Origin of the sequence: Actinacidiphila sp. bgisy167 (genome assembly GCF_965342175.1) — a bacterium.
GTDB lineage: Bacteria > Actinomycetota > Actinomycetes > Streptomycetales > Streptomycetaceae > Actinacidiphila.
Genome location: NZ_CBDRBL010000042.1, coordinates 1 through 53,431, shown reverse-complemented (window position 1 = coordinate 53,431; position 53,431 = coordinate 1). Strand labels below are relative to the sequence as shown.

47 protein-coding genes and 3 pseudogenes are annotated in these 53,431 nt (G+C 72.4%); 28 read left to right on the top strand and 22 right to left on the bottom strand.

Annotated elements, in window-relative coordinates:
• The 3 genes from ACRWND_RS17685 to wrbA form a co-directional block, all read right to left on the bottom strand.
• On the bottom strand, positions 1–265 hold a 265-nt coding region (locus ACRWND_RS17685), incomplete at its 3' end, for a hypothetical protein (protein WP_431950368.1).
• A gap of 150 nt (positions 266–415) precedes the next feature.
• Positions 416–1,066: a DsbA family oxidoreductase gene (locus ACRWND_RS17680; RefSeq protein ID WP_431950366.1), complete on the bottom strand. Its 651-nt coding sequence runs from the start codon at positions 1,064–1,066 to the stop codon at positions 416–418.
• A gap of 107 nt (positions 1,067–1,173) precedes the next feature.
• Positions 1,174–1,782 carry an NAD(P)H:quinone oxidoreductase gene (gene wrbA, locus ACRWND_RS17675; RefSeq protein ID WP_431950364.1) on the bottom strand — a complete coding sequence of 203 codons (609 nt, stop codon included), beginning with the start codon at positions 1,780–1,782 and terminating at the stop codon, positions 1,174–1,176.
• Positions 1,783–1,955: 173 nt separating this feature from the next.
• Between wrbA and ACRWND_RS17670 the strand changes: the two genes are divergently transcribed.
• Entirely contained in the window at positions 1,956–2,429 is a 474-nt protein-coding gene (locus ACRWND_RS17670; RefSeq protein WP_431950362.1) for a MarR family winged helix-turn-helix transcriptional regulator, read from the top strand.
• A gap of 162 nt (positions 2,430–2,591) precedes the next feature.
• On the top strand, positions 2,592–3,185 hold the full coding sequence (locus tag ACRWND_RS17665) for a CGNR zinc finger domain-containing protein (protein ID WP_431950380.1): 594 nt from the start codon (positions 2,592–2,594) through the stop codon (positions 3,183–3,185).
• 99 nt (positions 3,186–3,284) lie between these two features.
• Here ACRWND_RS17665 and ACRWND_RS17660 read toward each other — a convergent pair whose 3' ends face one another.
• Together ACRWND_RS17660 and ACRWND_RS17655 are read right to left on the bottom strand one after the other, a co-directional pair.
• Entirely contained in the window at positions 3,285–3,980 is a 696-nt protein-coding gene (locus ACRWND_RS17660) for a cytochrome b/b6 domain-containing protein (protein WP_431950360.1), read from the bottom strand.
• Entirely contained in the window at positions 3,922–4,596 is a 675-nt protein-coding gene (locus ACRWND_RS17655; RefSeq protein ID WP_431950378.1) for a molybdopterin-dependent oxidoreductase, read from the bottom strand. The genes ACRWND_RS17660 and ACRWND_RS17655 overlap by 59 nt, the downstream gene beginning before the upstream one ends.
• Before the next feature lie 885 nt (positions 4,597–5,481).
• Here ACRWND_RS17655 and ACRWND_RS17650 point away from each other — a divergent pair.
• From ACRWND_RS17650 to ACRWND_RS17640, 3 genes are all read left to right on the top strand, one after another.
• Positions 5,482–7,431, top strand: coding sequence for an N-acetylmuramoyl-L-alanine amidase (locus ACRWND_RS17650; RefSeq protein WP_431950357.1), 1,950 nt, complete (start codon positions 5,482–5,484; stop codon positions 7,429–7,431).
• A gap of 268 nt (positions 7,432–7,699) precedes the next feature.
• Entirely contained in the window at positions 7,700–8,170 is a 471-nt protein-coding gene (locus tag ACRWND_RS17645) for a hypothetical protein (protein WP_431950355.1), read from the top strand.
• 319 nt (positions 8,171–8,489) lie between these two features.
• Complete coding sequence (locus ACRWND_RS17640; RefSeq protein ID WP_431950376.1) at positions 8,490–9,674, top strand: serine/threonine-protein kinase; 1,185 nt, start codon at positions 8,490–8,492, stop codon at positions 9,672–9,674.
• Positions 9,675–9,708: 34 nt separating this feature from the next.
• On the opposite strand, the gene ACRWND_RS17635 is transcribed toward ACRWND_RS17640, so the two are convergent.
• Positions 9,709–10,551, bottom strand: coding sequence for an undecaprenyl-diphosphate phosphatase (locus tag ACRWND_RS17635; protein WP_431950353.1), 843 nt, complete (start codon positions 10,549–10,551; stop codon positions 9,709–9,711).
• 616 nt (positions 10,552–11,167) lie between these two features.
• Between ACRWND_RS17635 and ACRWND_RS17630 the strand changes: the two genes are divergently transcribed.
• Together ACRWND_RS17630 and ACRWND_RS17625 are read left to right on the top strand one after the other, a co-directional pair.
• Positions 11,168–12,469, top strand: coding sequence for a hemolysin family protein (locus tag ACRWND_RS17630; RefSeq protein WP_431950351.1), 1,302 nt, complete (start codon positions 11,168–11,170; stop codon positions 12,467–12,469).
• A complete protein-coding gene (locus tag ACRWND_RS17625) occupies positions 12,466–13,509 on the top strand; it encodes a hemolysin family protein (protein ID WP_431950349.1) in 1,044 nt (347 codons plus the stop codon). The genes ACRWND_RS17630 and ACRWND_RS17625 overlap by 4 nt, the downstream gene beginning before the upstream one ends.
• Before the next feature lie 210 nt (positions 13,510–13,719).
• Here ACRWND_RS17625 and ACRWND_RS17620 read toward each other — a convergent pair whose 3' ends face one another.
• On the bottom strand, positions 13,720–13,947 hold the full coding sequence (locus ACRWND_RS17620) for a twin-arginine translocase TatA/TatE family subunit (RefSeq protein ID WP_431950347.1): 228 nt from the start codon (positions 13,945–13,947) through the stop codon (positions 13,720–13,722).
• A gap of 139 nt (positions 13,948–14,086) precedes the next feature.
• The gene (locus ACRWND_RS17615) at positions 14,087–16,681 is read right to left on the bottom strand and encodes a Pls/PosA family non-ribosomal peptide synthetase (RefSeq protein ID WP_431950345.1); all 2,595 of its coding nucleotides are present in this window, start codon (positions 16,679–16,681) and stop codon (positions 14,087–14,089) included.
• A gap of 651 nt (positions 16,682–17,332) precedes the next feature.
• Here ACRWND_RS17615 and ACRWND_RS17610 point away from each other — a divergent pair.
• A complete protein-coding gene (locus ACRWND_RS17610; protein WP_431950343.1) occupies positions 17,333–17,554 on the top strand; it encodes a hypothetical protein in 222 nt (73 codons plus the stop codon).
• Positions 17,551–18,135, top strand: coding sequence for an AAA family ATPase (locus tag ACRWND_RS17605; protein ID WP_431950341.1), 585 nt, complete (start codon positions 17,551–17,553; stop codon positions 18,133–18,135). The genes ACRWND_RS17610 and ACRWND_RS17605 overlap by 4 nt, the downstream gene beginning before the upstream one ends.
• Positions 18,136–18,339: 204 nt before the next feature.
• Here the strand turns inward: ACRWND_RS17605 and ACRWND_RS17600 are convergent, their stop codons facing one another.
• From ACRWND_RS17600 to ACRWND_RS17590, 3 genes are all read right to left on the bottom strand, one after another.
• A complete protein-coding gene (locus tag ACRWND_RS17600) occupies positions 18,340–18,903 on the bottom strand; it encodes a DinB family protein (protein WP_431950339.1) in 564 nt (187 codons plus the stop codon).
• A gap of 63 nt (positions 18,904–18,966) precedes the next feature.
• Positions 18,967–19,587: an L-threonylcarbamoyladenylate synthase gene (locus ACRWND_RS17595; protein WP_431950337.1), complete on the bottom strand. Its 621-nt coding sequence runs from the start codon at positions 19,585–19,587 to the stop codon at positions 18,967–18,969.
• A gap of 102 nt (positions 19,588–19,689) precedes the next feature.
• The gene (locus tag ACRWND_RS17590) at positions 19,690–20,490 is read right to left on the bottom strand and encodes a phosphotransferase (protein ID WP_431950335.1); all 801 of its coding nucleotides are present in this window, start codon (positions 20,488–20,490) and stop codon (positions 19,690–19,692) included.
• Between the two features lie 116 nt (positions 20,491–20,606).
• On the opposite strand from ACRWND_RS17590, the gene ACRWND_RS17585 reads away from it, so the two are divergent.
• Positions 20,607–21,218 (top strand): PadR family transcriptional regulator, encoded by a 612-nt coding sequence (locus ACRWND_RS17585; RefSeq protein WP_431950333.1) that lies wholly within the window; start codon positions 20,607–20,609, stop codon positions 21,216–21,218.
• A gap of 166 nt (positions 21,219–21,384) precedes the next feature.
• Here the strand turns inward: ACRWND_RS17585 and ACRWND_RS17580 are convergent, their stop codons facing one another.
• Complete coding sequence (locus ACRWND_RS17580; protein WP_431950374.1) at positions 21,385–22,680, bottom strand: ThuA domain-containing protein; 1,296 nt, start codon at positions 22,678–22,680, stop codon at positions 21,385–21,387.
• 622 nt (positions 22,681–23,302) lie between these two features.
• On the opposite strand from ACRWND_RS17580, the gene ACRWND_RS17575 reads away from it, so the two are divergent.
• From ACRWND_RS17575 to ACRWND_RS17555, 5 genes are all read left to right on the top strand, one after another.
• Positions 23,303–25,534, top strand: coding sequence for an RICIN domain-containing protein (locus ACRWND_RS17575; protein WP_431950331.1), 2,232 nt, complete (start codon positions 23,303–23,305; stop codon positions 25,532–25,534).
• Between the two features lie 146 nt (positions 25,535–25,680).
• A complete protein-coding gene (locus tag ACRWND_RS17570) occupies positions 25,681–27,108 on the top strand; it encodes a ricin-type beta-trefoil lectin domain protein (protein WP_431950329.1) in 1,428 nt (475 codons plus the stop codon).
• Between the two features lie 71 nt (positions 27,109–27,179).
• On the top strand, positions 27,180–27,875 hold the full coding sequence (locus tag ACRWND_RS17565) for a pyridoxine/pyridoxamine 5'-phosphate oxidase (protein WP_431950327.1): 696 nt from the start codon (positions 27,180–27,182) through the stop codon (positions 27,873–27,875).
• A 169-nt stretch (positions 27,876–28,044) separates the two neighbouring features.
• Positions 28,045–29,022 (top strand): EamA family transporter, encoded by a 978-nt coding sequence (locus ACRWND_RS17560; RefSeq protein ID WP_431950325.1) that lies wholly within the window; start codon positions 28,045–28,047, stop codon positions 29,020–29,022.
• Positions 29,023–29,310: 288 nt separating this feature from the next.
• Positions 29,311–30,825, top strand: a complete 1,515-nt coding sequence (locus ACRWND_RS17555; RefSeq protein ID WP_431950323.1) for an FG-GAP repeat protein — start codon at positions 29,311–29,313, stop codon at positions 30,823–30,825.
• Between the two features lie 265 nt (positions 30,826–31,090).
• Here ACRWND_RS17555 and ACRWND_RS17550 read toward each other — a convergent pair whose 3' ends face one another.
• The 5 genes and pseudogenes from ACRWND_RS17550 to ACRWND_RS17530 all read right to left on the bottom strand — a co-directional run bounded on the left by ACRWND_RS17550 (position 31,091) and on the right by ACRWND_RS17530 (position 36,666).
• A complete protein-coding gene (locus tag ACRWND_RS17550; RefSeq protein WP_431950321.1) occupies positions 31,091–31,294 on the bottom strand; it encodes a hypothetical protein in 204 nt (67 codons plus the stop codon).
• A 144-nt stretch (positions 31,295–31,438) separates the two neighbouring features.
• A complete protein-coding gene (locus tag ACRWND_RS17545) occupies positions 31,439–34,474 on the bottom strand; it encodes a ricin-type beta-trefoil lectin domain protein (RefSeq protein ID WP_431950372.1) in 3,036 nt (1,011 codons plus the stop codon).
• A gap of 230 nt (positions 34,475–34,704) precedes the next feature.
• Positions 34,705–34,815, bottom strand: a pseudogene (locus ACRWND_RS17540) (IS982 family transposase); the annotation flags it as partial.
• Positions 34,816–35,342: 527 nt separating this feature from the next.
• On the bottom strand, positions 35,343–35,981 hold the full coding sequence (locus ACRWND_RS17535) for an FMN-binding negative transcriptional regulator (RefSeq protein WP_431950319.1): 639 nt from the start codon (positions 35,979–35,981) through the stop codon (positions 35,343–35,345).
• 13 nt (positions 35,982–35,994) lie between these two features.
• Positions 35,995–36,666, bottom strand: a complete 672-nt coding sequence (locus ACRWND_RS17530) for a pyridoxamine 5'-phosphate oxidase family protein (protein ID WP_431950317.1) — start codon at positions 36,664–36,666, stop codon at positions 35,995–35,997.
• A gap of 26 nt (positions 36,667–36,692) precedes the next feature.
• Here ACRWND_RS17530 and ACRWND_RS17525 point away from each other — a divergent pair, with 26 nt between their 5' ends.
• Entirely contained in the window at positions 36,693–38,033 is a 1,341-nt protein-coding gene (locus ACRWND_RS17525) for an aminotransferase class I/II-fold pyridoxal phosphate-dependent enzyme (protein WP_431950314.1), read from the top strand.
• A 14-nt stretch (positions 38,034–38,047) separates the two neighbouring features.
• Here ACRWND_RS17525 and ACRWND_RS17520 read toward each other — a convergent pair whose 3' ends face one another.
• A complete protein-coding gene (locus ACRWND_RS17520) occupies positions 38,048–39,028 on the bottom strand; it encodes a DMT family transporter (protein ID WP_431950312.1) in 981 nt (326 codons plus the stop codon).
• 74 nt (positions 39,029–39,102) lie between these two features.
• Here ACRWND_RS17520 and ACRWND_RS17515 point away from each other — a divergent pair, with 74 nt between their 5' ends.
• Complete coding sequence (locus ACRWND_RS17515) at positions 39,103–40,017, top strand: LysR family transcriptional regulator (RefSeq protein WP_431950310.1); 915 nt, start codon at positions 39,103–39,105, stop codon at positions 40,015–40,017.
• A gap of 361 nt (positions 40,018–40,378) precedes the next feature.
• On the opposite strand, the gene ACRWND_RS17510 is transcribed toward ACRWND_RS17515, so the two are convergent.
• Positions 40,379–40,858, bottom strand: a complete 480-nt coding sequence (locus ACRWND_RS17510) for a Rieske (2Fe-2S) protein (RefSeq protein WP_431950308.1) — start codon at positions 40,856–40,858, stop codon at positions 40,379–40,381.
• Between the two features lie 193 nt (positions 40,859–41,051).
• Here ACRWND_RS17510 and ACRWND_RS17505 point away from each other — a divergent pair, with 193 nt between their 5' ends.
• The 5 genes from ACRWND_RS17505 to ACRWND_RS17485 all read left to right on the top strand — a co-directional run bounded on the left by ACRWND_RS17505 (position 41,052) and on the right by ACRWND_RS17485 (position 44,795).
• Entirely contained in the window at positions 41,052–41,870 is an 819-nt protein-coding gene (locus tag ACRWND_RS17505) for a HipA family kinase (RefSeq protein ID WP_431950306.1), read from the top strand.
• A gap of 47 nt (positions 41,871–41,917) precedes the next feature.
• Positions 41,918–42,259, top strand: coding sequence for a DUF3037 domain-containing protein (locus tag ACRWND_RS17500; RefSeq protein ID WP_431950370.1), 342 nt, complete (start codon positions 41,918–41,920; stop codon positions 42,257–42,259).
• A gap of 121 nt (positions 42,260–42,380) precedes the next feature.
• Positions 42,381–43,142: a 3-oxoacyl-ACP reductase FabG gene (gene fabG, locus ACRWND_RS17495; protein WP_431950304.1), complete on the top strand. Its 762-nt coding sequence runs from the start codon at positions 42,381–42,383 to the stop codon at positions 43,140–43,142.
• A gap of 21 nt (positions 43,143–43,163) precedes the next feature.
• On the top strand, positions 43,164–43,925 hold the full coding sequence (locus ACRWND_RS17490) for an SDR family oxidoreductase (protein WP_431950302.1): 762 nt from the start codon (positions 43,164–43,166) through the stop codon (positions 43,923–43,925).
• 189 nt (positions 43,926–44,114) lie between these two features.
• Positions 44,115–44,795: a uracil-DNA glycosylase gene (locus ACRWND_RS17485; protein ID WP_431950300.1), complete on the top strand. Its 681-nt coding sequence runs from the start codon at positions 44,115–44,117 to the stop codon at positions 44,793–44,795.
• A gap of 182 nt (positions 44,796–44,977) precedes the next feature.
• Here the strand turns inward: ACRWND_RS17485 and ACRWND_RS17480 are convergent.
• Positions 44,978–45,553 (bottom strand): annotated as a pseudogene (locus tag ACRWND_RS17480) (DUF664 domain-containing protein); the annotation flags it as partial.
• On the opposite strand from ACRWND_RS17480, the gene ACRWND_RS17475 reads away from it, so the two are divergent.
• Positions 45,552–46,466 carry a Gfo/Idh/MocA family protein gene (locus tag ACRWND_RS17475; RefSeq protein ID WP_431950298.1) on the top strand — a complete coding sequence of 305 codons (915 nt, stop codon included), beginning with the start codon at positions 45,552–45,554 and terminating at the stop codon, positions 46,464–46,466. The pseudogene ACRWND_RS17480 and the gene ACRWND_RS17475 sit on opposite strands and share 2 nt — an antisense overlap.
• 201 nt (positions 46,467–46,667) lie before the next feature.
• On the opposite strand, the gene lnt is transcribed toward ACRWND_RS17475, so the two are convergent.
• Together lnt and ACRWND_RS17465 are read right to left on the bottom strand one after the other, a co-directional pair.
• Positions 46,668–48,215 (bottom strand): apolipoprotein N-acyltransferase, encoded by a 1,548-nt coding sequence (lnt, locus tag ACRWND_RS17470; protein WP_431950296.1) that lies wholly within the window; start codon positions 48,213–48,215, stop codon positions 46,668–46,670.
• Between the two features lie 662 nt (positions 48,216–48,877).
• On the bottom strand, positions 48,878–49,615 hold the full coding sequence (locus ACRWND_RS17465) for a hypothetical protein (protein ID WP_431950294.1): 738 nt from the start codon (positions 49,613–49,615) through the stop codon (positions 48,878–48,880).
• 148 nt (positions 49,616–49,763) lie between these two features.
• Here ACRWND_RS17465 and ACRWND_RS17460 point away from each other — a divergent pair, with 148 nt between their 5' ends.
• From ACRWND_RS17460 to ACRWND_RS17440, 5 genes and pseudogenes are all read left to right on the top strand, one after another.
• Positions 49,764–50,639: an Fpg/Nei family DNA glycosylase gene (locus ACRWND_RS17460; RefSeq protein ID WP_431950292.1), complete on the top strand. Its 876-nt coding sequence runs from the start codon at positions 49,764–49,766 to the stop codon at positions 50,637–50,639.
• Positions 50,640–50,737: 98 nt separating this feature from the next.
• Positions 50,738–51,349, top strand: coding sequence for an NAD(P)-dependent oxidoreductase (locus ACRWND_RS17455; protein ID WP_431950289.1), 612 nt, complete (start codon positions 50,738–50,740; stop codon positions 51,347–51,349).
• Positions 51,350–51,551: 202 nt separating this feature from the next.
• Positions 51,552–52,088, top strand: coding sequence for a DoxX family protein (locus tag ACRWND_RS17450; RefSeq protein ID WP_431950287.1), 537 nt, complete (start codon positions 51,552–51,554; stop codon positions 52,086–52,088).
• Between the two features lie 64 nt (positions 52,089–52,152).
• Positions 52,153–52,353, top strand: coding sequence for a hypothetical protein (locus ACRWND_RS17445; protein ID WP_431950285.1), 201 nt, complete (start codon positions 52,153–52,155; stop codon positions 52,351–52,353).
• 263 nt (positions 52,354–52,616) lie between these two features.
• Positions 52,617–53,431 (top strand): annotated as a pseudogene (locus tag ACRWND_RS17440) (phosphoketolase); the annotation flags it as partial.

The window sequence follows — 53,431 nt, the reverse complement described above, 5'->3', positions numbered from 1 at the left end:
GGCAGGGGTTGCGGTTCGGGGCGGCCCTCGACCACGGACCCGCGGCCGACCGAGCAGTGCTGAGACTGGTCTGCGCGACCGCCTCGCCGGGCGCTTCGTCGAGGGCCGCGTCGAGGGCCGCGTCGAGGTGTTCACCGTGCAGTGCGGTGTCCCGTCGGTGCGCATCCCCCGCCATGGCGCCCTGCGGCGCGCAGGGAAGCAGGCCGTTGTCCGGGTTTTCCGGCCTGGAGCAGACCTCGGGGCTTCGTCCACGTCGTGCTGCCACGGCATCCTGGACCGCCACCTGCAGACCCCGCTGGTCGAGCCCGGCGCGTCCGGCCCACGTCCGACGCCGCAGTGGGGTCGGACGTGGGCCGGGGCGGGCAGCGGCGGGACTCAGGGCGTTCGGCTCCGGCGGCGGACGGTGCGCCCCGCGTCACGCCCCGGCCGGGGTGTGGGCTTCCCAGGCCTGTTCCAGAGCGCGGGTGAACATCTCGGCCGGCTGCAGGCCGGTCACGCCGTACTTCCGGTCCAGCACGAAGAACGGCACACCGCCGGCGCCGAGTTCCGCGGCGAGCCGCTCGTCGGCCCGGACCTCCCGGGCGTAGGCCTCGGGGTCGGCCAGGACGGCGTCCGCCTCCGCCCGGTCCAGTCCCGCCTCTACCGCGAGGTCCAGTTGGGTCCGCCTGTCGTAGACGGAGCGCTCGTCCGCGAAGTTCACCGTGAAGGCGAGGTCGAGAAGCTCCTGCTGGACGCCGTGCGCCTTGGCCAGGTGCAGCAGGCGGTGGACGTCGAAGGTGTTGCCGTGGACGCGGCCGCCGATCCGGTAGTCCAGGCCTTCGGCGCGGGCCTCCGACGCGGCATGCTCCTCCCGCGCGACCTGCTGCTCGCGGGTGCGCCCGTACTGTGCCGCGACGGCGTCGATGATGGGGGTCGTGCCGTTCCGGGCGTCCGGGTTGAGCTCGTACGAACGGTGCACCACCTCGACCTCGTCGCGGTGCGCGAAGCCGGCGAGGGCCCGCGCGAAGCGCGCTCTGCCGATGTAGCACCAGGGACAGGCGACATCGGTCCAGATCTCCACGCGCATGTTTCCGCATCTCCTCGTTCGTGGGTCGGTGGGGTGTGGAACGGCGCCGCGCGGCCGTCGGTGAGGGGTGGTGGGGTCGCGCGGCGCCGCTGCCTGCGGGGTGCCGCTCAGGCGGCCTTGAGCTGTGCGGCGACCCGGACGACCCGCTCGGCCTGGACGCGGGCCGCGGTGCGGGTGACCTCGTCCACCGGGTTGTTGCCCTGGCCGTCCACGTGGGAGGTGCCGTAGGGGTTTCCGTCGATGAACTTGGACGGCTGGGTGAAGCCCGGGGTGACGGTGATCCCGCCGAAGTGGTGGATCGAGGTGTAGAGGGACAGGAGCGTGGCCTCCTGGCCTGCGTGCGCCGTGGCGCTGGAGACGAAGGCGCTGTAGACCTTGTCGATCAGCTTGCCCTCGGCCCACAGACCGCCCAGCGTGTCGATGAACTGCTTGAGCTGCGCCGAGACGTTGCCGAAGCGGGTGGGGGTGCCGAAGACGACGGCGTCGGCCCACTCGATGTCCTCGGGTGTGGCCTGCGGCACGTGCGCGGTGGCCGCGTGGTGGGCGGCCCAGGCCGGGTTGGCGTCGATGGCGGTCTGCGGGGCGATTTCCGCCGTGCGGACCACGCGGACCTCCGCGCCGGCCTTGACGGCGGCGTCGTGGAGTTCCTTTGCGATCTCGGTGATGGTGCCGGTCGACGAGTAGTAGACGATGGCGAGCTTGACGGGGGTGGCCACGAGAGGCGCTCCGTTCCTTGGTTTCCGCTGTCGGGGGGATGGCGCCCGGTGCTAACCGACCGGTCGCCTATTTCGAAGCTAGACGACCGGTCGACAACTGTCAAAGGCATGCGCTCGCCCCGAGGCGGCGCTCTGCGGGTCTCATTGACCTGTCAAGCAGCTACAGTGAGGGGATGGCAACCACGAAGCGGCAGGTGAAGGCCCTCAGCGCGAGCGAGGAAGCGTTCGTGCGCGAGGTGGGACGAGTCCTCCTCGAGCTCCCGCGTGCCGTCGACGCGGACATGATCGAGGGGGCCGGGCTTCCGCTCTCCGAGTACTCGCCGCTGATGTTCCTGTCGGAGACCCCGGGCCGCGCGATGCGCATGAGCGAGCTCGCCGCGGTCTGCAGCCTCTCCCTCAGCGGCATGACGCGTGTCGTCATCCGGCTCGAGAAGCACGGCTGGGTGGAACGCGTCAAGTGCGCCGAGGACGGCCGGGGCTGGAACGCCGTGCTCACGGACGCCGGGCTCGAGCGCCTTGAGCAGGCATGGCCCACGCACCTCGCCAGCGTGCGGCGCCACCTCGTCGACCATTTCCGCGACCACGACCTCGCCGCGCTGACGGCCGCGCTGCGACGCGTGGCGAGCGGCCAGGGCGATCGCGCCTGATCGAGGGCTGTCCCAGGCGCCCACTGGAGGCCGCGTCGAGGCTGCGTGCCGTCACGGCCTGTGCGGTGAGTGGCGCCCGGGGCCGCGGTGCGCGGGAGCGGCGGACCGCCGGAGTGACAGCGTCTTGCCGTGTTGTTCGTCACCTGCCAGAATGGTGACATGATGCATGCGTTCAAGTGCGGCCTGCCGGTGCTGGACTTCGTGGGAACGCTGAGGCGCCGCCGGAACCCGGACCCCCAGGAGATGCTCACCACGCCTGAGAGCCTGGACGTGTGGTTCTGGGAGTCGGGCCTCGTCGACGGGGCCGTGGGTGCGCGGCCGTCCGACGTGACGGAGGCCGTCGCCCTCCGAGAGGCGATCTTCTCGCTCGTCAGCTCCGCCCTGAACAAGGAGGAGTACGACGCCGAGGCCCTCGCGCTCCTCAACTCCGCGGCACGCGGGCCGTCCGCCGTCCCGCAGCTCACCGCGCAGGGGCGCCGGGTCGAGGCGACCCCCCGGCAGGCGCTGTCGTCGTTGGCCCGCGAGGCGGTGCGGCTGCTGAGCGGTCCCGACATCGAGCTGGTCAAGGAGTGCAGCAGGCCGGAGTGCACGCAGATCTACCTCGACCGCTCCCACGGCGGCCGCCGCGAGTGGTGCGCCATGGACCCGTGCGGCAACCGGGTGAAGGCAGCCGCGTACCGGGCGCGCAAGAAGGCGGCGCGACCGCGGTCGGCCAGGTCTCACCCGGCATCGGTCTCCGCAGCCCGGCGCACGTAGCCGTACGCCGTGCCCGGGCCGTACACCGTGCCCGGTCGGCCGGGCCCCGTCTTCGGGGCCCGGCCGACCGGGCAGGCGCGTACGAGGGCGAAGCCGGGGTCAGGGCTGAGGTGTGTCCTTCGCCGCCGGACGCTCCTCGGCCTCCGTCCAGTGGACGTGCCACCGTCTCGCCCAGGCCGTGGACACGTAACCCGTGCGCATCCCCAGCCGGGCCTCGGGGTCCTGCAGCGCCTTGCGTATGTGCCCGATCACCACAAGGACGATGGCCCAGGCCACGAGGTCGTGCACGAAGATCGCGCTGGTGCGGGAGACCGCCGGCAGCACTCCGGTGAACCACATCAGCAGCCCGGTGGCCGCCATGACCAGTACGGCCCCCGCGAGCCACCCCGCGTAGAGCTTCTGGCCGGCGTTGAACTTGCCGGCGGGCCGCAGCTCCGGAGCGGTCAGCCGCCTGCGCGCCGCGCGCAGCCAGTGCCTGTCGTACGCGGCGAACCGGTTCAGCCTGCGCAGGTCGGCGCGGAAGGCCGGGGAGACGAGCCCGAGCAGAAGGGGCAGCGGCAGCAGGATCCCCGACCACTCGTGGACGGTCGCGACGAGATGGCGGCGTCCGACGAGCTGGGCCAGCGGACCCAGGTAGAGGCAGGCCGCGGTCGTCAGGCACAGCAGCATCAGCAGACCGGTGCCGCGGTGCACCCAGCGCTCGGCCCGGGTGAAACGCAGCGCCCGCGCCGAGCGCTCAGGCGGCCTGCGCGCCGCCACGCCGGTCGGCCCCGTCGAGCCAGCCGTCGAGGTCATAGCCGTACTCCTCCCAGTAGCCGGGGACGACCTCGTCGGTCACCGTGATTCCGGACAGCCACTTGGCCGACTTGTAGAAGTACATCGGCGCGGCGTAGAGCCGGACAGGACCGCCGTGCTCGTGGCTGACCGGCTTGTCCTGCATCTTCAGGGCGACCAGCATGTCGGTGCGGCGGGCCTGTTCGAGGGTGAGGCTCTCGGTGTAGACGCCGTCGAAGCAGGTGAAGTGGATCGCCTTGCCCTCTGGGCGTACTCCTGCCGCGTCGAGCAGGTGGGACAGCGGCACACCCTCGAAGGGGGTGTCCGCCACCCGCCAGCCATCGGTGCACAGCACGTCGCGCACGATCCGCCGCTGCGGCAGCGCGCGGAGGTCGTCGAGCGTGTACGTGCGCGGGCGGTCGACGAGCCCGCCCACCTTCAGCCGGTAGGCGCGCGCGTCCTTGCGGGGCACCGACCCGACGACGCTGTAGTACCGGAAGCCGCCCGGGTTGGGCAGGACCCCGGTCAGTCCGGTGGGGTCGGCCTGGGAGGCGGCGCCGAGGACGCCCTCCCAGGCGCGCTGCAGCCAGGGCGCCGCGGCGACACCGGCCGCACCGGCGCCGAGCATGCCGAGCATGGTGCGGCGTGCCACGGGGGTTCCGCGCTCCGGTCGGCGCTCCCCGCCGGCGGCGGTCACCGCGTCCCCTTCCTTGCGCCGGACGCGGCGGCCCAGGCCCCGGGGGAGGGAACCGGCGGCGCCTCGCCCGTCGCGATGTCGTCGTACCTCACAGCTCGGCCCATGCGGCTCCTCCTGTCCCGGTGACGCGACGGCTGCGCATCACCTGTTGAAGTGGTGACGACTCTCGCACGAGGAAAAGTCACTAGTCAAGGTGGTGATGCATTCCGGGATGTGGACGCGCGCACCGGTGAAGGGTCGGTAATGCCCGGTTCGATGTCGTTACGTCCCCACGCTTACTTGCATGGTGCAGCTCTTTTCTGATCTACTCCTCGACGCAGCAAGCACTATTGGCCGGGCCCGCGGCTCTCAGGGGCACGCGCGTCCGGACAAGGCAAGGATTTCCGTGAGCTTTCACCGTCGGGGCGGTGGCGCATAGTGCCGAGCGACTGCTAGGCATGTGGCGAACTCATCCGCCGGTGCGGCCTGGGCCCTCCTCCGCCTCTGCGTTCCCCTCGTGGGAACGGGAGTTGCGGCGGGTGTGGCGCACTTGGCTGGTGGACTGCGCACTCACCGTTCGGTTGCAAAGGTGCAGCCGGCCGCACGCCTGCGTGTGTGCCCTCCTGCCGGCGGCAGTCATGTCCGGGTCGCCCGGCATGGGTGGCGGCTTGCCCGGCTCGGAAACGTACGGGGAAGACACGGAAAACGGACGTTGACGGAGTTTCACGTGCCCTTGATTCCGGCACGAGTGGAATCGCGTGAGCCTTCCACAGGAAACGGCGATACGTCATATCGAAGCGGAGCCGGGGGAATCGGCTTCGTCCGTTCAAGATTTGGAATTGTTTCATGGCATCAGAAACACCCACAGGCCGGCACGCCAAGCGGCGCAAGCGCGGCCTGCTGGCCGCGGCCAGCGCGCTGGTGGTCGCCGGATCCGTGGCCGTGCCGCTGACGGCGCAGGCCACCGGAGCCACGCCAGCGGACGCCGTCCTGCAGCGCGACTTCGCCGCGGCTGCCGACGAGTACCACGTGCCGGAACAGGTGCTGCTGGCGGTGGCGTACCAGGAGTCGGCATGGGACGGCCACGCCGGCCGGCACAGTGCGAGCGGTGGCTACGGCCCCATGCACCTCACCGACGTGACGCCGGAAATGGTGGCCGGCGGAGACGCCGGGGCGGCCGGCCGCAGCGACATCGAGTCCTTCGTCGCCGACCCGGCCCTGCACACCCTCCAGGCCGCGGCGAAGCTCACCGGGCTGTCCGCGCAGGAACTGCGCGACGACCCCGCCGCCAACATCCGCGGCGGCGCGGCCCTTCTCGCGTCGTACCAGAAGGCCGCGGGCGGATCGACCTCCGCCGGTGCCGGTGACTGGTACGGGGCGGTCGCCCGGTACAGCCAGGCCTCGCAGGCGCAGGGCGCCAAGGCGTTCGCCAACCGCGTCTTCGCCACCCTGTCCAAGGGGGCCGCCCGCACCACCGCCGACGGGCAGCGGGTCAACCTCGCAGCCCTGCCGCAGGTCAAGCCCGCCACGGGCCAGTTGGCGAAGCTGCGGCTGAAGGCCGCGGCCGACACCGGCGCCGAGTGCCCCGCGACCGTGGATTGCACCTTCGTGCCGGCGGCGCCGAGCAACGGCCAGGTCTCCGACCGGCCCGCCAACGGGGTCAGGATCGACACGATCGTCATCCACGACATCGAGGGCTCCTACGAGTCGGCCATCGCCTCGTTCCAGGCCCCGGGCAGTTCGACCGCCTCGCACTATGTGATGCGGTCCTCCGACGGTGCGGTGACGCAGATGGTGCCCACGAAGGACATCGCCTTCCACGCGGGCAACTACTCGACCAACATGCACTCCATCGGCATCGAGCACGAGGGCTTCGCCGCACACGGCGCCGACTGGTACACCGAGGCGCAGTACGAGGCCACCGCCGAACTGGTGAAGTACCTGGCCAAGCGCTTCGACATCCCGCTGGACCGGCAGCACATCATTGGTCACGACAACGTTGTCGGACCGAGCTCCGACCTTGTTTCCGGCATGCACTGGGACCCGGGTACGGCCTGGGACTGGGAGCACTTCATGGCCCTTCTCGGCGCGCCCGCCACGGGCAAGCACGGGGTGGGTGACGTCGGCTCGGTGGTGACCATCGCCCCCGGCTTCAAGCACAACCGGCAGACCGTCGAGATCTGCCCGGGCGACGACCCGACCGGAGCCACCCCCGAGTGCACCAAGGTGACGCAGCCGTCGAACTCCCTGTTCGTGCGGACCGCACCCAGCAGCACCGCGCCCCTCTTCGGCGACCAGGCCATCCACTCCGGCGGCAACGGCACCGACCGCGTCAACGACTGGGGCAACACCGTGCAGGCCGGCCAGCAGTTCGTGGTCGCCGGCAAGAAGGGCCCCTGGACGGCGATCTGGTTCAGCGGCTCGAAGGTGTGGTTCTACAACCCGGGCGGTGCCAACACCCTTGTGGCGCGTGATGGTTACACCATCGTCAAGGCCGGCGTGAAGAGCTCTACGCCGCCCGCCAAGGTGTACGGCTCCAGCTACCCGGACGCCGCCGAGTACCCGGCCGGCTACGGCGCCTCCACCCAGGCGGCGCTGAGCATGTACACCATCCCGTCCGGCCAGGCATACGTCGCCACCGCGGCGCCGGCGCTCACCGACGACTACTTCAAGAGCGACGGCAAGGTCGTCTTCGGCGCCAAGAAGATGTACACGATCCAGTACAACCACCGGGTCGCCCTGGTGTACGCGAACGACGTCATCGCCTCCCGGCGCGCCGTGCACCACGGCCGCTGACATCCGCATGACGCTCTGAGGTGGGGCCCGCGAGCCGTTGCTCGCGGGCCCCACCCGCGTCCTGGGCCCTCCGATTCCCGCGTCCCGGACCCTGGCCTTTTCGCGCCGGACCTCCGTCTTCCCGCGCCGGATGCCGGTCTTCCCGCGTCAGGACCCAGGCCTTCCGAACCCGCGCCTTCTGCCCTGCGAGCCCTGTGCCCGTGCCGGACCGGCACGGTTGGCACCGCGGTGAGCCGGGCTCACCGACCGCACACCTTTGGAGTCACAGGTGCGCAAAGCACTCCTTTCCGCAGCACTCGCCACCGCCGCCCTCGCCTGGTCCGCCGTCTCGTGCGCCGGCGCGGGCGCGGAAGGGCCCCGCCCGGGTGGGACGACCCCCGGCGCGGTCGCGCGGGACCTGCGGGTGGGAGCCGTCTGCTCCTCGCGCTTCGCCTTCGCCACCGACGTCTCCTGCGGGCTGGTGGGCCTGGGCGACGTCCGCTTCCACTGCGCGGACGGGCACGACGGCCCGTGCCCCAGGACCCGTTCCGTGACGTTCGAGAACATCGGCAGGGCCGCGGTGCGGCTGGTGGCGGTGAGCGGGTCTGCGCCGGGGGAGCGGCACGAGACCGTGTTCCCCGTGCTGGCGAGCGGCGCGCGGGCGGTCGTGGCGCCGCGGGCCGGCGACCGCTACCTCTTCGACGTCCTCTTGCGCGCGGGGGTCGGTTCGGCGGCGGTGGGCGTCGTCGCGATCGGCTGAGGCCGCCGGGTCACGGGAAGCGCGAGGCGAGGGGTGGTCGGAGCACCGGCGCCCCCGTGCGCGCCGGTGCCGGGCCTGTGCCCGCCGGGCCCTGCCGTGCGCGGAGTCCGCGCGGCGGCGGCCGACGTGCTCGGCGCCCCTCCCCGGCCGGACCGGGGCCCGGCGAAAGGCGCGTCCCCGGCCGCCGCGGCCGCAGGTCATCGCTGGTGCGCGGGTGAAGTACCTTAAGGGGGGTCTGGTTTGGCTCGCGGGATCGAGGTCGTACGACGTGCTGGTGGCGGATCGGTATCGCTTGGACGCGGCCATCGGCCGCGGCGGCATGGGCGAGGTATGGCGGGCGACCGACGAGGTGCTGGGACGTCCCGTGGCCGTCAAGCTCCTGCTGGGCGACGGCTCGGACCCCTCGGCGGCCGCGCGCTTCCGGCTCGAGGCGCAGACGGCGGCGCGTCTGGGCCATCCGCACGTCGTGGCGGTCTTCGACTTCGGGTCCTGGGACGGGCGGTTCTTCCTCGTCATGGAACTGGTCGAAGGCGACAGCCTGGCCCAGTTGCTCGAGGCCGGCCATCTGCTGGGCGCCGAACGCGCCGCGGTCGTCGCCGCGCAGGCCGCCGCGGGGCTGGCCGCGGCCCATCAGCAGGGCATCGTCCACCGCGACATCAAGCCCGGCAACCTGATGCTCGACGCCACCGGGTCCGTGAAGATCGGCGACTTCGGGATAGCCCGTTTCGTCGACGATCCGGCCGCCGGGCTCACGATGACCGGTCAGATCGTGGGCACCAGCCTCTACCTCGCCCCCGAACGCGCCCTGGGCCGGACCGCAGGGCCGGCCTCCGACGTCTACGCCCTCGGGTGCGTCCTCTACCAGCTGCTGACGGGCCGTCCGCCGTTCCAGGGGGACAGCGCGACGGCCCTGCTCTACCAGCACATCGACAGTGCGCCCGTGCCGCCCTCGCACCTGGGCGTCGACGTGCCCTCCGCCTTCGAGGGCTACCTCCTCGGGCTCCTGGCCAAGCAGCCGGAGGACCGGCCGACGGCGCAGGACGTGGCCGACTGGTTCCGCACCGACGCGTGGCGTGCCCACCCGGCCCCGCCGCCGGTCGACGTCCCCTCGCGCGGCACCCCGAACGGCGCCGGCAACCGGGCGGCCGGTACGGCGGCGCTCGGGGCGCCGCCGGCGACGCGGTCCGCGCACTCCGCGCGGTCGACGACCAGGCGGCGGGCCGCCCCGGCGCAGCGTCGCAGCCCCGGCGAGTTCATCCACTACCGGCCCCGTGTCGCGAGCGCCATCGCCGGGGCGGTGGCCTTCGTGGTGGCCGTCCTCCTCGGCATGGCCTGGTTCGCACCGGAGAAGGGCTCCGCCACGACCCCCACCGACGGACCCAGTGCCACGTCGACCCGGGGGCTGGGGAGCGCGTCGCCTCAGGCCGTCTCCCTGTCCGCCGGGAAGGGCGACGGAGGCCACGGCGACGGAGACCACGGCGACGACGACGCACCGGACGACTGAGCCACCGCACGAGGCGGAGCCGAGCCGGGGAGCGTCAGCCCACGTCCCCGGCGCCCGGGGCGACCGCACCGGCGGCGACCAGCCCGATGAGCAGGACGCCGAGCAGGACGCGGTAGACCACGAACGGCGTGAAGCTGTGGGTGGAGACGTACTTGAGGAACCACGCGATGGCGGCGTAGCCCACGGCGAAGGCGATGCCTGTGGCGAGCAGTGTCGGTCCCCAGGCTGGTGCGGCCCCTTCGCCGATCTTGGTCAGTTCCAGGGCGCCGGACGCGAGTACCGCCGGGATGGCCAGCAGGAAGGAGTAGCGGGCGGCTGCCTCGCGGCTGTAGCCGAGGAACAGTCCGGCGCTGATGGTCCCGCCGGAGCGGGACACGCCGGGGATGAGGGCGAGGGACTGGGCGAGGCCGTAGCCGAGGGCGTGGGGGAGGGTGAGCTCGCTGATGGGCTTGGCGTGGCGGACGGCGCGGGTGCGGTCGGCGACGGCGAGGACGAGTCCGAAGACGATGAGCACCGTGCCGGTGATCCGCAGGTCGCGCAGTGACGTCTCGATGCTGTGCTGGAAGGCGGCGCCGAGGGCGGCGATGGGGAGGGTCCCGATGATGACGAACCAGCCCATGCGCGCGTCGGGGTCCTTGCGCCGCTCGGGCACGAACAGGGACGTCGTCCAGGCCGTGACGATCGAGGCGATGTCGCGGCGGAAGTAGATCAGCACGGCGGTCTCGGTGCCCAGTTGCGTCACGGCCGTGAAGGCGGAGCCGGGGTCCTTCCAGCCGGCCAGGGCGGAGAACACGCGCAGGTGGGCGCTGGAGGAGACGGGCAGGAACTCGGTGAGTCCCTGCAGCAGGCCGAGGACGGCGGCTTCGAACCAGGACATCGGGGGGTGACTCCACGGATGGTCGGGGCGGCACGGCCCGGCGGCGCCGCTCGGGGGCGTGACATGCGGTCGTTTGCGCTACTGGTGGCGGTGGGGACGACCGGACGGGTGGGTGGGCCGGCGCCCGCGGGGGAGGGGCCGTGCCGCCGCTCTCGGCACGGCCCGCCGGGAACCCAGCGGGACAGGACTCGTCGGAACCGCCCGGGCGGGGCGCCGCCGCGCAGGGCCGGGCCGCCCGGCGGCACCGGGTGCCTGGAGGGGCCGCCCGACCCGAACGCTCCGCGCAGCCGTGGGCACACCATCGCGGCGTTCACTCCTTCATCCGTGGTTCCGTCGGCCCCGTGCGAGCCACCCGCAGAACTACCGCGTCAGGTAAAGAAGTTCCCAAGACACTCGCATGGCCGAGCGGGCTTCGGCTGATCGCGGGAGTGGGAGGGGTGGAGGGAACGGGCCCGCCTCCGTTCGGCGGCTGTTTTTGTGCTTCCTTTACCATGGGCTGACGACACCGTACCCAGCACGAAGAAGGAGCCGCGGTTCCCGCGATGGACCATCCCCCGAGTACCGACCGTGTCATACCCCGAGAGGCCCGCCGAGGAGTGGGAAGGGGGGTGACACGGTGACCGAAGTCCTGCTTCTGCTGCTGGCGCTGCTGCTGACCCTGGCCTGCGCGGTGTTCGTCGCGGCGGAATTCTCCCTGACCACGGTGGAGCGCGGGGAGCTGGAACGTTCCGCCGCGGCCGGTGAGCGCGGCGCGGACGGCGCCCTCAAGGCCGTGCGGCGGCTGACCCTGCAGCTGTCCGGCGCGCAGCTGGGCATCACGGTGACCTCACTGGTCATCGGCATGCTCGCCGAGCCGTCCCTGGCGGTGCTGCTGCGCGGTCCGATCGAGGCCGTCGGCCTGCCCGAGGGGGCCGCGTCGATGACCGCCACCGTCCTCGGCGTCCTCGTCTCGACCGTGGTTCTGATGGTGATCGGCGAGCTGGTGCCCAAGAACTGGGCGATCTCCAGCCCGCTGGCCGTCGCCAAGGTGGTGGCAGGGCCGCAGCGCGGCTTCACCGCCGCCTTCTCACCGCTGATCAACCACCTCAACGACACCGCGAACCGCCTCGTCCGGCGCTTCGGTCTGGAGCCGGCCGAGGAACTGGCCTCCGCCCGCACGCCGGACGAGTTGCGGGCGCTGGCCCGCCACTCCGCCGCCGAAGGCGTGCTGGAACCCGACTCCGCCGAGCTCTTCGTCCGCACGCTCCACCTGAGCGAGCTGACCGCGGAGAACGTGATGACCCCCCGCGTGGACGTGCGGGCCCTGGAGACCCGTGCGACCGCCGCCGACGCCGCGGCTCTGTCGCTGTCCACCGGCCTGTCCCGCTTCCCCGTGTACCGCGACAGCCTCGACGAGGTCGTCGGCACCGTCCACATCCGCGATGTGCTGGCCCTCCCGGCCGGTGAGCGCGCCGCCACACCGGTGGCGGCCCTGGCCACCGCTCCGCTGCTCGTCCCCGACAGCCTGCCGGTGAACCGGCTGCTCGACCGGCTGCGCAGCCGCCGCACCATGGCCGTCGTCATCGACGAGTACGGCGGCACGGCCGGTGTCGTCACCGTCGAGGACGTCGTCGAGGAGGTCGTCGGCGACGTGCGCGACGAGCACGACCCCCAGCAGCGGCCCGACCTCGCCCCCGCCGCCGACGGTTCCTGGGAGGCCGACGGCAACGTCCGGATGGACCAGCTCGCCGGAATCGGCCTGACCGCGACCGACGGCCCGTACGAGACCGTCGCCGGTCTGCTCGCCGCCGCCCTCGGCCGGATCCCCGCCCGGGGCGACGCCGCCGAGGTCGACGGCTGGCGTTTCACCGTGCTCACCGTCGACCACCACGTGGCCGAGCGGGTCCGGGTGGCACGCATCACGGAGGACGCCCGATGACCGCGCTGCAACTCGCCGTCGGCGCTCTCACCCTGCTGACCAACGCCTTCTTCGTGGGCGGTGAGTTCGCCGTGATCTCCGTACGGCGCAGTCAGATCGAGCCGCGCGCGCAAGGGGGCGACAAGCGCGCCCGCGCGGTGCTGTGGGGTCTGGAGCACCTGTCCGCCCTGCTGGCCACCGCGCAACTGGGCATCACCGTCTCCTCGCTGGTGCTGGGCGCGGTCGCCGAGCCCGCCATCGCGCACCTGCTCGAGCCGGGCTTCGAGGCCGCGCACGTCCCCCACGCACTGGTGCACCCGATCTCGTTCGTGATCGCCCTGACGGCGGCCACCTATCTGCACATGCTGGTCGGCGAGATGGTGCCCAAGAACATCGCGCTGGCCGCTCCCGAGCGCTCGGCGCTGCTGCTCGGCCCACCGCTGGTGGCCGTCACCCGCGCGTTGCGGCCGGTGGTCTTCGGTGTCAACGCCTTTGCCAACGCCCTGCTGCGGCTGTTGCGTGTCGAGCCGAAGAACGAGGTCGCGGCGGTCTTCACCGACGACGAACTGGCCCGTCTGGTCCAGGACTCCAGCGCCGCGGGCCTGCTCGACGCCTCGGGCGGCGAGCGCCTGCGCGACGCCCTGGAACTGGGCAGCCGTCCGGTGGGGGAGATCCTGGTGCCGGCCGGGCGCATGGTCACCGTCGGTGAGCGGGTCACCCCGGACGAGCTGGAGCGGACCGCCGTCGCGTCGGGCTTCTCACGGCTGCCCGTCACCGGCGCCGACGGAGGCGTCCTGGGCTTCCTGCACATCAAGGACACCCTCGGTGCGGCCGAGCGCGACCGGGCCTTCCCCCGCAGCGCCCTCCACCCCGTCATCCGGCTCCGCCCGACCACCCCGCTCGATGACACGCTCACCGCCTTGCGGGCGGCGGGCACCCACCTCGCGGCCGTCACGGAGGACGACGGCACACTGCTCGGTTACGTCACCATGGAGGACGTCCTCGAGGAACTCGTCGGCCCCGCCACGGCGGCTGCCGGGGAGGCGGAGGCGGCGGCCTGAGTCGCCACCCGGCGCCTTCGCGCGAGGCCGCCCGGCCGCCGGGGCCGCTCGGCAGCGCGGCACCGAGGGGCTTCGGCGTGAGCGGGGGCGCCGGGGCTTCCCGTACGTGGGGACCGGCCGCCCGCCCGCCGGCGGACGGACGGGTCGGCTTCCGCGCGTCCTGGCTTCCGCGTCCAGGCCTTCGCCTGCGGCCGCGCGGCGGGAGCAGGCTCAGCGGCCTGCCCCGCCCGTCTCGTCCGTTCTTCGGATCACGTCCCCGGGGGCTGCCCGGATGACCCGGGGGCCGGGCCGCGCCGGGTCGTCGTCCGCGGCCGCGGCCTCGCTCTTGAGGATGCGGGTCGCCTTCCCCGCGGAGCGGACGAGGTCCGGGAGCTTCCTGATGCCTATGAGGACGACGACCACGATGAGCAGCAGGGCGAGTTCGCTGAGGCCGAACATCGTGCGGATCCTCCGGCTGGACAAGGCGCGGGGCGCCGGAAGTGACGCCCATGGGAAACTACAGCACCGGCAGCTCCTCACGGCAGTGAGGGGGAGCGCGGAGCGCCGCCGGAAGGCCGACGATCCCGGCGGGGCAGCCTCAGCGGGGTGCGCCGACCGTGGCGGCGGCCCGCAGTTCGCGGGCCGGGTTGCCGCCCCAGCGGGCCCGTTCCGGCATCTCCTCGCCCTTCATCAGGAAGGAGTCGGGGGCCAGGACCGCCTCGTCGCCCATCGTCACGCCGTAGTGGACGAGGGCGCCGACGCCGACGGTGCAGCGGCTGCCCAGCGCGGTGCGCTCCGATTTGAAGGTGCCGTCCTCCTGCGAGTGGCACTGGATCCGGGTGCCCTCGTTGAGGACGCACTCGTCGCCGATCGCCACCAGCGACCGTTCCGGAACATAGCAGCCGTCGTCGAAGACCCGGCTGCCGATGCGGACGCCGAGCAGCCGCCACACCAGGGGCTTGAAGGGCGTGCCGTTGAACACCGCGATCGCCTCGGTCGGGTTGGTGATCTTCCAGTAGCGCTCGTGCCGCCAGAAGGGGCGTTCGTAGATCGAGCAGTACAGCGGGCGCAGACCCCGCCGGCCCGCGGTGGCGCGTTCGGTCAGCACCATGCCGATGACGGCGAACAGCACGGTGAGGACGTTGGCGAGCGCGATCACCGCGGCGCCGAGCGTGTCATAGAGGTCCGCGGCGGCCGACACGACCAGGGTGACCGCGAAGAAGAACAGCCATCGCGACCCCAGGTGCAGGGCCATGGTCGCGGCGTTGTGCCGGTTCTTGGCCGCGAGGCGGCGCCGGAAGGTCGCGCGGTCCTCGACGAGATGGTCGAACCTGCTGTCCCGCAGGACGGATCGGGGGATCTCGAAGCTGGGCGAGCCGAGCAGGCCGACGCCCTCACGGACCTCCCCGTCCAGCGGGACCATCACCTTGGTGGCCAGCAGGCAGTTGTCGCCGGCCCTCGCCCCGGCGGGGAAGGGGATGTAGTTGCCCAGGAAGTTGCGCGGGCCGATCGACACCTCGGTCGTGCGGAAGGAGGAGCCGGTGTAGTCGGTGTTGATCACCGACAGCCCGTCGGCGACCATCGTTCCCCGGCCGACCCTGGTCAGGTGGGGGGCGTCCTGCCGTACGGTGAGCCCGAAGTTGGAGCCGGTCTGCTCGACGTCGCCCAGGTCGTAGCCGAGGCGGCTGAGATAGGGCACGATCGCCGAGCTGTCCCCGAACAGGACCTTGGGGAACCGCCGGTTGGTGAGGAAACCGACGGCGCGGTGCACGCCGTAGTGGAAGCCGAACAGCGGGTAGTCCCTGCCCGGCCGGACGAAGCGGCCCAGCAGGCGCGGGAGGGCCACCGAGAGCAGGAGGCCGAGGGCGACGGCGCCGAAGAAGAACATCGCGGAGACGGCCAGCGCGTCGGCGTAGAACGACCAACCGGTCAGCGCCACGGTCTCGGGCCGCAGCAGCGTGCTGGACTGCGGTATCGCGGAGATCAGCAGGGCGCCGCCGCCGACGGCCAGGGGCACGTAGGCGATCAGAGCCGTCAGCACCTGTGTGGCCCCGTAGCAGGCCCGGCGGACGGGGCCGCAGCGGGCGGGACGGGCGCCGTTGCGGTAGTCGACCTCGGTCGGCTGGGCCGGGGACCCGTGCCATCGCGCACCGTCGGGCACCCACTGGCCGGCGTGCAGCGAGGAGGAGTGGCCGAGCTGGGAGCCGTCACCCATGCCGGTCTCGATGTCGAGCACCGTCGCCTCGCCCACCAGCACGTCCCTGCCGAGAGTGACCGGCCCGGTCCGGATGACCCCGGACTGCGCCCGGTAGCAGTTGAGGAAGGAGTCCTTGCGGACCACCGATCCGTCGCCGATGGTGAGCAGATCGGTGCAGACGGGGACATGGCGGGTGAGGACCGTCACCCGCCGTCCGATGTGCGCGCCGAGCGCCCGCAGATAGAGGGAGTAGACCGGCGACCCGGCGAACAGCGCCAGCGGATTCGCCCGGATCAGCGTCTTGGCGCACCAGAAGCGGACGTAGGCGATGCTCCACAGCCGGATCTCCCGAGGACTCCACCGGCCGACCAGAGCCCACTTGCCGACGATCGGCAGCACGCACACGCCGAGGAAGACGGCGGCCCCGAAGACGACCGCGCGCAGATAGGTGTCGAGCAGTCCGGAGCCGTCCGCGATCCAGTCCACGCCGCCCGCCAGGACGACGGCCGCCGCGAAGGAGTAGGCGAGGAAGAACAGCAGTTGCAGCGCCGCGCACAGCGCATAGTGCGGCGTACCGGACGGTCCTCCCCGCGCGCCCGGCCCGGAAGCCTCCTGTGCCGGGGACGTGGCGGGCGGGGCTGCGGCAGCCGGGGCCGCGGCCGCGGCCGCCGGGGCGGCAACGGGAGGAGCGTCCGCGAGGGCCGCCGCCAGGCTCCTGACCGTCGGGTGCCGGTAGACGTCCTTGATCGAGACGGATGGCACGTCATCGCGCTTCCTGAGCCGCGCGCAGAAGCGGGCCATCACCATGGAGTCGGCGCCCAGGTCGGTGAAGAAGTTGCTGTCGAGCGGGACCTGCTCGACCTGCACCACCGGGGCGAGGACCTCGGCGATGACGCGCTCGCGGCCGGCGACCGCGGACGCGTCGTGTCCGGGGCCCGGGCCGTCGCGGCGGGGGTTGGGGTCGGGTGTCAGGAGGTCGACCGGCATGTCCGCCATGGCGGCTCCATAAAACGTGCGGACCGCAAGCGGTCGAGCGGGGAGCCGAGGCGAGACCGTCTCGGCCGACGTCCGAGCGAGCGATCCGGATGGGGTGGGTGGGGCTGTCCGGCATCGGGTACAGGTGCCTGCTACTCGCAGTCTTTTACCTCGGCGCCGCTCATGCCAGTCGGCCCGGCGACACCCTCGGTGAGACGGCATCGTCGGGACGTGATAAGGCCTGGTGGCGGGGTGTGCGGGGCCCTCGTCGGCAGTGCCCGGCCGTGGGTCACGCCGGGCGCCGCATGCCACGGCGGGCGGTGGGTCGCGCCAGCGCGCGCGTGGGGGGCTTGTGCCCGGCACCTCGGTCGACGCAGAACGCGACGACCTTTGGCTGTACATCGTTGTCCTGCCGGACGACGGCGGCCGCCCGCTGGTCGCACGGGGCCACGCGCCCCCCACCCGTAGGGTCACGGCCCCACCGCCGAAGGGTCTATGAGGGCTTCGACTTCGGTTCGGGCGCAGGCGAAGGCGCGGGGACAGCCCACGGAGCAATGTTCAAGACCTGTGGATCGGCTCCGGGAGGAACGCGGAGGGCGTACCTTCCCGAATGATCCGCCGATGGCCATCGAGTAGGCCGACGTTGCAGCGTCGGCCGGGAAGGCACGCCCTGTGCACACCGTGGTCGACGAAGACGGCACCACGCGAGGCGGCTCCCTGCTGGACGAGGTCGTCCGCGAGGGCGCCCGGCGGATGCCGGCCGCCGCGCTGGAGGCTGAGATCAGCTCCTGCATAGCCAAGTTGGCGAACGAGAAGGACGAGACGGGTGGCCGCGCTGGTGCCCGCTTCGAACACGGCCGGCTCGTCGAGCGCCCTGAGGCGGCGGCGGTATGACCGGTCCCCTCGCGGTTCTGGTCAACGGGCTTCCCGGCGCGGGGAAGACGACCCTGGCCCGCACCCTGTCCCGTCACCTGAGGCTGCCGCTGTTCTGCAAAGACGTGATCAAGGAGGCCCACGCCGATGTCCTGGGGGCGGAAAGGGCCGACTCGCCGCAACGACGCTGGAACGCCTCACTCGGCGCTGCCGCCAGCGAGACGATGTGGGCGCTGCTGGCGGACGCACCTGCCGGCGCCGTCCTGGAATCCTGCTGGTCGACCGACTCTCGCGGCTTCGTCCTGCGGGGCCTGAACCGCGCCGACAATCCAGCTGTCGTGGAGATCTGGTGCGACGTCCCGCTGGAGACCGCCCGACGTCGCTTCGAAGCCCGGCATCCACGCCATCCGATCCACGGAGACCTGCTTACGGACGACGACTGGGAGCGCTGGCGACGCACGGCACTGCCACTCCAGGTCGGCCCGACCCTGCATGTCGACACCACCCGGCCGGTCGACCCCGGCACCGTCGTCGCGTGGGTCCGAGCAGTGAGCCGCGGTCATTCCGGTGACGGCCCGAACAACACGGCCGACGGGGCTTGACAATGCGCGGGGAGGCCTGCCCGAACCGAACCCACGGGGGCCCCTCCGGTCCTTCTCCTCCCGATCTGCAGCAGGGCACGTCAGTTCGTGACGGACCCTCCTGCAGATCGAGGTGAGAGACCGTGAGGCCTCTCGGCGGCAGCAGCCGTGGAGCGTCACGGAGTCCACGTAGGTCTCCGAAACCCGATCGCCGGTTGTCGAACGTCATGTGCGGTGCGGGACGGTTCCGTCCTGCCAACGGTAGAGGTCACGCAGCAGGGAAATCTCGCCGCCGTGATGGATCAGCTCCCTGTTGACGTGCAGGATTCTGTTCTCCATGGGGAACCGCTCGGGACCTACCATGGGCGGATTGTCCAGATCAGCGTCCGAGAGCGTGCGGACCCCCGCGTTCCATCTCCCGTACATCTCATCGAGCTGTCTCAGCGCCTCGTCAGCGGTTCCCGCGTAGGCGAATGTCCGGGAGTCGACGTCCTGGCCGCCGAAGTACCATCCGACCCGATAGCCCAGGCACGAGACGATGATGTGCGCCAGCCGCCAGGCAATCGTGGTCACCGGTGCCGGCGCCGGGTCAGGGGACGCATAGTCCATCGTCCACTTGTCCGACCCTGCCGACATCGGTGCGGCCGACGAGCCACGTGGGCGAATGCTCCAGCAGTCGCGCACCGGCTCCCAGAAGTACTCCTCGTCGGTAAGGCCGTCCAGCCGTGGCCGCAGGTTCTTGCGCCAGTACCAGTCCAACTGCTCCGCGAGCCGCTCGCTTCGTGTCATTGAGGCACACTACAGACGAGGTTGAGTCGAGACTCAGGCCAGGTGGTGACCGGCCTCGTGGCCTCACTCGAATCGCGAGGTGTCTCCCGCGCCCCGCCGTACGATCTCTGCCACGCCGCCGGAGAAGTCGATCACCGTCGTCGGCTCGGTGCCGCAGTCCCCGGAGTCGACCACGGCATCCACCACGTGATCGAGCCGATCCTTGATCTCCCAGCCCTGAGTCATCGGCTCCTCCTCGTCAGGCAGCAGCAGTGTGCTGGACAGCAGCGGCTCGCCCATTTCGGCCAGCAATGCCTGGGTGACCACATGGTCCGGGATGCGCACACCCACGGTCTTCTTCTTCGGGTGCAGCAGCTTGCGCGGCACCTCACGGGTGGCCGGGAGGATGAAGGTGTAGCTGCCGGGCGTGGACGCCTTCACGGCCCGGAACACGTCATTGTCCACCTGCACGAACTGGCCCAACTGCGCGAAATCCCGGCACATCAGCGTGAAGTGGTGCCGGTCGTCGAGGTGGCGGATCGAACGGATCCGGTCCATGCCGTCCCTGCTGCCCAGCCGGCAGCCCAGCGCGTAACAGGAGTCGGTGAGGTATGCGATGAGTCCTCCCGACCGCACCGCGTCGGCGACCTGGGCGATGCTGCGCGGCTGGGGGTTCTCGGGGTGCACGTCGAAGTACTTCGCCATCTGCCGAGCTTATGCCGTAACCGGGTGTCGCACGCACGGGGCCGCGCCCCGTCGTCGCAACTACCGCTTCGGACACGGACAAGGGTCGAACGTCCGGGCCGGTCAATCCAGCAGGCCAGCCGTGAACGTCTGACGATGGTCCACCAGCCAGGCCTGCATGCGGTCCCAGCGTTCCCATCCACCACGGTCGGCCAATGCCCGGAGATAGACGAGGTCTCCGCCGGCCGCACGGTGGGCGACGAAGGCCCGGCAGACCTCCGTGGCCTGCTCGATGACGCCGGGCAGCTCGGCGCGGTCCTGTGCCGAGAGGCCGTAGCCGTCGGCAAGAATCCGCAGCCGTGCGGCCGCATCCAGCCCGTGGGGATGGAGAGCGGCCGCAGACTCGGGATCAAGCATGGGCACCCAATAACGGGCGGTCATGGCGATGTCCCAAAGGGCACGGCCCGGGGCCGCCAAGTCGAAATCGATCAGTGCCACGGCACGACCGTCACGGAAGACGACGTTCTCCGGGCACACATCGTTGTGGCACAACATCCTTCCCCCTTCCGGGTCGGCGAGGTCCGGGGGCCACTCGGCGCGGGTGTCGACCGCGACGGCCGCGCTGGACTCATGCAGACGCCGCAGCAGGCTGCCCACCGATCCGAGGGCAGAACTCGTCATCGCCCAGTCCGGGAACGGGGGTAGAGCCACGTCGCCAGGGATGAAAGTCAGCTGCTCACGGCCATCCGAGGTGAGACCGACAGGGGTCGGCGCCGCGTCGAAGCCGTGCTCCTTCAGCGCACTGAGATAGGCATGGAGGGCGCGCGCGTTGCGCGGTGCCGGTCGCTCCACCAACTCCCCTCGGCGGAAGACCGCCCCCGCGTTCGCCATTCCGCGGGTCAGCGCCTCGTCTTCAGCCGTCATGAGAATCACGCTATCGCCAGACCGACTGACAGGGGGCGACCCAGCCTTGTTGTGGGATCGGTTCCGATATATCGTTGGAGCATCGTGACCGTACGGCGATGGAAGGAGCGTAAGCAATGCGTTCCCGTGGACACGGACACTTCGGGCCGGGCCATCGCGGCCGCGGCGACCATGAACAGGAGGGGCGGCGCGCGGCGTTCGGCCCGTTCGGACCGCCGTTCGGCGGGGGGCCCTGGGGTCCCGGGCCGTGGCACGGCGGGCGGGGCGGCAGGGGAGGCCCGCGCGGACGGGCGCGGCGCGGCGACGTGCGTGCCTCGATCCTGGCGCTGCTCTCCGACCGGCCGATGCACGGCTACGAGATGATCCAGGAGATCGCCGAGCGCAGCGGCGGCGCGTGGAAGCCGAGCCCCGGCTCGGTCTACCCGACGCTGCAACTGCTCGAGGACGAGGGTTTGATCAGCAGCGCGTCGGAGGGCGGCAAGAAGCTCTTCACGCTCACCGAGGCCGGGCGCGGCGAAGCCGAGGCGGGGCCGGACGCCCCCTGGGAGGAGGCCGGGCGCGGCATCGACTGGGAGGCCATGAACGAGATCCGCAAGGCGGGCGCCGGTCTGGTCGACGCCTTCCGGCAGGTCTGGGCGACCGGTACGCCCGAGCAGCGCGACAAGGCGCTGGCCGTGGTCAACGAGGCCCGCAAGAAGCTCTACCTGATTCTCGCGGACGAGGACTGAGCCCCGCGAGGCGCCGTCGGCTCTGACACGCGGGTCTGGGCCGACGGCGTTTCTTGGTATGGCCGAAGCCCGTGGTCCGGGCGGCATGGGCCCTCGAGGCGCGTCGCCGGCGCCTGAGGTGCCGGGCCGCCCCGGAGCGGGGCGGCCCGGGATCCCGTCGCCCGGGTCAGGGACGGACGACGAGCTGGAAGGACTGCGCTGCCGAGCCGTCGCAGGTGCGCTGGACCAATGGGGTGCCGCTCGGGTCGCCGGTAGGGGCGGTGAGGCACTTGCCGCTGTGGCGGGCGGTGAAGTGGTAGCGCCCGCCGGACTCGGCGACGGGCAGCCACTGCTGGTTGCCGCCGCCGCCGTACGTCCACAGCTGGAGCGGGGCGTTGTCGGCGGTGGAGACGTCCGTGACGTCCACGGCCTTCGTCGTGTCGTTGCGGGCGGCCAGCCGTGTGTAGCCGCTGTCCGTGGCCAGCACGCGGAAGTCCTGCGCGGTGGTGGAGTTGCAGGTGTACTGCTGGATGACGGTGCCGTTGGCCGTGGCGGCGGCGCGGGCGTCCACGCAGCGGCCGCTGCCGGCGTTGACCAGGGAGTACCAGGACGTTCCGGAGATCGGGTCGGTGGGGGCCGGGCCGCCCGTGGAGCCGGTGCCGAGCCAGGTGAGTCCGTCGAGGAGGAAGGTGTTCTGGGTGGCGCTGGCGAAGGTCGACGACAGGCCGGTGTTCGTGTTGTAGTTCATGGCGTTGTGGCCGAAGTTGGCGTACAGCATGCGGTAGTTGGTGTTGGTCCACAGGATCGGGTAGTAGCCGCTGTACCACGTCTGGTTGGGGTCGGTTCCCAGGGGGAAGCCGGCCGGGTCGACGGACGCCAGGATGTCGATGTCCGGGTTCGCGCGCAGGTCGTTGCTCCAGCTGTACCACTCGCTCACCGACGAGGTGAACGTCGCGGGCAGGTGCGAGGTGGCGGGGTGGGAGCGGTCCTCGACGCGGAGCAGGGCGGTCGTCGGTCCCCAGGTGTTGGAGCGGAAGTTACCGCTGCCGAGGAACTGGTTGTAGAACCAGGGCCAGTTCTGCGCGCTGTCGGTCCAGGCCGAGACGTGGAAGCCCATCCAGCCGCCTCCGCCGCGCATGTACGCCTCGAAGCCGGCGCGCTGGGCGGCGCTCTTCGGGGCGTCGTCGAGGAAGAGGACGACCTGGTACTGCTTGAGCGCGTTGGCGTCGGTCAGCAGGTTCCAGTTGGTCGTCGAGGTGTACGTGAAGCCGTTGGCGGCTCCGGCTTGCGGGAACCACTGGTTGGCTTCCTTGACGAAGTCGATGTGGGCCGCGTCCCAGGTGCCGTTGTAGAACGCCAGCACCTTGAAGGGGGCGGCGGCGGGCGCCGGGGTGGCGGGTGCCGCGACGACGCCCAGGAGGACCGCGAGCAGCAGTAACAGGCGGGAGGCGACGCGCCTTACGGCGCTCGGGGCACGGGTCATGAGGCTCATGGGGGGAGGTCCTTCCCGGTCGGCGGACGCGGTGGGGTGCCGGTGGGGGAGCGTGGAGCCGTGCGGTGAGACGAGGGGAGGCCTTCTTTCCACTCGTGATTTAAGGAAGAAAAGAAGGGCGTCGTCAAGGCTTTGGTACAGACCAGTCGTGGCCATCGAACAGGGGCCTGCGCCCAGCGGCGACGCCCGACGGCGGCTCGGAGCCTCAGGCCCCGAGCCGCCGGTCCCCGGCAGCCGCAGCGGTGGGGCGGCCGGTCCGCCGGGGTGCGTTCACCTGGTGTGACCTGCGGTGTCGCATCCCGCCCAGTCGGCCTTTCCGTACGGCCGCCGACTGCCCGAACACCCCTGCGGACATCCGGGGCGAGGCGGCGCCGCCCATCCGGGGTGTGACGGGTCCCATCGTGCGACCTCTTGACGCGTCCGCTACAAAAGCCTAACTTCACGCCGTGAAGAAAGGGCGCACCGCCCTTTGAGCTGCTGTCGCATACATGGCCAGGCGCCTGCGCCCGGCCGTCCCCCACCTTCGTCATGCCTTCGCGGTATGCCGTCGCACGCTTCGGCATGCCCGCTCACACCCCCACGGCGCCGCGCCCCGCGCGGCACAGGAGTCTTCATGGGAATCCTCGGATCGCCGCCCCGCGGCGTCCCCGGACGCGGCCGGGCCCGGCGCCGCGTCGTACCGCTCGCCCTGGGCGCGCTCTTGGCCTCGGGCCTGTCCGTCGTCGTGCTGACCGCCCCGCAGGCCCAGGCCGCCACCCTCCCCACCGGCTGGGTGACGGTCGCCGCCAAGCACAGCGGCAAGTGCGTCGACGCCGCCGCCGCGGGCACCGCCGACGGCACCGCGGTCCAGCAGTACGCGTGCAACGGGACCGCCGCGCAGCAGTGGCGGTTCCAGCCGACCAGCGACGGCTACGTCCGCGTCGACAACCGCAACGACGCGAGCAAGGTCTGGGACGTCACTGACGTCTCCGCCGCCGACGGAGCGCCCGTCCAGCTCTGGTCGTACTCGAACGGCGCCAACCAGCAGTGGCTGCCGGTCGAGGAGGCCGGCGGGACCTACCACTTCGTGAACCGCAACAGCGGCAAGTGCCTCGACGTGCCCGGCGCCTCCACCGCCGACAGCGCCCGCATCCAGCAGTTCACCTGCAACGGCACCGCCGCGCAGTCCTTCAGCCTGGGCTCCGTCGACGCGCCGCAGAACCCGCCCGGCACCCCCGATCTCGGCCCGAACGTCTCGGTCTTCGACCCGTCGATGTCCTCGGCCGCCATCCAGAGCCGCCTCAACCAGGTCTTCGGCCAGCAGGAGTCCAACCAGTTCGGGTCCCAGCGCTACGCCCTGCTCTTCAAGCCCGGCAGCTACAGCGTCGACGCCAACGTCGGCTTCTACACGCAGGTCGCGGGTCTCGGCCTGTCGCCGGACGACGTGACGATCAACGGCGCCGTCCACGCCGAGGCCGACTGGTTCCAGGGCAACGCCACCCAGAACTTCTGGCGCTCGGCCGAGAACCTGTCCGTCAACCCCTCCGGCGGCACCGACCGATGGGCCGTCTCCCAGGCGGCCCCGTACCGCCGGATGCACGTCCGCGGCAACCTGCAGCTGGACGACGGCGGCTGGTCCAGCGGCGGTCTGATCGCCGACTCCAGGATCGACGGCCAGGTGCGCTCCGGCTCGCAGCAGCAGTGGCTGTCGCGGAACAGCCAGTGGGGCAGCTGGACCGGCTCCAACTGGAACATGGTCTTCGTCGGTGATGTGGGCGCGCCCGCGAACAGCTTTCCCAACCCGCCCTACACCACCGTCGCGCAGTCCCCGGTGACCCGGGAGAAGCCGTTCCTGTACGTCGACTCGGCCGGGGCCTGGAAGGTCTTCGTCCCGTCGCTGCGCACCAACACGCAGGGGACGACCTGGGCCGGCGGCAACCCGGCGGGCAGCTCGCTGCCGCTCGACCAGTTCTTCGTCGTCAAGCCCGGCGCCACCGCCACCGACATCAACGGCGCGCTGGGGCAGGGCAAGAACCTGCTGTTCACGCCAGGCGTCTACCACCTCAACCAGACGCTGAACGTCAACCGCGCCGGCACCGTCGTCCTGGGTCTGGGCCTGGCGACCCTCGTCCCGGACAACGGCATCACCGCGGTGAACGTCGCGGACGTCGACGGCGTCAAGATCGCCGGACTGCTCATCGACGCGGGCACCGCCAACTCGCAGACGCTGATGCAGGTCGGCCCCGCCGCCTCGGCCGCACGGCACACCACCGACCCGACCTCGCTGCACGACGTCTTCTTCCGCATCGGCGGGGCGGGCGTCGGCAAGGCGACGCAGAGCCTGGTGGTCAACAGCTCGGACGTCATCGGCGACCACCTGTGGCTGTGGCGCGCAGACCACGGCAGCGGGGTGGGCTGGAACACCAACACCGCCGCCAACGGACTGATCGTGAACGGCACGAACGTGACGATGTACGGGCTGTTCGTGGAGCACTACCAGCAGCACCAGGTGATCTGGAACGGCAACGGCGGCCGCACCTACTTCTTCCAGAACGAGATGCCGTACGACCCGCCCAACCAGGCCGCCTGGATGAACGGCTCCACGCGCGGCTACGACGCGTACAAGGTCAGCCCCTCGGTGACCAGCCACGAAGCCTGGGGCCTGGGCAGTTACTGCTACTTCAACGTCAACCCGTCCGTCGTCGCCGACCGGGCGTTCGAAGCCCCCGCGGTGTCCGGGGTCCGCTTCCACAGCATGGTGACGGTCTCCCTCGGAGGCACGGGCACCATCAGCCGCGTCATCAACAACAGCGGAGGCCCGTCCAACTCCGCGACCAACGTGGCCAACCTCGTCTCCGGTCCCTGACGACCGGACGACGACGCGCGGGACCCGCCGCCGGGCTTGCCGGCCGGCGGCGGCCCCGCGCCCACACCACCCCCGCCGGCCGCTCCCAGCGGCCTGTCCCCCCACACCCCGCGCCGCCCCGGTGGCGCACACGAAGGAGCCGTCCCGTGCTGAAATCCGCCGTCAGAGCCCTCACCGCGGCCCCGGCCGTCCTGGCGCTGGCCGCCACCGCCGTCGTCGCCACCGGCGGCACCGCGAGCGCCGCCGCCAACCCCGGCCCCGGATTCCCCGCCCACTACGCCGCGCCCTACGTCGAGACCTGGAACTCGCCCTCGGCGATGACCGACGTCCGCAACGCGACGGGCCTGAAGTACTTCACCCTCGCCTTCGTCATCGACGGCGGCGGTTGCAACGCCCTGTTCAACGGCGAGACCTCCGTGACCGACGCCGGCTGGACCTCCGCGGTCAACTCCCTGCGGGCCGCGGGGGGCGACGTCATCGTCTCCTTCGGCGGCGCCTCCGGCACCGAGATCGGCCTGTCCTGTACGAGCGTGTCCGCGCTCAAGGCCCAGTACAAGAAGGTCGTCGACGCCCTGAACCTCACCCGGATCGATCTCGACATCGAAGGCGGCGCGCTCGGCAACACCGCGGCCAACGACCGCCGCAACAAGGCGCTCGCCCAGCTCCAGCAGGAGTACGCGGCCGCAGGCCGACGGCTCGACGTCCAGTACACCCTGCCCGCCATGCCCTACGGACTGGACGACAACGGGAAGAACCTGCTCTCCAACGCCAAGAGCAACGGGCTGAACGTCAACCTCGTCAACATCATGACGATGGACTACTACGACGGGACCCGTGACATGGGCAAGGCGGCCACCGACGCCGCCACCGCCCTGCGCGGCCAGCTCGGCGCCATCTGGCCGGAGAAGTCCGACGCCCAGTTGTGGGCGATGGAGGGCAACACCCCGATGATCGGGGTCAACGACGACACCAGCGAGATCTTCACCACCGGCAACGCCGCCACGCTCGCCGCCTTCGCCACGTCCAAGGGCATCCAGGAACTCGCCTTCTGGGCGATCGGACGTGACAAGGCCTGCGCCACCAACGGGCAGCTCTCCGACAACTGCAGCGGCACCCCGCAGAGCGCCTGGCAGTTCTCGTCCGTGTTCAACACCGTGACCGGCGGCGGCACCACGCCGCCGCCCACCGGCTCCACCGGCCAGGTGACCGGCCTCGGCGGCAAGTGCGTCGACGTCGCCGCCGCGAGCAGCGCCAACGGCACCGCCGTCCAGATGTACGACTGCAACGGCACCGCCGCCCAGCAGTGGACGGTCGGCACCGACGGCACCCTGCGCGCCCTCGGCAAGTGCATGGACATCACTGCCGCCGGCACCGCCAACGGCACCAAGGTCCAGTTGTACGACTGCAACGGCACCGGAGCCCAGGTCTGGCAGCGCGGCAGCGGGGACAGCCTGGTGAACCCCGCCTCCGGCAAGTGCCTGGACGTCACCGACAAGTCCACCGCCAACGGCGCCCGGCTGCAGATCTGGTCCTGCACCGGCGCCACCAACCAGCAGTTCCGCCTCCCGGCCTGACGGGCCCCACCGCCGCCGTCCGGTGCGCCGCGCATCCGACGCACCGGACGGCCGCGTGCCAGGATCGGGACGTGACTGACGACCTGGCCCCTGTGACCGCCGAAGCCCTCCGGGAGCGCATGCGCTCCGCGCCCGTCCTCGCCGGACCCCTGCCCGCCTTCGATCCCGCCGCCGCCGGACCGGAACCAGGGCCGCTGTTCGCCCGCTGGCTGGCGTACGCCCTCGACGACGGCGTCCCCGAGCCGCACGCGATGACCCTCAGCACGGCGGGCGCCGACGGCCGCCCCTCGGCCCGGGTGCTCATGCTGCGCGGCGTCGACCTCGGCCTGCCCGCCTTCCACTTCGCCTCCGACGCGGCCAGCCGCAAGGGCCGCGACCTGGCGGACCGCCCCTACGCCGCGCTCAGCTGGTACTGGCCGCGGCACGGCCGGCAGATCCGGGTGACCGGACCGGTCGAGGCCCTGGACCGGTCCGCCGCCCGCCAGGACTTCCTCGGCCGCCGCGAAGTCTCCCGTGTGGCGGGCTTCACGGGCGTGACGAGCGCCCCGCTGGAGAGCCGCCGTGCCTACGAGGAGGCGCGGCGCGAGGCCGCCGAGCACGTCGCCGCCCACCCCGACGACGTGCCGCGGGGCCACACCGTCTACCGCCTGGTCGCCGACGAGGCCGAGTTCTGGCAGGCCGCCCCCGCCCAGGACCACGTCCGCCTCCTCTACACCCGCGACCCCGCCGCACCCGGCGGCTGGACGCGGGGACTGCTCTGGCCCTGAGGACTGCTGAGGCGTGACGGCAGACACCCCGGCCCACCCCCGAGCCGGACCCGGGCCGAGGGCCGAGGTCGGGGCCCGACCGGACGTCGGTGGTGGCGTGCGGAACGGTGGCGGGAGTGACAGCCACTACCTGGATGACGGTCCTGTCGCGAGCTGTCATCATGGCCCGATGCATGTCTCTCAGGGGAGGAACGCGGGGCTCTGGCTCGCGCTGGTTTCCGCGTTCGCGTTCGGCGGTTCGGGGGTGGTGGCCAAGCCGCTGATCGAGGCGGGGCTCGACCCGCTGCACGTGGTGTGGCTGCGCGTCGCCGGGGCGACCCTCGTCATGCTGCCCGTGGTGGTGCGGCACCGGTCGCTCCTGCTGCGCCGCCCGGGACTGCTGCTCGGCTTCGGCCTGCTCGGCGTCGCGGGCGTCCAGACCCTCTACTTCGCGGCGATCTCCCGCATCCCGGTCGGCGTCGCGATCCTGGTGGAGTTCCTCGGCCCGGCGCTGTTGCTGGGCTGGGTGCGCTTCGTCCAGCGCAAGGCGGTCAGCAGGGCCGCCGCGATCGGGGTCGTGCTGGCCGTCGGCGGCATGGCCGCGGTGGTCGAGGTGTGGTCGGGGCTCGCCTTCGACCCTCTGGGCCTGGCCCTCGCCTTCGGCGCCGCGTGCTGCCAGGTCAGCTACTTCGTGCTGGCCGACCACGGCAGCGACGGCGACGACGCCCCCGACCCGGTCGCCGTCATCGCGTACGGCCTGACGATCGGCGCCGTCGTGCTGACGGCGGTCTCCCGCCCGTGGTCGATGGACTGGTCGGCGCTCACCCGGCAGGCGGCCCTCGGCGATGCCGACGTGCCCGCCATCCTGCTCGTCGGCTGGGTGGTGCTGGTGGCGACGGTGCTCGCCTATCTCACCGGCGTGGTCTCCGTGCGGCGGTTGTCGCCGCAGGTGGCCGGCGTCGTCGCCTGCCTGGAGGCGGTGGTCGGCACCGTCTTCGCGTGGGTGCTGCTGGGCGAACACCTCGGCACGCCGCAGATCGTCGGCGGCACGCTCGTGCTGGCGGGGGCCTTCGTCGCCCAGAGCGCCAAGAAGCAGGGCACGAGCACGGTGGTGGCAACGAGCCCTGCGGACACGGGGGCTGCCGCGCCCGCGGCACACCAGATGTGAACGGGTGCCTTCACGTCGTACCGCACACCCGTGTGCGTGCGTCCGAGCGCTGCGACGGCCCGGGTCGTCCAGGTCGGCGCGGGCCGCGGGGGAGTGCGCACCGGCCCACCGAGAGAAGTCACCGGCACCACGAGGCCGGCCGGCCGTGCCCGACCGCGCCGTCTCCGTGTCGCGTTCCGCACAACCATTCCGTCCCACGGCGTGTCATACACCGCGCCGGACAAGGAAAACGGGCTCTTTCCGGACACCCCCGCACCGCCCGGTCGTACGTGAGCGAAGGAGCCGCTCATGCGCAAGAACCGTTCGGCTGCGGTCACCGCGGCGTCATTTCTCCTCATCACGGGTGCGGCCGTCGCCACCGCGCCCGCGTCCGTCGCCGGGACCCCCGGCGGCACCCACGCGAGCGACCGCAACCGGGACTTCAACGGCGACGGGTACGAGGACGTGCTGACCGGGGCGCCCGGCGCCACCGTGGGCGGCCGGTCCGGCGCCGGGGTCGTCACCGTGCAGTACGGCGGCCCCAAGGGGGTCACCACCAGCGCCAGGGTCTTCAGCCAGAACACCTCCGGTGTGCCCGGCGCCGCCGAGACCGGCGACGCCTTCGGCCGGGCCGTGGCGAGCGGCGACCTGGACGGGGACGGTTACGACGACGCCGTCGTCGGCATCCCCGGCGAGGACCTGAACGGCGTCGGGGCCGACGCGGGCGGCACCGTGATCCTATGGGGCTCGGCGAAGGGGCTGTCCGGCACCGCGAGCGAGTGGCTGCAGTCCGTCAGCCCCGCCAAGGGCGAGCGGTTCGGCACCGCACTGGCCGCGGGGCACTTCACCACCTACGTCCCGGGTGACCTGCTCGCCGTCATCGACACGGTGGGGCTCTCCGTCTACCAGTACGAGTCCGCGCCGCAGGCCGCGGCCCGCAAGGGCGGCGGCTCGTTCACGCCCTTCGAGGACCGGCGGCGCATGCCGCCCGCCCGGCAGGCCCAAGGGCCGGGCATCGCGCCGATGTCGCTGACCACCGGGGACTACGACGACAACGGCCTGGCCGACCTCGTCGTCTCCGGTGTCAGCCTGGGGAACGAGCCGGGCCACGGCTGGTCGTACGTCATCCTGAGCGACGACATCGATCCGCTGCCCGTCACCGCCCTGCGTGGCGGACCCGTCGTCGCCTCCGGCGACATCGACGGCGACGGTTTCGACGACCTTGTCACCGGCGAGCCGCAGAGCCCCGACGACGGCGGCGAGTTCGTGAACGGCGGCCTGGTGGGCGTCTACCACGGCAGCCGGGACGGACTGGTGGGCCAGGAGGGACCGGGCACCCCGCCGTACTGGTGGACGCAGGACAACCCCGGTGTGCCGGGCGTCGCCGAGCGCGGTGACGGCTTCGGCGCCGACCTGTCCGTCGGCGACGTCAACCGCGACGGGTACGCCGACGTGGCGATCGGCTCCCCCGGAGAGGACATCGGCAGCGTCGCCGACGCGGGGGCCGTGTGGGTGCTGCGCGGTTCGGCGAGGGGTCTGACCGCGACCGGTGTCCTGGACATCAACCAGAACACCGCGGGCGTCCCGGGCACCGCCGAGAAGGCCGACAGGTTCGGCGGGCAGGTCTCCTTCACCGACCCCAACCGCGACGGCTCCTACGGTCTGCTCGCCGGAGCCCCCGGCGAGAACACCGACGACGGCGTGGTGTGGGTGTTCTCGGCCGGGGCCGGCGGCCTCAAGCTGCCGGGGAGCTGGACGTACGGCGGCGGCTCGGTCGGCGCGCCCTACCAGAACGCCCGGTACGGCGCGGCGATGGACGACTAGACCAAGGCCGTGAAGTCGGTGGTTGGGCCGGGTTGTCAAGGGCCGGCGGGGCGAGGATTTCGATGCCGGTGGTGGCTTTGCAGCTGGTCCGGCCGATGTGGGCTCCTCGTGCCTGGTACGTGACAACCCAGCCTGAGCCATAAGTTCACGGCCTTGGCACTGGCACTACGATCGACCCGGCCGAGCTGACCGAGGACGAACGCCGACGCCTGGAGGCGGACTACCCGCGCAGAGTGTTCGCACACCTCGGCACGCGCGGCGTGCACTACGGCCCTTGGGACAGGCCCACGTCCCCCACTACCGCCAGGCCCTGGGGCGGGCCGCGCAGAGGATCGAGCATGGCACCGAGGCGGTCGAGGACGACGGGGAACATGGCCCGCTGCACGAGGGGGGTGAGCCGACGTACCGGCGGGCCCACGGTCGGGTGGAGTTCGTGGCCGGGTACGACGAGACCTCCGCCCGCGAGCACGCGGACGAGCGGGCGGCCACCGTCATCGACGGCGCCGGCCGCCCCATCGGCCGCGTGGTGGAGGCGGAACCGGCCGTCGGGCTCCGCACGCCATCAACGGCCGGTGGATACTGTGAACGCCGGAGGTGTCCGTGGCCGGGCCGGTCACGCGGCAGGCACGGTCCACTGCTGGTTGCTGCTTCCGGCGCAGTCCCATATCTGCAGCCGGGTGCCGTTGGCCGAGCTCGGGCCCGTCGCGTCCAGGCACCGCCCCGACTGGGGGTTGACCAGGGCGCGGCTGGAGCTGTTGTAGGTCCACTTCTGGGAGGCGCCGCCATTGCAGTCGCGCAACTCCGCCTTGGTCCCGTTGGCCGTGCCCGAGGCGGTGAGGTTGATGCACTTGCCCAGGGCCTGGACGGAGCCGTCGGCCGCCATCGTCCACTTCTGCGCGGCGGTGCTGTTGCAGTCGTACAGCTGCACGGCCGTTCCGTTGGCGCTGGAGCCGCCCGCCACGTCGACGCACTTGCCGCCGTACCCGGTGATCCGCCCGGTCGGCGCGGTGGTGCCGCCGCCGCCCGAGCCGCCGCTCGACGTGATGATGTACAGCGAATCGATCATGCCCAGCCCGGAGCCGTTGACCAGCTTGAAGGTGTGCTGACCGTTGCTGAGCCCGGTCTTCTCGAACACCACCTGTTGCACCTGCCTGGGGCCGGAGATCTTGAGATTGACGGTGCTCTGGAACACCCCGTCGATGTAGACGTCGACGGTCCCCTCGTCAACGTTCCTCTCCGACAGGTACCGGATACCCGTCCCGTTGAACGTGTAGGTCGCCACCGCACCCGGGATGACGGAGTAGTGGACGTCGTCGTTGAGGTCCCCGTCGATGCGGTTGCGCGCCCAGCTCCAGCCGGAGCCGTAGGTGAGGGCGTCGTCGTTGACCACCGGGCTGGGCGTCGGGTCCGGCGTCGGCGTGCCGCCGTCCGCACCGATGATGTACAGCGAGTCGATCATGCCCAGTCCGGAGCCGTTGACCAGCTTGAAGGTGTGCTGACCGTTGCTGAGCCCGGTCTTCTCGAACACCACCTGTTGCACCTGCCTGGGGCCGGACACCTTGAGGTCGACGGTCTTCTGGAACACCCCGTCGATGTAGACGTCGACAGTCCCTTCGTCGCCATTCCGCTCCGAGAGGTACCGGATTCCGGTCCCGGTGAAGGTATAGGCGGCGACCGCACCGGGGGTGAGGGTGTGATGGACGTCGTTGTTGAGGTCCCCGTCGATGCGGTTGACGGCGTGAACCCAGCTGCCGTCATAGGCGAGGGCGTCGTCGTTGACCACAGGAGACGAGTTCTGCCAGTTGTTGCTGCCGAGAGTGGGCGAGAAGTCGAGGGACCCGTTGACGAACGCGTAGGCCCCGGACCGCAGATTCTGCGCCACGTTGTCCGAGAAGGTCCCGGTGCCGATGACTCCCGAATTCACCCGGATTCCGTGCTCGCCCGGATTGTCGATCGTGTTGCCCTGGAACGTCACGTTCACATGGGTGCGATCGATGAGGACCGCCCCACGGAGAGCTCCGCGCAGAACATTGTTGGTCATGGTGACGTTCGTGTACGCGTTCGGGAACAGCGAGGAACTGCCCGGAGAGAAGATCCGCGCGCCGTACCCGACGCCGCTCCATCCGCCGCCGCCGATCAGCACGTTGCCGCTGATGGTGGCGGATTCCAGGGGTTGTCCGTGTTCACTGTAGATGCCGATTTCCATGGCGCTGATCTGAGAGACACTGTTCACCAGGTTGTTCATCACCTGGACGTTCTTCCCGCCGGCGACCCGGATGCCGTTGGCCCCCCAGGGCGCGACAGCAGTGTTGTTGAGGATCTTGGCGCCGTCGAGCTGGAGGGTCCCCTCGACGGAGTCGGCGAAGGTGGCGAACGCGTCGTCGCCCGTGCCGCGGGCGAAGCAGTTGCGGACGGTGACGTTGTCGCCGCGCCAGTCCGCGTTGTTGGAGTTGTTGATGTTGAATCCGTCGGCGTAGGAGTCGCTTGAGCGGCTGTTCTCCATGAGGCCGTTGCTGCCGGAGAGCCAGTTGGCCTGGATATGCCGCGTCCAGATCCGGTTCACGTGCCAGCCGAGCGCGCCGCTGGCCTTGACGCCGTAGTCCGCACCACCGCCCGCGCCCCGCCAGACGGCGTTCCCGTCGATCTGGATGTCGTTCAGCGTGGTCCCCGAGCCGACCAGGAGCTGTGAACGCCATCCTGCGGGAGTGGGGAGCGGAACCTTGCGGTAGAGCGTGGTGTACCACATGCCGGCGCCCTGAACCGTCACGCCGGTGAAGTCCAGCGAGAAGGAAGTCAGGCTGTTCGTCAGGTACTTCCCCGCCGGAATCCATACCGGCTTGCCCTGTGTCCGGGCGGCGTCCACCGTGTTCTGGATTGCGGCCGTCGAGTCCTTGGTGAAGGTCGGGTCCGCTCCGTAGCTGACGACGGACAGCGAACCGGCCGGCTGGGTCAGCGCCGGTCCGACGTCCTCCAGATCAACGGAGTCGACGTCGTAGACGGCGGCTGTGTTGGCGGAGTTTTTGCGGAGCGTGATGGTGCTGTTCGCGGGGATGGGGGAACCCGTGACCCAGACCGGGAAGTCGTTGTAGAAGTGGAAGGCCGTACCGCCGGCATTGGGGTCGTCCTGGTTGGGGTTGGTTCCCGGGTTGCGGTAGTTCCACGCCTGCACTGAACTCAGCGTGATCGCCTGACGGTACACGCCGTCCACGTACAGGTCCAAAGTGGCGGTGCTGCCACCTCCGGTCGCCGCATCGGGAATCGAGGCACGAACCACGAGAGTATTGGCCTGCTTGCCTGAACTGTTCCGTATCGTCACCGAATCGCCGGTGCTCTTCAACTCGGCCAGGGCGTAGCCGGATGCTTCGGTCTCCAGGGTGGCGACGGTGGGTACCGGATCTCCCGGCACGAGGTCGCGTATGCGTGCACCGCCGCCAAGCGTCCCGGATTCGGCTTCGACGGTCACGAAGGGCGTTGCGGCGCCGGCCGTCGGAACCTCCTGTGCGGCAGCAGTTGCGGCACCGGCCGCCGGAACCGACCGTGCAGCAGCATGTGCCTGGCTTCCGAGGGCAGGGGAAACAGCCAAAGCGGCGGCGATGAGCAACGTGGCTCCGCAGAATGAGGGTGAGACTCGTCGGGCTCTTCGGTGCATGTGTCCACCTCTTAGTCTTGGCGTGGTAAGACGGAGTGCGCGCCGCACTCCGTCGACTTGATCTACTGATCGGCTTGATCCGTGGGCTTGTTCCACTTGGGCAGCACAGTCGGGTGTGGCGATCAGCCTGGTTGTACCAGCCTTCGATGAATTCGAAGATCGCTGTGCGCACGGCTCCTTCACGGCTGGCCAGGCTGCTGTTTCAAGCAGGGCCGTGACCCCGAAAAGTTGCCTGGGCGGCGGGCGGTCAGCTGTGGTTCAACGGCCGGCAGGTCCAGTAAGGTCTCGCGCTCGTCGGCCTTGGCGCCGGTGAGTGCGAAGGCGACGGGGAGTCCGTGCAGGGGGAGCCGTCCCGGTAGCGGGCGAGGATGGGCATCGTGCGGCCCTTCTTGAGTCGGACCAGGACCTCGGCGCCGGTGGCGGCGATGTCGGCCACCAGGTTCTGGGCGGCGAAGTTGCGGTCGGCCAGCAGGGTCATCCCGGGCCGCAGGCTGGGCGGCAGGTGTGGGGCGTAGGTGGTCTCGCCCGAGGTGGTGGGTCCGAAGACGGTGTTGATGAGGGTGCGGGTGCCGCACGCGGCCAGGGTGAGCAGGCGCAGTCGGGGGTATCCGGTCCCGCGGTGGTTGCTGTTTGGTGAACCTGGTCAGGACGGCGGGGGTGTCGGGCACGGTCAGGGCGGTGGCGTCGAGCGCGACCACCAGCAGGCCGCGCCAACGGGTTCCTGCTTCCTGCGGGGTGGCGGCCGGGCCGCGCAGCAGGTGGAACAGCCACCGCAGCGGCTGTGGGCTCCGCTCCTCATGTCCGGGAAAGCGCAGCTCGACTACCCCCCGGACAACCCAGCCCGCGCCATGACTTCACGGCCTTGGTACTAGCCCGGCTGCCCGAGGCGGCGCAGCTGCTGGGTACGGGCGGCGTCGTCGCCCGGACCTCCCCGTTCGGCCAGCAGGCCGGTCACCCGCCACTGCGTCTCGCGCGGCTTGTTCCCGCCGAACTTGAACTTGGCGCGGACGTCGGTGACCTCCAGCCGCAGCCCGCGGATGCCCGGCAGCATCCGGCCGAACGGAGCCTCGCCCGGGACGACGGGGGCGTGGTCGCCGCGCGGCTGGAAGTGGGCGAGCTGACGGTGCAGCAGCTCCGCCTTCTCCTGGGGGTCGTCCACGAGGTGCGCCACGCAGACCAGTTGTACGGCGGCGTAGTAGCTGGTGGGGGTTCCGTGCTCGGGCGGGGTGCCCTCGGGGGCGTGCCAGGGGCCGGGGATGAAGGTGTAGTCGTCGACGACGCTCAGCGTCACCCGGGGGTGGGCCTCGATAGCGGCCCACAGCGGGTTGGGCCGGGCGAGGTGGGTGACGGCCTCGCGCCGTGCGGCGTCGTAGGCGAAGTGCAGCGGCTGGACGAACGGGGGCGCGTCGCCGAGGCCGTTGACGGCGAGCTGGCCGAAGTCGTGCGCGGCCAGCCAGTCCTGCCACTCGGCCTCGTCGGCGGGGGCGTCCCAGGGGTGTACGAGCATGCCTGCGGTCCTCTCAGCGCGCGGTGAGGTAGCCGGGGACGGCGATCGCCGGGTCCAGGCCGTCGGCGGGTTCGGGCCTTCCGTAGGCGCGGGTGACGGGCAGCACCCCCGTCCAGTGGGGGAGCGTCAGGTCCTCGGGGTCGTCGGAGGGCCCGCCGGTGCGTACCTTTGCGGAGACCTCGCGCAGGTCGAGGGCGATGACGGCGGTGGCGGCCAGTTCCCGGGCGTTGGCGGGGCGGCAGTCGCGGGCGCGGCCGGGCACGATGTGGTCGACGAGGGCGTCCAGGGCGGCGGAGCGCTCGGCGGGGTCGGTGACCTGGCGGGCCGTGCCGTGCACCACCACGGAGCGGTAGTTGACGGTGTGGTGGAAGGCGGAACGGGCCAGGACCAGCCCGTCCAGGTGCGTCACGGTCAGGCAGACCGCGAGCCCGGCGGCCTCGCCGGCGCCGCGCAGCGGAGGGGAGCCGGCGGAGCCGTGCACGTACAGCCTTTCGCCGACGCGGGCGTAGAGGGTCGGCAGCACGACGGGCGCCCCGTCGCGCACGAAGCCGAGGTGGCAGAGGTAGTCCGCGTCGAGGATCGCGTGCACCAGGTCGCGGTCGTACGAGGCGCGCTCGCGGCTGCGGGTCGGGACGGTGCGGTCGGTGGGAGCGTACGCGTCGGCAGCGGAGGGCGTGGCGGACATGGCGCGGTCCTTTGCACTAGTGCATAATGCTGTTTGTGCTAGGAGAGTACACGTTCACTGGCCGGGGCGCAGCGGAGATCGCGGCGAGCGTCGAACAGGCCGTCAGGGAAGGCGCGCTCGCCCCCGGCGCCGCGCTGCCGCCGCTGCGGGAGCTCGCCACCGGACTCGGCGTCAACCCGAACACCGTCGCCGCCGCCTACCGCCTGCTGCGCGACCGCGGCGTCATCGAGACGGCGGGACGCCGCGGCAGCCGGGTGCGGAGGCGTCCGGCGACCGCTCCGCGGGACGAGATTCGCCTGGAGGTGCCGCCCGGGGTCCGCGACCTGTCCACCGGCAACCCGGACACCGCGCTGCTGCCCGCCTTCGGCGAGGCGCTGGCCGAGGCCGCCGCCCGCAGCGCGCGGCAGCCCATGCTCTATGGGCAGGCGCCGGTCGAGGAGGAGCTCGCCGCCCTGGCGCGGGCCGCCTTCGATGCCGACGGGGTGCCGGCTGGCCCGGTCGGGCTGACCTCCGGTTCGCTCGACGCCATGGAGCGCGCGCTCACCGCCCACCTGCGGCCCGGCGACGCGGTGGCGGTGGAGGATCCCGGCTGGGGGAGCGTCTTCGACCTCGTCCCGGCCCTCGGACTGCGCGCCGTCCCGGTCGGCGTGGACGACGACGGCCCGCTGCCGCGCGAGGTGGAGGCGGCCCTGCGGCAGGGCGCACGGGCGCTGATCGTCACCGACCGCGGCCAGAACCCGACCGGTGCCGCGCTCGACGCGGCACGCGCCGGCGAACTGCGCGCGGTCCTCGGCGGCCACCCGCAGGTGCTCGTCATCGACGACGACCATGTGAGCGGCCTGACCGAGCTGCCGCTGCACCCGCTGGCCGGCAGTACCCGGCACTGGATGCTGGTCCGCTCCACGGCCAAGGCCTACGGCCCCGACCTGAGGCTGGCCGTCCTCACGGGCGACCCCGTCACCGTGGACCGGATCCGCGGCCGCTACCGGCTCGGGCCGGGCTGGGTCAGCCACCTGCTGCAGCACACCGTCGCCCATCTGTGGCGCACCGGCGCGGTCGACGTCGCGGCGGTCTCCGCCGCCTACGCCGCGCGCCGCGACACCCTGGTGCGGGCGCTGGCCGACCGCGGGGTCACGGCGTACGGCCGCAGCGGCATGAACGTCTGGGTCCCCGTGCCCGACGAGACCGGGGCCGTCGCCGGGCTGCTGCAGGCGGGCTGGGCCGTGGCTCCCGGCGCGCGCTTCCGCCTCGCATCACCGCCGGGCATCCGCGTCACCGTCTCGCCGGTCACGGTGGACGAGGTGCCGGCTCTGGCCGACGCGGTCGCCGCGGCGGTCCGCCCGCACCGCGCCGGGCGCTTCGGCTGACGGGAAAGGGCGGTTCAGCCTGCCGGACGGCGCTGGGTCAGCGCCGCTCCGGCGAGCACCACGAGGGCGCCGACCGGCTCGTTCCAGGTCAGGCGCTCGCCCAGCAGCGCCACACCGGCAGCTGTCGCGATGACCGGGATCAGATAGGTCACCATCGTGGCGATGGTCGGGCCCTTCTCCGCGACGATCCCGTACTGCAGGAGGAAGGCGATGCCGGTGCCCAAGGCGCCCAGCGCCACCACGGACAGCGTCGGCCAGAGCGGAAAAGCAGCCGGTGCGGACGTGAACAGCGGTGTCAGCACGGCCAGTTGGGCGGTGCCGAGCAGCAGTTGCGAGAAGGACATCGACAGGGCCGAGTTGCCGCTGCCGCTCAGGGTGCGGCGCACGTAGATCCAGCCCACCGCGTAACTCGCCGAGGCGCCCAGTGCCATCGCCGTGCCCGCCGGGTCCGTCCCGGAGAAGCCCTGCCAGGCGCCGAGCACGGTGAGCACGCCGACGAAGCCGATGCCGACCCCCGCGACGCGCTGCCGGGTCGGCTTGTCGTCCGAGAGCGCCGCCACGGACAGCACCATGCTCCACAGCGGGGTCGTGGCGTTGCAGATGCCCGCGAGCGTCGACGGGATGGTGAGCTCCGCGTACGCGAAGAGCGTGAACGGCAGGGTGTTCAGCAGCAGTGCGGCGACCGCCATGTGCCCCCAGGCGCGCCCGCCGCGCGGCAGCCGCTCCCGCTTCACCGCGAAGGCGGCCGCCAGCACGGCGGTGCCGAACGCCATGCGGCCGAGCGCGACCTGCAGCGGGGCGTAGGCCTCGGTGCCCACCTTGATGAACAGGAAGCTGAAGCCCCAGATGAGCGCGAGCACGGCCCAGCTGACCCGCCAGTCCACCGCGGGGCGGCGGACGGGAGCCGAGGGGGCGGCGGGAGCGGGACCGGGTGGGGCGCCGGCAGGGGACGGGGCGGCCGGGGTGGCCGGGCGGCGGGTGCTGGGTGCGCTCATGGCCCTCACCATGACGGATCGAACCTCTTAGGACAAGCGAGTAAAGCTGCTGATGATCACGTAGTGTTGCTTACATGTTGAACCTCGAGCGCCTGCGCATCCTGCACGCGATCTCCACCTACGGCTCGGTGAGCGCCGCGGCGGACGTGCTCCACGTGACGACCTCGGCCGTTTCCCAGCAGATGGGCAAGCTCGAACGCGAGACCGGTCAGACCCTGCTGGCCAAACACGGCCGCGGGGTGCGCCTCACCGACGCCGGCCGGCTGCTGTCCGGGCACGCGGGCCGCATCCTCTCGCTCGTCGAGCTCGCCCACTCCGACCTCGAGGCGCACCGCGGCGCCGCGGTCGGCGAACTGCGCCTGGGCGCCTTCCCCACCGCTGTGCGCGGGCTGTTCCCCCAGGCGCTGGCCGCGATCCGGCACGACCACCCCAGCCTGCGCGCGATGGTGCAGGAGATCGAGCCGCATGACGCGCTGGCCCGGCTCGTCCGCGGCGACATCGACCTCGCCGTCGTCCTCGACTGGTACAACAAGCCGCTCTCGCTGCCCGGGGGGCTGGCCAAGGAGCCACTGCTCGACGACATCGCCGACGTCGTCGTCCCCGAGGACCATCCGCTGGCCGGCCGCGACGAGGTCGACCTCGGGGAACTCGCCGGCGACGACTGGATCGGCTGGCCGGACGGAGGCTTCTGCCACGAGTGGCTGCTGTTCACCCTGCGCGGCAAGGGCGTGGAACCGCGTGTCGCCCACCAGGCCGAGGAGCACCCCACGGTCCTGGCCCTCGTCGCCGCCGGCCTGGGCGTCGCCGTCGTCCCGCGCCTCGGTCGCGGGCCGCTGCCGGCCGGGGTCCGCGCCATCCGGGTGCGCCACACCATGAAGCGCCACATCTACGCCGTCTGGCGCTCCGACGCCGACCGCCGCCCCGCCATCCGCGCCGCGGTGGAGGCTCTGCGCCGGGCGGGGGAGGACGTGATGGCCACCGAGGGCTGACAGCGGCCCGGCAGCCGGCGGAGGTGACGTACCTCAGTGCGCGCGCGGTGGCGGGCGCGGCGGCACACGGGGCGCTGCGGCGCGGCCGGTCCGGCCCTCGACCCGTGGACGCCCCGCGCCGGCCGCACTTCGCCGCGGCTTCCCGAGCCGACGAGGCGGGCCGGGTGAAGGCCGCACGCGGTGACCCCGCCGCCGGGGCCGGTCCGGGCGGCGTGCCGCGCGGCCTCGCCCCCTGCGCACCCCGTACGGAAGCGGCCGTGACCCACGGGCTGGGAGCGGTCGTGTCCACGAGGCAGTCGCCGGGGCCGCGCAGACAGCAGCGGCGACGGGCGGAGCCGCCTACCGGCCGGGGGCCGGGGGCTCAGGCCAAGGCCACGGAGTCCCCCTCCACCGTGATCCGCGCCGCCGGCAGCGGCTGGGTCGCCGGGCCGTTGGCGACGCTGCCGTCCTTGATGCTGAACCTGCTGCCGTGGCAAGGGCAGTTGATCGTGCCGTCCGCGACCTGGTTGACGGCGCAGCCCTGATGGGTGCAGATGGCGGAGAACGCCTTGAAGGAGCCCGCCTCGGGCTGGCAGACGACGACCTTCTCGTCGGGGAAGATCTTGCCGCCGCCGACCGGGATCTCCGAGGTCTTGGCCAGCGTCACCGCGGCGCCTCCGCCGCCGGGGGTCGAACCCCCGGTTCCCTGGCCGCCGCCCTGGGCGGGCGCGGCAGGGCTGACGGTGCCCGCGGCGTTCTTGTCGCCGCAGGCGGCCAGCGCGACCACGAGCCCCGCCGCGCCCGCGGCGGCGACCACGGCCCGGCGGGTCGGAACTCCTGCGATGCCAGTCGTGTCGGCCATGCGTCACACATCCTGTTGCCTTGTCCGTACCGGACCGCCTGCGGGGCCCGGGGGCGCGGGTCGCGCCCTGCCCTGTCCTACGGGCCGGACGGGTGAGCTGTTCAACCGATGCCGGAAAAATCTCCGGGCGAGGCGCGGGGCCCGGCTCGCGGGCGGCCGAGGCCCCGGAGGCGGCACCGCCTAGGATGCGCCCATGGAGGAAGTGACCGGGATCCGCTACGTCACGCCGTTGCGTGAGGGCGGATCGGTGCCCGGCGTCGTCGAGGCCGACGACCTGGGGACATACGTGGTGAAGTTCATTGGCGCCGCACAGGGCCGCAAGGCGCTGGTGGCGGAGGTGATCGCGGGGGAGCTGGCCCGGCGGCTCGGGTTGCGGGTTCCGGTGCTGGTGCGGTTCCAGTTCGATCCGGTGATCGGGCTCGGGGAGCCGGACCAGGAGATCCAGGACCTGCTGAAGGCCAGCGGCGGGCTCAACCTGGGCATGGACTTCCTCCCCGGTGCGCTCGGCTTCGACCCGCTCGTCTTCGAGGTGGGGTCCGGCGAGGCGGGGCGGATCGTGTGGTTCGACGCGCTCGTCGGCAACGTCGACCGCTCGTGGCGCAACCCGAACATGCTGGTCTGGCACCAGGACCTGTGGCTGATCGACCACGGCGCCTCGCTGATCTTCCACCACAACTGGAAGGGCGCGGACCAGGCCGCCGAGAAGCCCTACGACGCCGCCGACCACGCCCTCGCCCGCTTCGCCCCGGACATCGAGGCGGCGGTCCGCGACCTCGCACCGCGCGTGGACGAGGCGCTGTTGCGTGAGGTCACCGCCCAGATCCCCGACGAGTGGCTGGTGGACGAGCCCGGTTTCGCGAGCCCCGACGAGGTGCGGCGCGCGTACGAGCGGGTGCTGCTGGCGCGTGCCGGCACCGTGGGGGAGCGTATCGTCCTCGCCCCGAAGCGGCAGGAGAAGCAGGCGCCGCCGGAGTGGCTGCGCACCTGGGTCGAGGGGAAGGCCGCGAAGTGAGCACGGCGAGCGGGCGCGATGTGTTCGAGTACGCCCTGGTGCGCGTCATGCCCCGGATCGAGCGCGGCGAGCTGATCAACGCGGGTGTGCTGGTCTACTGCCGCGCCAAGTCCTTCGTGGGCGCCCGGGTCCATCTGGACGAGGACCGGCTGCGCTGCCTCGACCCCGATGTGGACGTCGCCGGCGTACGCGCCGCCCTGCGCGGGTACGAGGGCATCTGCGCGGGCGGCGAGCAGGCCGGGCAGGCGGCGGGGGACGATCCGGGGCGGCGCTTCCGCTGGCTGACGGCGCCGCGCAGCACCATCGTGCAGCCGGGCCCGATCCACACCGGGCTGACCGAGGACCCGGAGGCGGAGGTGGACCGTCTGCTGGATCTTCTGGTGCGCTGAGCCACACCGGCGCGGTGGGAGCGTTGACACAGGGTCACCGCGCTCCTACGGTTTCGGCTACGGGACGTACTAAGCGGTCGCTCACCTGCGCGACCGCTCCCCCCAGGGCTGAGGAGAGCAGATGTCGACCACCGAGCAGCGCGTAGCGATCGTGACCGGGGCGGCGCGCGGCATCGGCGCCGCCACCGCCGTGCGCCTGGCCGCCGAGGGTCGCGCCGTGGCCGTGCTGGACCTCGACGAGACCGCGTGCAAGGACACCGTCGAGCAGATCACCAAGGCCGGCGGCCGGGCCGTCGCCGTCGGCGCCGACGTCTCCGACGAGGAGCAGGTCGAGGCGGCGGTCGCGCGCGTCGCCGCGGAGCTGGGGGCGCCGACGATCCTGGTCAACAACGCGGGAGTGCTCCGCGACAACCTGCTCTTCAAGATGAGCGCCTCCGACTGGGACACGGTCATGAACGTGCACCTGCGCGGCGCCTTCCTGATGACGCGCGCCGTCCAGAAGCACATGGTGGACGCCGGGTTCGGCCGCGTGGTCAACCTGTCCTCGTCCTCCGCCCTCGGCAACCGCGGGCAGGCCAACTACTCGGCCGCGAAGGCGGGGCTGCAGGGCTTCACCAAGACCCTCGCGCACGAGCTCGGCAAGTTCGGCGTGACCGCCAACGCCGTCGCCCCCGGCTTCATCGCCACCGACATGACCGCCGCCACCGCGGCCCGCGTCGGCATGGGCTTCGAGGAGTTCCAGGCCGCGGCCGCCACCCGGATCCCGGTGCAGCGGGTGGGTCGGCCCGAGGACGTCGCCAACGCCATCGCCTTCTTCACGGGCGACGACGCGGGCTTTGTGTCCGGCCAGGTGCTGTACGTGGCCGGCGGCCCGCTCGACTGACCCGCGACAGGAGACCGCATCATGAGCACCCATCCCGACAGCGGCCGCGTCGCGATCGTCACCGGCGCCAGCCGCGGCATCGGCTACGGCATCGCACAGGCCCTGGTCGCCCGCGGTGACCGTGTGGTCATCACCGGCCGCAACGAGGAGCCGCTGAAGGAGGCCGTCGAACGGCTCGGCGCCGACCGGGCCCTCGGCGTGGCCGGCAAGGCCCACGACGAGGCGCACCAGGCAGAGGTCGTCGAGCGCACGATGGAGGCCTTCGGCCGCGTCGACTACCTTGCCAACAACGCCGGCACCAACCCGGTCTTCGGCCCGCTCGCCGAACTCGACCTCGGCGTCGCCCGCAAGGTCTTCGAGACCAACGTCCTCTCCGCGCTCGGCTTCGCCCAGCAGACCCACCGGGCGTGGATGAAGGAGAACGGCGGCGCGATCGTCAACATCGCCTCCGTGGCGGGCGTCAGCGCCTCCCCGCTCGTGGGCGCGTACGGCATGAGCAAGGCCGCGATGGTCAACCTCACGCTGCAGCTCGCCGCCGAGATGGCGCCCGGCGTCCGCGCCAACGCCATCGCCCCCGCCGTCGTCAAGACCAAGTTCGCCGCCGTCCTCTACGAGGGCCGCGAGGAGCAGGCCGCGGCGGCGTACCCGCTGGGGCGGCTCGGCGTGCCCGAGGACATCGGCGGCGCCGCCGCCTTCCTGCTCTCGGACGCGGCGGCCTGGATCACCGGCCAGACCCTGGTCGTGGACGGCGGCATCTTCCTCACGGCGAGCGTGGGCGGCTGAGGCCCGCCCCTGGCGCCCCCTGGCGCGCCTCCGCGCGCACGGACCCCGGTGCCGGCCGCCGTCCTGGCGGCCGGCACCGGGGTCCTGGCCGAGGGGACGGAACGGGCCGGTGACCCGGCCGGACGGACTGTCAGTGCCCGGCGGTACGTTCGTCCCCAGTAACGGATCCGCGTACCGGAGGTTCCCGACGTGCCCATCACACTGCCCGAGTCCTGGCAGGCCGTCCTCGGTGAGGAGCTGGAGAAGGACTACTTCGCCCAGCTCGCCGAGTTCGTGGAGGAGGAACGCGGGAAGCACAGGGTCTTCCCGCCGCGTGAGCAGGTCTTCGCGGCCCTGGAGGCCACTCCGTACGACAAGGTGAAGGTGCTGATCCTCGGCCAGGATCCCTACCACGGCGAGGGGCAGGGCCACGGCCTGTGCTTCTCCGTGCGGCCCGGGGTCAAGACCCCGCCCTCGCTGCGGAACATCTTCAAGGAGATGAAGGAGGAGTACGGCTACCCGATCCCCGACAACGGCTATCTGATGCCGTGGGCCGAGCAGGGTGTGCTGCTGCTCAACGCGGTGCTGACGGTGCGTGAGGGGGAGGCCAACTCGCACAAGGGCAAGGGCTGGGAGAAGTTCACCGATGCCGTCATAAGGGCCGTCGCGTCCCGGCCCGACCCGGCGGTCTTCGTGCTGTGGGGCAATTACGCCAAGAAGAAGCTGCCGCTGATCGACACCGCGCGGCACGCGGTCGTCCAGGGCGCCCACCCGTCGCCGCTGTCGGCCAAGCTCTTCCTCGGCAGCCGTCCCTTCACCCAGATCGACGAGGCGCTCAAGGCGCAGGGCCATGACCCGGTGGACTGGCGCATCCCGGACCTGGGGGAGTGAGACGGGCGCGGGCCGGGCGACGCACGGGGGTCGACGTGGCCCGCGCCGGGGCACTTTCGCGGGCGGACGCGGCCGACCGGGCCAGGTTCACCCGCGGGCCGGCCGAGACGAGGGCGTGCGGCGGTCGGTCGCGCGCCGGGCGCCGGGGGAAGCGTGTCCGCGGTGACTTTGTCGATGCGTTCGCGGAGCAGGTCGGCGTGACCGTTGTGCCGGGCGTACTCCTCGATCATGTGGGCGATCCAGCGCCGGGAGACCAGGTCCTTGTCGCGCCGCGGCGCGATGTCGTCCAGTGACCGGCCACGGGCCGGCTCGCGGGCGCGCGTGACCTGCTCGCGCCACGTCGCGAACGCCTCGGCGGTGTCGGCCTTGCCGAGGTCGAGGAACTCGCCGTCCGGGTCCTGCCCGGTGGCGTCGAGCCGGGGCCTCCCCGGCCAACACGGCGCGAAACAAGTGCGTTCGACATCCGCCATGCGCCGGAGCAGACCGAGCAGTGTGAGGCCGGACGGGGGCGGGCGCCATGGCTGTGCGCGGTTGTCCGTTCTCCGACAGCGTCGACGCGTCAGCCGTCGGCAGCCCGCCCTCGGCCCGCTCCCGTGCGCGGTCGACGGCGGCCGCGCACGACACGCTTCCAGACGCGGGAAGAACGCAGCCGGACCCCGTGGCCGGGCGGCACCGCCCGGGATCGCCCGCCGGCGGGCGGCCCGTATGCTGCCGTCGGCACAGGTCAGGCATGGCAGAGGCAGGCGGGAGCGGCACATGGAACCCCTCAGGATCGGGGTCATCGGACTCGGCGACATCGCGCGCAAGGCGTATCTGCCGGTGCTCGCGGCCCAGCCGGGAGTCGATCTCCACCTGCACACCCGCACCCGCGCCACCCTCGACGACGTCGGCGACACCTACCGCGTCCCGTCCGCGCACCGCCACGACACCCTTGACGCCCTGATCGACCAGGGGCTCGACGGGGCGTTCGTGCACGCCCCCACCGAGACGCACGTCGAGATCACCGAACGCCTCATCGCCGCGGGCGTCCCCGTCTACGTCGACAAGCCGCTCGCCTACGACCTGGCCGGGGCCGAGCACCTGGTGCGGCTCGCCGAGGAGCGCGGCGTCGGGCTGACGGTCGGCTTCAACCGCCGTCACGCGCCCGGTTACGTGCAGTGCGCCGACCACCCGCGCGACCTGATCCTCCTGCAGAAGAACCGCATCGGCCTTCCGGAGAACCCGCGCACCGTCGTCTTCGACGACTTCATTCATGTCGTCGACACCCTGCGCTTCCTCCTCCCGGGCCGCGTCGAGCACACCGATGTCCGGGCCCGGGTCCGCGACGGGCTGCTCCACCACGTCACCTTGCAGTTGTCGGGCGACGGCTTCACCGCGATCGGCGTGATGAACCGCATGAGCGGCTCCAACGAGGAGGTCCTGGAGGTCATGGGCCAGGACAGCAAGCGGCAGGTGTTCAACCTGGCCGAGGTCGTCGACCACCGGGGCCAGCCCACCGTCCGCCGCCGCGGCGACTGGGTTCCCGTCGCCCGCCAGCGCGGCATAGAGGGGATCGCCCTCACCTTCCTCGACGCCGTACGCCGTGGCACGCCCCTCGACGCCCGCGACGCGCTGCGCACCCACGAACTGTGCGAGCGCATCGTCATGGCCGTGGGCGAGCAGACGTGCTGAGCGTGGTGGCGAGCAGACGTCCTGAGCGTCGCCTCGTGCGTGCTCGCCCCGGCCAGGAGCCGGTCCGGTGCGGCGCCGGCAGACGTGCCGAGCGCGGGGCCGATGCGTGTGCCGTGGGCGTCGTCGACCGCGCTGACGCCGGTCGGCGCCAGGACTCCGCGGAGCGCGGTGCCGCTCGCGAGGCGCCGCGCGGGCGTGTCCTCACAGCCGTGACCGGGCAGACCTCCTGAGCGTCGCCTCGTACGCGCCCGCCCCGGCCAGGAGGAGGAGCGCCAGCGGGGGTACCCAGTCGCCGAGCCGGTCGTAGGGGCTGCGTCCCGAGCTCAGGGGGATGTCGTAGATCTGTGCGGCGCTGGTCGAGGTGCCCAGTGTCGGGCCGATGCGTGTGCCGTGGGCATCGTGGACGGCGCTGACGCCGGTCAACGTCGCGTGCACCATGGGGCGCCAGGACTCCGCCGAGCGCAGCGCCGCCAGCGAGGCGTGCTGCGCGGGTGCCCAGCTCTCCTGGAACGAGGACGTGGAGGACTGCGCCACCAGCAGCTGCGCCCCGTCGTCCGTCAGGTGCCGGCTCATGTCGGGGAACGCCGACTCGAAGCAGACGAGGGGCCCCAGCCGCACCGTGCCGGCGTCCATCACCACCTGGCGTTCCCCGCGGATCCGGTCCTCAGCGGCCGCCCTGCCCACCGACGTGGCCCAGCCCAGCACGCCGCGGGCCGGTACGTACTCGCCGAAGGGCACCAGCCGCATCTTGTCGTAGCCCTCGCCGACCGGCCCGTCCGGGCCCATCAGCACCGAGGTCTTGGATATCCCCGGGGCGTCCGCCCGCCGGGCGTCCACGTTGACCAGGACGGCGGCGCCGACGTCACGGGAGAGTGCCGCCAGCCGGTCCGCCAGGTCCGGGCGGGCCGACAGGTCGAAACCGACGCTGCTCTCCCCCCACACCACCAGGTCCACGCCCTGTCCCGCGAGCGTGCGGGTCAGGTGTTCCCCCCGGTCGAAGCGCGGCTCTGCCCCGGCGACGACCCCCGGCTGCACCACCGCCACCCGTACCGTCCGCTCTCCGGGCTCGGCGGCGTCCCCCGCACCGGACGGCACCGGCGCCCAGGCCCACACCGAGGCCGTCGCCACCGCCGCGGCCGCCAGCACCGACCCCGCGGCGGCCCGGCTCGCGGGCACCGCGAGCAGCGCGGCCACCGCCGTGTTCACCGCCACCACGAGGAAGCCGACCAGCCATACGCCCCCGATCGACGCCAGCCGCAGCGCGGGCGGTACCTGCCACTGGCTCGCCCCCAGCAGCCCCCACGGACCGCCCAGGTACTCCCACGACCGCACCAGCTCGGCCAGCAGCCAGGCACAGGGCACCAGCACCGTCGCCGCCACCACCGAGCGGCGCCCCGGAGTACCCGCGAGCAGCCGCCGCACCAGCCACCCCCACGGCGCCCACAGAGCCCCCAACAGCAGCGCGATGACCACGATGAAGACGTGCAGGCTCGGGATCAGCCAGTGGTGCACGGCCACCATGAAGCCGGCCCCGCCCAGCCATCCGTCCAGCGCGGCCCGCCGCCCGGTCGGCGCGGCGCGCAGCAGCAGCATCCACGGAACGAGGGCGATGTACGCGAGCCACCACAGCGACGGCGCGGGGAACGCCAGCGCGGGCAGCGCCCCGACCGCCGCGGCCGCCGCGCCGCGCGTCCAGGAGGAGGCGCGGCGAGGGGAGGCCGTCAGGGGCCTGTCCACCTTGACCGTCACGTGCGCCGCTCCTCACGCTCGCCTGCCCTCAGTCTCGTTCGTCCGGACGGCCTTGCCCAGAGGGCGGCGGCGGGCTCCTGTCACGGCGCAGCGGCCACGGAGGAGCGGGGGAGGCAGGAGCGGGGCGACCGGGAGGCCTTGCGCGCGGGGGTGGGAAGGACCGGGTGGGCGCGATCGTGGCGGTGCGCGCGGCGGTGCCCGTACCGGTGTCCGTGCCGGACGGCGAGCGCGGGTGCGGGAAGCGTCGCCTCCCGCGGGCGGACCCACGGGGGACTCGCTGCGGGCGGCCGCTCACCCCTGATCCGGCGCGCCATCGCCGCTGTCTGTGATGCCGACGTTCTCCGCCGCGCCCCGAGCAGGCTTCGGCAGCCCCTGGTGCGTGATCCACCCGGCGCCGCTGGGGCCGGCGCGTTCGGTGATCCGTGTGCCTCGCCCAGCCCCGTCCGGGAAGCCGGCTGCGAGACCTTGACCTGGGATCACCGGACGACGCGTGAGGAGTGGTGGAGCGGACCGGCCGCCGGAGTGGTGACGATCGGCCGGGTCTTCGGACGCGGGGGACGGACGACGCGCCTATGGGGGCGATCCGCCGCGGCACCCCTGGACGCCCGCCCGCGAGCGGCCCGGCCGCGACCACGCCGGCGGTGCCCTGAGGTGCCGGCGCCTCAGCCGCGCCCGGGCCAGCCGCCCTGCCGCTCGCCGGCCCCCGGGCCGCCGGGACCGCGGTCCCGGACGTGCCCGCCGTTCCAGCCGTGGCCGCCGCCGGCGCGGTGCCGGCCGCCGAGGCGCCCCTGCTCGCCCGAGCGGTGCGCGGCGACGGCGCGGGCCACGGCCTCCTGCCAGTCCTCGCTGTCCCAGGTGCCGCTGAGGCGGGCGTGGCGGCCCGGGGCGACGGCGCCCGCAGGGGCGTCCGTCCGCGCGGCGGTGTGCGTGCCGGATCCCGTACCGGTGCTTGCGCTCGTGCCGCCGGCCGTGCCCTTGGACGCGGGTGCCGCGCCCTCCGATGCGCCGGTCCTGTGAATCCCGGCGGAGACGACGGCGCCCGCGGCGGTCGGCATGATGGTCTCATCGAGGGCCGCGTCCGGCCCGGGCCCGTCGGGCGCGGCCGTGACCGGCTCCTGGGCGGCCTGCGCGATGGTGTCGCCGCCGCCGTGCGGCATGAGCATGGACAGCCCCGCGACCGCGCCGGTCGCCGTCAGAACGGCCGTTCCCAGAGAGCCGCGACCGGGCCCGCGGCGCTGTCCTCGGTGGCGGCCGCCGACGACCTCGCCGCTGATGACCCTGACCTCCTCCGCCTCACCGGCCTCCACCGGCTGCGGCCGGGGTATCACCTCGGTGGGGTCCAGCGCACCGGGGCCCGGACGAGTCGGTGCCTCGGCGGGCAGGGGGAGAGAATCGGCCATGGCTGCGATCATTCACATCCGGCGGCCGGATGTCCAGTTCTCCCGGCCATCCAACTTCCCTCATATCGCACGGAATTGACGTCGGAGGCAGGCTCGGGCCGTACCGTCGCCGTTCGCACCCCGCAGCCTGGGGGCGCACACTGGCCGCATGCCGGAGCTGCCCGAAGTCGAAGCCCTCGCCGGGTTCCTCACCGACCGCATGGCCGGGCACGCCATCGCCCGAATCCTGCCGGTGGCGGTGAGCGTCCTCAAGACCTACGACCCGCCGCTGGACGCGCTGCACGGGCGCACCGTGACCTCCGTCGCCCGGCGTGGCAAGTTCCTGGTGTTCACCACCGACGACGGCGCCGGCCCCTACCTCGCCGTCCACCTGGCCCGGGGCGGATGGCTGAGGTGGAAGGACGACCTGCCCGCGACGCCGCCCCGGCCGGGCAAGGGCCCGCTCGCGCTGCGGCTGCTGATGGCGGAACCGGACGGTGCCGGCTTCGACCTGACGGAGGCGGGGACGCAGAAGCGCCTGGCCGTCCACTGCGTCCGGGACCCCCGGGACGTCCCCGGCATCGCCCGCCTCGGCCCCGAGCCACTCGACCCCGCCTTCACCCGCGAGGTCTTCGCGAGCCTCCTCGCCGGCGAACGCCGCCGCGTCAAGGGCGTCCTGCGCGACCAGGGCGTCATCGCCGGTGTCGGCAACGCCTATTCGGACGAGGTGCTGCACGCGGCGCGGATGTCCCCGTACGCGCTCGCCGCGAACCTCTCCGAAGAGGAGATCAGCCGGTTGTACGAGGCGCTGCGCACCACGCTCCGGGACGCCGTCGAACGCTCCCGCGGCCTGGCAGCGGGCGAGCTGAAGGGCGAGAAGAGGACCGGGCTGCTCGTGCACGGGCGCACCGGACTGCCCTGCCCCGTCTGCGGCGACACGATCCGGGAGGTCTCCTTCAGCGACTCCTCCCTGCAGTACTGCCCGACGTGCCAGACCGGTGGCAAGCCGCTCGCCGACCGCCGGATGTCGCGACTGCTGAAGTAGCCGCCCGGCCGCCGGTGGCCCAGGATGGCCGGTGACCGTTCCCCCGACCGACCCGACCGACCCGACCGACCCGACCGTCCACCGACCGGAGCGACCCCATGCGCATCGCGATCTTCGGAGCCACCGGCCACGTGGGGCGCGAACTCGTCGCCCAGGCGCTCGACGCGGGCCACGAGGTCACCGCCCTGGCCCGCGACCCCGCCCGGCTCCCCCCACGTGACCGGCTGACCGCGGTGACCGGCGACGTCCGCGACCCCGAGGTTGTGGGCCGCGTCGTCGGCGGCGCCGACGGGGTGCTCAGCGCCCTCGGCACCCGGTCCCCGCGCGGCGCCGGCGTCTGCGCCGACGGGATGCGGCGCATCCTTCCCGCCATGCGCGAGCTCGGCGTACGGCGACTGGTGGCCGTCGGCGCGTACGGGTCGGGACCGGGCGCGCGCGGCGCGTACCGGCTCGCGACCTCGCTGGTGATCCCGGCCGTCATGCGGGACAAGGACCGCCAGGAGGAAGTGATCCGCGCCGAGGGCGACCTGTGGACGATCGTGCGGCCCGCCGTCATCACCGGCGGCCGCTACACGGGCGTCTACCGCACCGGATCCGACCTGCGGCTCGGTCTCGCCTCCCGGGTCAGCCGGGCCGACCTCGCCGACTTCATGCTCCGCGCCCTCGGCTCCGAGGACTGCGCACGGCGGGCCGTCGCCATCGCGTCCTGACCACCCTCATCGACCGCCCTTGCCGACCGCCCCACAGACCGCGCGCACGACCGCTCCCCACCCACCGCGCGGCCGAGACCGGGCTGCCGCCGGCACCGCGTCGGCCTCGCACCGAAAGCCCGGACGGCCCACCATCGGCGGCGCGCCCCGCGGCGGACGCCGAGACTGGCCCTACGCGCCCGCACGCCCGGGAAGGACCCCCATGCCCCACAGCCGCCGCAAGGACCTCGGACTGCTCGCACTGCGCCTCGGGACCGGTGCGGTGCTCGTCGCGCACGGCTCCCAGAAGCTCTTCGGCTGGTTCGGCGGCCACGGCCTGGAGGGCACGGGGGAGGCGATGGAGTCCATGGGCTTCCGGCCCGGCCGGCGCAGCGCCCTCGCCTCTGGCCTCGTCGAGGCGGGCGGCGGCACCTTGCTGGCGCTCGGCCTGGCCACCCCGGCCGCGGGCGCGGCCGCCGCCGGGGGGATGGCCGGCGCCGTCTCCGTGCACCTGCCGGCCGGCTTCTTCGCGGCCTCGGGCGGCTTCGAGTACCCGGCGTTCCTCGGCTTCACGGCGGCCGCGATCGGCATCTCCGGTCCCGGCCGCTACTCCCTGGACCATCTGACCGGCGACGTACTGGACTGCGGCTGGACGGTGGCGGCCTGCTTCGCGGCCAGTGCCGTCGCGGCGGCGGTGGTGATCTCCCGCCGCAACGCGGCCGTACGTGCCGACATGGCGGCCGAACTACCGCCGTCCTGAGGGTGGACGCGGCGGACCGCCCCCTGACACGGCCCTGCTCTCGGCATCGAGAGGCGGGACAGCGATGGGCGACCGTGCGGACCACCAGTACGAGATCTACCTCAACGGGCTCGTCGGCGTGCTGCCCGCGCTTCCCACCGACCTGACACGGCTCGAGGGACTGGCCGCCGAGCGCATGGCCCCCGTCCCTTCGGCCGGGTCGGCGGCAGCGCGGGCAGCGGCAGCACGGGACGCGCCGACCGGGAGGCCCGGGACCGGCTGCTGATCGTGCCGCGCATGCTGCGTGACCTGTCCGCACGCGACGTCTCCGTGCGCGTCTTCGGCCGGACCCCGACCGCCCGCTCGCGCTGGGCCGGTCGGAGTGCTGTCGATCGTGCACCCCGCGCGCAGTGCGCCGTGCGTGCCCGGCCGACGTCCGGTCGTGGTCCGGACAGCCGAAGAGGCCCCATCCGGCCCTAGAGGACCACCGTCGCGCATGCCGAATCTGAGGAGGAGAGGTCCCTCGCCCCCGACGTTTCGGAGGAAGCCATGCACGACGAGGAGCTCCGTGCCCTCGACGCCCACTGGCGCGCCGCGAACTACCTGGCCGTCGGCCAGATCTACCTGACGGGCAATCCGCTGCTGGCCGAACCGCTCCGCCCCGAACACGTGAAGCCGCGGCTGCTCGGCCACTGGGGCACCTCGCCCGGCCTGAACCTCGTCCACACCCACCTCAACCGGGTCGTCAAGGCCCGCGGGCAGCGCGCACTCGCCGTCTGGGGCCCGGGGCACGGCGGCCCGGCCGTCCTGGCGAACTCCTGGCTCGAGGGCACCTACTCGCAGACCTACCCGGACGTCCCCCGCGACGCGACGGGCATGGCCCGGCTGTTCCGGCAGTTCTCCTTCCCCGGGGGCGTGCCGAGCCACGTCGCGCCCGAGACCCCGGGATCGATCCACGAGGGCGGTGAGCTGGGCTACTCGCTGTCGCACGCGTACGGCGCCGCCTTCGACCACCCTGAGCTCGTCGTCACCTGCGTCATCGGCGACGGCGAGGCCGAGACCGGACCGCTCGCCGCGTCCTGGCACTCCACCACCTTCCTCGACCCCGTCCACGACGGGGCCGTCCTGCCGGTCCTGCACCTGAACGGCTACAAGATCGCCAACCCGACCGTGCTGGCCCGCATCCCGGAGAGCGAGCTCGACGAACTGCTGCGCGGCTACGGCCACGAGCCGCTGCACGTCACCGGTGACGAGCCGCTCGCGGTGCACGCCGCGCTGGCCGAGGCGATGGACACCGCCCTCGACCGCATCGCGCGGATCCAGGCCGCCGCTCGTGAGGGCGGTGAGGGGGGGGGACCACAGCC

What these genes read in the sequence shown, in the direction of transcription:
- ACRWND_RS17680 (WP_431950366.1), bottom strand. Translation starts at nt 1,066, where the DNA reads ATGCGCGTGGAGATCTGGACCGATGTCGCCTGTCCCTGGTGCTACATC.
- ACRWND_RS17670 (WP_431950362.1), top strand. Translation starts at nt 1,956, where the DNA reads ATGGCAACCACGAAGCGGCAGGTGAAGGCCCTCAGCGCGAGCGAGGAA.
- ACRWND_RS17665 (WP_431950380.1), top strand. Translation starts at nt 2,592, where the DNA reads ATGCATGCGTTCAAGTGCGGCCTGCCGGTGCTGGACTTCGTGGGAACG.
- ACRWND_RS17660 (WP_431950360.1), bottom strand. Translation starts at nt 3,980, where the DNA reads ATGACCTCGACGGCTGGCTCGACGGGGCCGACCGGCGTGGCGGCGCGC.
- ACRWND_RS17655 (WP_431950378.1), bottom strand. Translation starts at nt 4,596, where the DNA reads ATGCTCGGCATGCTCGGCGCCGGTGCGGCCGGTGTCGCCGCGGCGCCC.
- ACRWND_RS17650 (WP_431950357.1), top strand. Translation starts at nt 5,482, where the DNA reads ATGGCATCAGAAACACCCACAGGCCGGCACGCCAAGCGGCGCAAGCGC.
- ACRWND_RS17640 (WP_431950376.1), top strand. Translation starts at nt 8,490, where the DNA reads ATGGGCGAGGTATGGCGGGCGACCGACGAGGTGCTGGGACGTCCCGTG.
- ACRWND_RS17635 (WP_431950353.1), bottom strand. Translation starts at nt 10,551, where the DNA reads ATGTCCTGGTTCGAAGCCGCCGTCCTCGGCCTGCTGCAGGGACTCACC.
- ACRWND_RS17625 (WP_431950349.1), top strand. Translation starts at nt 12,466, where the DNA reads ATGACCGCGCTGCAACTCGCCGTCGGCGCTCTCACCCTGCTGACCAAC.
- ACRWND_RS17620 (WP_431950347.1), bottom strand. Translation starts at nt 13,947, where the DNA reads ATGTTCGGCCTCAGCGAACTCGCCCTGCTGCTCATCGTGGTCGTCGTC.
- ACRWND_RS17615 (WP_431950345.1), bottom strand. Translation starts at nt 16,681, where the DNA reads ATGGCGGACATGCCGGTCGACCTCCTGACACCCGACCCCAACCCCCGC.
- ACRWND_RS17605 (WP_431950341.1), top strand. Translation starts at nt 17,551, where the DNA reads ATGACCGGTCCCCTCGCGGTTCTGGTCAACGGGCTTCCCGGCGCGGGG.
- ACRWND_RS17600 (WP_431950339.1), bottom strand. Translation starts at nt 18,903, where the DNA reads ATGACACGAAGCGAGCGGCTCGCGGAGCAGTTGGACTGGTACTGGCGC.
- ACRWND_RS17595 (WP_431950337.1), bottom strand. Translation starts at nt 19,587, where the DNA reads ATGGCGAAGTACTTCGACGTGCACCCCGAGAACCCCCAGCCGCGCAGC.
- ACRWND_RS17590 (WP_431950335.1), bottom strand. Translation starts at nt 20,490, where the DNA reads ATGACGGCTGAAGACGAGGCGCTGACCCGCGGAATGGCGAACGCGGGG.
- ACRWND_RS17585 (WP_431950333.1), top strand. Translation starts at nt 20,607, where the DNA reads ATGCGTTCCCGTGGACACGGACACTTCGGGCCGGGCCATCGCGGCCGC.
- ACRWND_RS17580 (WP_431950374.1), bottom strand. Translation starts at nt 22,680, where the DNA reads ATGACCCGTGCCCCGAGCGCCGTAAGGCGCGTCGCCTCCCGCCTGTTA.
- ACRWND_RS17575 (WP_431950331.1), top strand. Translation starts at nt 23,303, where the DNA reads ATGGGAATCCTCGGATCGCCGCCCCGCGGCGTCCCCGGACGCGGCCGG.
- ACRWND_RS17560 (WP_431950325.1), top strand. Translation starts at nt 28,045, where the DNA reads ATGCATGTCTCTCAGGGGAGGAACGCGGGGCTCTGGCTCGCGCTGGTT.
- ACRWND_RS17555 (WP_431950323.1), top strand. Translation starts at nt 29,311, where the DNA reads ATGCGCAAGAACCGTTCGGCTGCGGTCACCGCGGCGTCATTTCTCCTC.
- ACRWND_RS17545 (WP_431950372.1), bottom strand. Translation starts at nt 34,474, where the DNA reads ATGCACCGAAGAGCCCGACGAGTCTCACCCTCATTCTGCGGAGCCACG.
- ACRWND_RS17535 (WP_431950319.1), bottom strand. Translation starts at nt 35,981, where the DNA reads ATGCTCGTACACCCCTGGGACGCCCCCGCCGACGAGGCCGAGTGGCAG.
- ACRWND_RS17530 (WP_431950317.1), bottom strand. Translation starts at nt 36,666, where the DNA reads ATGTCCGCCACGCCCTCCGCTGCCGACGCGTACGCTCCCACCGACCGC.
- ACRWND_RS17525 (WP_431950314.1), top strand. Translation starts at nt 36,693, where the DNA reads ATGCTGTTTGTGCTAGGAGAGTACACGTTCACTGGCCGGGGCGCAGCG.
- ACRWND_RS17520 (WP_431950312.1), bottom strand. Translation starts at nt 39,028, where the DNA reads ATGAGCGCACCCAGCACCCGCCGCCCGGCCACCCCGGCCGCCCCGTCC.
- ACRWND_RS17515 (WP_431950310.1), top strand. Translation starts at nt 39,103, where the DNA reads ATGTTGAACCTCGAGCGCCTGCGCATCCTGCACGCGATCTCCACCTAC.
- ACRWND_RS17510 (WP_431950308.1), bottom strand. Translation starts at nt 40,858, where the DNA reads ATGGCCGACACGACTGGCATCGCAGGAGTTCCGACCCGCCGGGCCGTG.
- ACRWND_RS17505 (WP_431950306.1), top strand. Translation starts at nt 41,052, where the DNA reads ATGGAGGAAGTGACCGGGATCCGCTACGTCACGCCGTTGCGTGAGGGC.
- ACRWND_RS17500 (WP_431950370.1), top strand. Translation starts at nt 41,918, where the DNA reads ATGCCCCGGATCGAGCGCGGCGAGCTGATCAACGCGGGTGTGCTGGTC.
- fabG (WP_431950304.1), top strand. Translation starts at nt 42,381, where the DNA reads ATGTCGACCACCGAGCAGCGCGTAGCGATCGTGACCGGGGCGGCGCGC.
- ACRWND_RS17490 (WP_431950302.1), top strand. Translation starts at nt 43,164, where the DNA reads ATGAGCACCCATCCCGACAGCGGCCGCGTCGCGATCGTCACCGGCGCC.
- ACRWND_RS17475 (WP_431950298.1), top strand. Translation starts at nt 45,552, where the DNA reads ATGGAACCCCTCAGGATCGGGGTCATCGGACTCGGCGACATCGCGCGC.
- ACRWND_RS17465 (WP_431950294.1), bottom strand. Translation starts at nt 49,615, where the DNA reads ATGGCCGATTCTCTCCCCCTGCCCGCCGAGGCACCGACTCGTCCGGGC.
- ACRWND_RS17460 (WP_431950292.1), top strand. Translation starts at nt 49,764, where the DNA reads ATGCCGGAGCTGCCCGAAGTCGAAGCCCTCGCCGGGTTCCTCACCGAC.
- ACRWND_RS17455 (WP_431950289.1), top strand. Translation starts at nt 50,738, where the DNA reads ATGCGCATCGCGATCTTCGGAGCCACCGGCCACGTGGGGCGCGAACTC.
- ACRWND_RS17450 (WP_431950287.1), top strand. Translation starts at nt 51,552, where the DNA reads ATGCCCCACAGCCGCCGCAAGGACCTCGGACTGCTCGCACTGCGCCTC.
- ACRWND_RS17445 (WP_431950285.1), top strand. Translation starts at nt 52,153, where the DNA reads ATGGGCGACCGTGCGGACCACCAGTACGAGATCTACCTCAACGGGCTC.